General features: G+C 67.1%; 55 protein-coding genes (2 of these 55 only partly in view). 27 read left to right on the top strand and 28 right to left on the bottom strand.

Annotation, left to right across the window (positions count from 1 at the left end; translation table 11 throughout):
• The 3 genes from nifD to J2Y49_RS10045 form a co-directional block, all read right to left on the bottom strand.
• Positions 1-101, bottom strand: partial view of a nitrogenase molybdenum-iron protein alpha chain gene (gene nifD, locus J2Y49_RS10055; protein WP_111065782.1) — the 5' end (the start) only. It extends 1339 nt beyond the left edge of the window; 101 of the gene's 1440 nt are visible here — the first part of the coding sequence; its start codon is at positions 99-101; its stop codon lies beyond the left edge, outside the window.
• Between the two features lie 200 nt (positions 102-301).
• Positions 302-1198 (bottom strand): nitrogenase iron protein, encoded by an 897-nt coding sequence (gene nifH / locus J2Y49_RS10050; protein ID WP_098740339.1) that lies wholly within the window; start codon positions 1196-1198, stop codon positions 302-304.
• A 441-nt stretch (positions 1199-1639) separates the two neighbouring features.
• Positions 1640-2953 (bottom strand): hypothetical protein, encoded by a 1314-nt coding sequence (locus J2Y49_RS10045; RefSeq protein WP_310114574.1) that lies wholly within the window; start codon positions 2951-2953, stop codon positions 1640-1642.
• A gap of 240 nt (positions 2954-3193) precedes the next feature.
• On the opposite strand from J2Y49_RS10045, the gene J2Y49_RS10040 reads away from it, so the two are divergent.
• The 5 genes from J2Y49_RS10040 to J2Y49_RS10020 all read left to right on the top strand — a co-directional run bounded on the left by J2Y49_RS10040 (position 3194) and on the right by J2Y49_RS10020 (position 7136).
• Complete coding sequence (locus J2Y49_RS10040; protein ID WP_310114572.1) at positions 3194-4042, top strand: NAD(+)--dinitrogen-reductase ADP-D-ribosyltransferase; 849 nt, start codon at positions 3194-3196, stop codon at positions 4040-4042.
• Between the two features lie 122 nt (positions 4043-4164).
• Positions 4165-5058: an ADP-ribosyl-[dinitrogen reductase] hydrolase gene (gene draG / locus J2Y49_RS10035; protein ID WP_409017828.1), complete on the top strand. Its 894-nt coding sequence runs from the start codon at positions 4165-4167 to the stop codon at positions 5056-5058.
• A 2-nt stretch (positions 5059-5060) separates the two neighbouring features.
• Entirely contained in the window at positions 5061-5480 is a 420-nt protein-coding gene (locus tag J2Y49_RS10030; RefSeq protein WP_310114568.1) for an ArsC/Spx/MgsR family protein, read from the top strand.
• 115 nt (positions 5481-5595) lie between these two features.
• The gene (locus J2Y49_RS10025; RefSeq protein WP_310114566.1) at positions 5596-6366 is read left to right on the top strand and encodes a class II glutamine amidotransferase; all 771 of its coding nucleotides are present in this window, start codon (positions 5596-5598) and stop codon (positions 6364-6366) included.
• Between the two features lie 146 nt (positions 6367-6512).
• Positions 6513-7136 (top strand): FMN-dependent NADH-azoreductase, encoded by a 624-nt coding sequence (locus tag J2Y49_RS10020; RefSeq protein WP_310114564.1) that lies wholly within the window; start codon positions 6513-6515, stop codon positions 7134-7136.
• Between the two features lie 203 nt (positions 7137-7339).
• Here J2Y49_RS10020 and J2Y49_RS10015 read toward each other — a convergent pair whose 3' ends face one another.
• The 4 genes from J2Y49_RS10015 to dapF form a co-directional block, all read right to left on the bottom strand.
• Positions 7340-8848 (bottom strand): AMP nucleosidase, encoded by a 1509-nt coding sequence (locus J2Y49_RS10015; RefSeq protein WP_310114562.1) that lies wholly within the window; start codon positions 8846-8848, stop codon positions 7340-7342.
• 98 nt (positions 8849-8946) lie between these two features.
• On the bottom strand, positions 8947-10248 hold the full coding sequence (gene ftsY / locus J2Y49_RS10010; protein WP_310114560.1) for a signal recognition particle-docking protein FtsY: 1302 nt from the start codon (positions 10246-10248) through the stop codon (positions 8947-8949).
• A gap of 22 nt (positions 10249-10270) precedes the next feature.
• Positions 10271-11542: a tRNA (N(6)-L-threonylcarbamoyladenosine(37)-C(2))-methylthiotransferase MtaB gene (gene mtaB / locus J2Y49_RS10005; RefSeq protein ID WP_310114559.1), complete on the bottom strand. Its 1272-nt coding sequence runs from the start codon at positions 11540-11542 to the stop codon at positions 10271-10273.
• Positions 11539-12375 (bottom strand): diaminopimelate epimerase, encoded by an 837-nt coding sequence (dapF, locus tag J2Y49_RS10000; protein ID WP_310114558.1) that lies wholly within the window; start codon positions 12373-12375, stop codon positions 11539-11541. Before dapF ends, mtaB begins: the two co-directional genes overlap by 4 nt.
• Positions 12376-12492: 117 nt before the next feature.
• On the opposite strand from dapF, the gene J2Y49_RS09995 reads away from it, so the two are divergent.
• Together J2Y49_RS09995 and J2Y49_RS09990 are read left to right on the top strand one after the other, a co-directional pair.
• Positions 12493-13095 (top strand): hypothetical protein, encoded by a 603-nt coding sequence (locus J2Y49_RS09995; protein WP_310114556.1) that lies wholly within the window; start codon positions 12493-12495, stop codon positions 13093-13095.
• A 3-nt stretch (positions 13096-13098) separates the two neighbouring features.
• Entirely contained in the window at positions 13099-13314 is a 216-nt protein-coding gene (locus J2Y49_RS09990; RefSeq protein WP_310114554.1) for a hypothetical protein, read from the top strand.
• 13 nt (positions 13315-13327) lie between these two features.
• Here the strand turns inward: J2Y49_RS09990 and J2Y49_RS09985 are convergent, their stop codons facing one another.
• The 3 genes from J2Y49_RS09985 to J2Y49_RS09975 all read right to left on the bottom strand — a co-directional run bounded on the left by J2Y49_RS09985 (position 13328) and on the right by J2Y49_RS09975 (position 16510).
• A complete protein-coding gene (locus tag J2Y49_RS09985) occupies positions 13328-13759 on the bottom strand; it encodes a GtrA family protein (protein WP_310114552.1) in 432 nt (143 codons plus the stop codon).
• Positions 13756-14811 (bottom strand): glycosyltransferase family 2 protein, encoded by a 1056-nt coding sequence (locus tag J2Y49_RS09980; protein WP_310114551.1) that lies wholly within the window; start codon positions 14809-14811, stop codon positions 13756-13758. The genes J2Y49_RS09985 and J2Y49_RS09980 overlap by 4 nt, the downstream gene beginning before the upstream one ends.
• Positions 14812-14881: 70 nt before the next feature.
• On the bottom strand, positions 14882-16510 hold the full coding sequence (locus J2Y49_RS09975) for a hypothetical protein (protein WP_310114549.1): 1629 nt from the start codon (positions 16508-16510) through the stop codon (positions 14882-14884).
• Positions 16511-16802: 292 nt separating this feature from the next.
• Between J2Y49_RS09975 and leuD the strand changes: the two genes are divergently transcribed.
• Complete coding sequence (gene leuD / locus J2Y49_RS09970) at positions 16803-17414, top strand: 3-isopropylmalate dehydratase small subunit (RefSeq protein WP_310114547.1); 612 nt, start codon at positions 16803-16805, stop codon at positions 17412-17414.
• Positions 17415-17482: 68 nt separating this feature from the next.
• Entirely contained in the window at positions 17483-18598 is a 1116-nt protein-coding gene (gene leuB, locus J2Y49_RS09965; RefSeq protein WP_310114545.1) for a 3-isopropylmalate dehydrogenase, read from the top strand.
• A gap of 80 nt (positions 18599-18678) precedes the next feature.
• Here leuB and J2Y49_RS09960 read toward each other — a convergent pair whose 3' ends face one another.
• Positions 18679-18969 (bottom strand): general stress protein, encoded by a 291-nt coding sequence (locus J2Y49_RS09960; RefSeq protein WP_310114543.1) that lies wholly within the window; start codon positions 18967-18969, stop codon positions 18679-18681.
• A gap of 252 nt (positions 18970-19221) precedes the next feature.
• Complete coding sequence (locus J2Y49_RS09955; RefSeq protein ID WP_310114542.1) at positions 19222-20094, bottom strand: CoA ester lyase; 873 nt, start codon at positions 20092-20094, stop codon at positions 19222-19224.
• Positions 20095-20285: 191 nt separating this feature from the next.
• On the opposite strand from J2Y49_RS09955, the gene pdxY reads away from it, so the two are divergent.
• On the top strand, positions 20286-21146 hold the full coding sequence (gene pdxY, locus J2Y49_RS09950; RefSeq protein WP_310114539.1) for a pyridoxal kinase PdxY: 861 nt from the start codon (positions 20286-20288) through the stop codon (positions 21144-21146).
• Positions 21147-21168: 22 nt separating this feature from the next.
• Here pdxY and J2Y49_RS09945 read toward each other — a convergent pair whose 3' ends face one another.
• Positions 21169-23433 carry an ATP-binding protein gene (locus J2Y49_RS09945; RefSeq protein ID WP_310114537.1) on the bottom strand — a complete coding sequence of 755 codons (2265 nt, stop codon included), beginning with the start codon at positions 23431-23433 and terminating at the stop codon, positions 21169-21171.
• Between the two features lie 233 nt (positions 23434-23666).
• On the opposite strand from J2Y49_RS09945, the gene zapE reads away from it, so the two are divergent.
• The 3 genes from zapE to J2Y49_RS09930 all read left to right on the top strand — a co-directional run bounded on the left by zapE (position 23667) and on the right by J2Y49_RS09930 (position 26718).
• Complete coding sequence (gene zapE / locus J2Y49_RS09940) at positions 23667-24839, top strand: cell division protein ZapE (protein WP_310114536.1); 1173 nt, start codon at positions 23667-23669, stop codon at positions 24837-24839.
• 682 nt (positions 24840-25521) lie between these two features.
• Entirely contained in the window at positions 25522-25788 is a 267-nt protein-coding gene (locus J2Y49_RS09935) for a hypothetical protein (protein ID WP_310114534.1), read from the top strand.
• 27 nt (positions 25789-25815) lie between these two features.
• Entirely contained in the window at positions 25816-26718 is a 903-nt protein-coding gene (locus J2Y49_RS09930; RefSeq protein ID WP_310114532.1) for a transposase, read from the top strand.
• Positions 26719-26789: 71 nt separating this feature from the next.
• On the opposite strand, the gene lipA is transcribed toward J2Y49_RS09930, so the two are convergent.
• From lipA to J2Y49_RS09895, 7 genes are all read right to left on the bottom strand, one after another.
• Entirely contained in the window at positions 26790-27710 is a 921-nt protein-coding gene (gene lipA, locus J2Y49_RS09925) for a lipoyl synthase (RefSeq protein ID WP_310114530.1), read from the bottom strand.
• Entirely contained in the window at positions 27710-28825 is a 1116-nt protein-coding gene (locus J2Y49_RS09920; protein ID WP_310114529.1) for a 2,3-butanediol dehydrogenase, read from the bottom strand. The genes lipA and J2Y49_RS09920 overlap by 1 nt, the downstream gene beginning before the upstream one ends.
• Positions 28826-28872: 47 nt before the next feature.
• On the bottom strand, positions 28873-29658 hold the full coding sequence (locus J2Y49_RS09915; protein WP_310114528.1) for a glucose 1-dehydrogenase: 786 nt from the start codon (positions 29656-29658) through the stop codon (positions 28873-28875).
• 116 nt (positions 29659-29774) lie between these two features.
• On the bottom strand, positions 29775-30899 hold the full coding sequence (locus J2Y49_RS09910) for an acetoin dehydrogenase dihydrolipoyllysine-residue acetyltransferase subunit (RefSeq protein ID WP_310114526.1): 1125 nt from the start codon (positions 30897-30899) through the stop codon (positions 29775-29777).
• Between the two features lie 174 nt (positions 30900-31073).
• A complete protein-coding gene (locus J2Y49_RS09905; protein WP_310114525.1) occupies positions 31074-32105 on the bottom strand; it encodes an alpha-ketoacid dehydrogenase subunit beta in 1032 nt (343 codons plus the stop codon).
• Positions 32106-32142: 37 nt separating this feature from the next.
• Positions 32143-33126 carry a thiamine pyrophosphate-dependent dehydrogenase E1 component subunit alpha gene (locus tag J2Y49_RS09900; protein WP_109087156.1) on the bottom strand — a complete coding sequence of 328 codons (984 nt, stop codon included), beginning with the start codon at positions 33124-33126 and terminating at the stop codon, positions 32143-32145.
• Between the two features lie 45 nt (positions 33127-33171).
• On the bottom strand, positions 33172-34239 hold the full coding sequence (locus J2Y49_RS09895) for an NAD(+)/NADH kinase (RefSeq protein WP_310114521.1): 1068 nt from the start codon (positions 34237-34239) through the stop codon (positions 33172-33174).
• Positions 34240-34581: 342 nt separating this feature from the next.
• Here J2Y49_RS09895 and J2Y49_RS09890 point away from each other — a divergent pair, with 342 nt between their 5' ends.
• The gene (locus J2Y49_RS09890; RefSeq protein WP_310114520.1) at positions 34582-35985 is read left to right on the top strand and encodes an FAD-linked oxidase C-terminal domain-containing protein; all 1404 of its coding nucleotides are present in this window, start codon (positions 34582-34584) and stop codon (positions 35983-35985) included.
• 145 nt (positions 35986-36130) lie between these two features.
• Here the strand turns inward: J2Y49_RS09890 and J2Y49_RS09885 are convergent, their stop codons facing one another.
• Positions 36131-36610 carry a YaiI/YqxD family protein gene (locus J2Y49_RS09885; RefSeq protein ID WP_310114519.1) on the bottom strand — a complete coding sequence of 160 codons (480 nt, stop codon included), beginning with the start codon at positions 36608-36610 and terminating at the stop codon, positions 36131-36133.
• 162 nt (positions 36611-36772) lie between these two features.
• Here J2Y49_RS09885 and ettA point away from each other — a divergent pair, with 162 nt between their 5' ends.
• Entirely contained in the window at positions 36773-38449 is a 1677-nt protein-coding gene (gene ettA / locus J2Y49_RS09880) for an energy-dependent translational throttle protein EttA (protein WP_310114517.1), read from the top strand.
• 80 nt (positions 38450-38529) lie between these two features.
• Here the strand turns inward: ettA and J2Y49_RS09875 are convergent, their stop codons facing one another.
• From J2Y49_RS09875 to J2Y49_RS09850, 6 genes are all read right to left on the bottom strand, one after another.
• A complete protein-coding gene (locus J2Y49_RS09875; protein WP_310114515.1) occupies positions 38530-39675 on the bottom strand; it encodes a YsnF/AvaK domain-containing protein in 1146 nt (381 codons plus the stop codon).
• Positions 39676-39680: 5 nt separating this feature from the next.
• A complete protein-coding gene (locus J2Y49_RS09870) occupies positions 39681-40139 on the bottom strand; it encodes a YsnF/AvaK domain-containing protein (RefSeq protein ID WP_310114513.1) in 459 nt (152 codons plus the stop codon).
• 18 nt (positions 40140-40157) lie between these two features.
• Positions 40158-40295, bottom strand: coding sequence for a hypothetical protein (locus J2Y49_RS09865; RefSeq protein ID WP_310114510.1), 138 nt, complete (start codon positions 40293-40295; stop codon positions 40158-40160).
• A gap of 156 nt (positions 40296-40451) precedes the next feature.
• A complete protein-coding gene (locus J2Y49_RS09860) occupies positions 40452-41948 on the bottom strand; it encodes a pentapeptide repeat-containing protein (RefSeq protein ID WP_310114509.1) in 1497 nt (498 codons plus the stop codon).
• Between the two features lie 200 nt (positions 41949-42148).
• The gene (locus J2Y49_RS09855; protein ID WP_310114506.1) at positions 42149-42823 is read right to left on the bottom strand and encodes an ABC transporter substrate-binding protein; all 675 of its coding nucleotides are present in this window, start codon (positions 42821-42823) and stop codon (positions 42149-42151) included.
• A 120-nt stretch (positions 42824-42943) separates the two neighbouring features.
• Entirely contained in the window at positions 42944-43729 is a 786-nt protein-coding gene (locus J2Y49_RS09850) for a VacJ family lipoprotein (protein ID WP_310114504.1), read from the bottom strand.
• Between the two features lie 455 nt (positions 43730-44184).
• Between J2Y49_RS09850 and J2Y49_RS09845 the strand changes: the two genes are divergently transcribed.
• The 11 genes from J2Y49_RS09845 (at position 44185) to J2Y49_RS09795 (ending at position 53858) form a co-directional block, all read left to right on the top strand.
• Positions 44185-45171, top strand: a complete 987-nt coding sequence (locus J2Y49_RS09845) for a metalloregulator ArsR/SmtB family transcription factor (protein ID WP_310114502.1) — start codon at positions 44185-44187, stop codon at positions 45169-45171.
• A complete protein-coding gene (gene metF / locus J2Y49_RS09840) occupies positions 45168-46073 on the top strand; it encodes a methylenetetrahydrofolate reductase [NAD(P)H] (RefSeq protein ID WP_310114499.1) in 906 nt (301 codons plus the stop codon). The genes J2Y49_RS09845 and metF overlap by 4 nt, the downstream gene beginning before the upstream one ends.
• A gap of 61 nt (positions 46074-46134) precedes the next feature.
• Positions 46135-46608, top strand: coding sequence for a DUF29 domain-containing protein (locus J2Y49_RS09835; RefSeq protein WP_310114498.1), 474 nt, complete (start codon positions 46135-46137; stop codon positions 46606-46608).
• A gap of 50 nt (positions 46609-46658) precedes the next feature.
• Positions 46659-50150 carry a methionine synthase gene (gene metH / locus J2Y49_RS09830; protein WP_310114496.1) on the top strand — a complete coding sequence of 1164 codons (3492 nt, stop codon included), beginning with the start codon at positions 46659-46661 and terminating at the stop codon, positions 50148-50150.
• A gap of 72 nt (positions 50151-50222) precedes the next feature.
• Complete coding sequence (locus tag J2Y49_RS09825) at positions 50223-50549, top strand: nucleotidyltransferase domain-containing protein (RefSeq protein WP_310114494.1); 327 nt, start codon at positions 50223-50225, stop codon at positions 50547-50549.
• Positions 50539-50940, top strand: a complete 402-nt coding sequence (locus J2Y49_RS09820; RefSeq protein ID WP_310114492.1) for a HEPN domain-containing protein — start codon at positions 50539-50541, stop codon at positions 50938-50940. The genes J2Y49_RS09825 and J2Y49_RS09820 overlap by 11 nt, the downstream gene beginning before the upstream one ends.
• A gap of 3 nt (positions 50941-50943) precedes the next feature.
• Positions 50944-51264, top strand: a complete 321-nt coding sequence (locus J2Y49_RS09815; protein ID WP_310114490.1) for a nucleotidyltransferase domain-containing protein — start codon at positions 50944-50946, stop codon at positions 51262-51264.
• Positions 51254-51670, top strand: coding sequence for a HEPN domain-containing protein (locus tag J2Y49_RS09810; protein WP_310114488.1), 417 nt, complete (start codon positions 51254-51256; stop codon positions 51668-51670). Before J2Y49_RS09815 ends, J2Y49_RS09810 begins: the two co-directional genes overlap by 11 nt.
• A complete protein-coding gene (locus J2Y49_RS09805) occupies positions 51667-52173 on the top strand; it encodes a thioesterase family protein (RefSeq protein ID WP_310114485.1) in 507 nt (168 codons plus the stop codon). The genes J2Y49_RS09810 and J2Y49_RS09805 overlap by 4 nt, the downstream gene beginning before the upstream one ends.
• Positions 52174-52204: 31 nt before the next feature.
• On the top strand, positions 52205-52729 hold the full coding sequence (locus tag J2Y49_RS09800) for a pentapeptide repeat-containing protein (protein WP_310114483.1): 525 nt from the start codon (positions 52205-52207) through the stop codon (positions 52727-52729).
• A gap of 100 nt (positions 52730-52829) precedes the next feature.
• On the top strand, positions 52830-53858 hold the full coding sequence (locus J2Y49_RS09795; RefSeq protein ID WP_310114481.1) for a GGDEF domain-containing protein: 1029 nt from the start codon (positions 52830-52832) through the stop codon (positions 53856-53858).
• A gap of 32 nt (positions 53859-53890) precedes the next feature.
• Here J2Y49_RS09795 and J2Y49_RS09790 read toward each other — a convergent pair whose 3' ends face one another.
• On the bottom strand, positions 53891-54958 hold the full coding sequence (locus J2Y49_RS09790) for a nitronate monooxygenase (protein WP_310114480.1): 1068 nt from the start codon (positions 54956-54958) through the stop codon (positions 53891-53893).
• A gap of 269 nt (positions 54959-55227) precedes the next feature.
• Here J2Y49_RS09790 and J2Y49_RS09785 point away from each other — a divergent pair, with 269 nt between their 5' ends.
• A protein-coding gene (locus tag J2Y49_RS09785) for an MFS transporter (protein ID WP_310114478.1) crosses the window boundary here: on the top strand, positions 55228-55653 show its 5' end (the start). Its footprint extends 807 nt past the window's final position; the window shows 426 of its 1233 coding nt (coding positions 1-426); its start codon is at positions 55228-55230; the stop codon falls past the right edge of the window.

Genomic DNA, 55653 nt, shown 5'->3' with positions numbered 1-55653 from the left:
AGGTGCTTGGCGCGGCGCTTGCGGGACTTTTCGGGATAGGCTTCGAGGACTTCGTTGACGAGGTTCTTGACGTCGACCGTGGTGTTCTCGGACAGGCTCATAGCCGGCCTCCTGCTTGAATATTCGCGCCGCTTCAGCGCGTGACCGAGCCCCTCCCTCCCACGCCGACGTCGCCCGGCCGGAACCGGTGGGCAGTCGTTGGGTCGACGTCGTGCGGGGCTGGGGAAAAGGGCCAGTGTTCAGGCGGTCCCCCCTGCGCAAGGGCAGGGGGGCCGGTAGGCAACCGTCGCTACGCCCGGGATCAGGCGCCGGCCTTCGCCGCTTCCTTGGCAGCCAGCTCGGCGAGCTGCTGCTCCTCGGTCTTCATGATGCCGAAGTCCATCAGCATCTCTTCCAGCTCTTCCATCGTGATCGGGGTCGGGATGCAACCCTGGCCCGAATTCGCGTGGATCTTGTTGGCCAGCGCGCGGTATTCGCCGGCCTGCTTGCTGTCCGGGGCGTACTCGATGACCGTCATGCGGCGCAGCTCGGCGTGCTGCACGATGTTGTCGCGCGGCACGAAGTGGATCAGCTTGGAACCCAGGCGCTTGGCCAGCGCGTCGGCCAGATCCCATTCCTTGTCCGTCTGACGCTCGTTGCAGATCAGGCCGCCGAGACGGACGCCGCCGCTGTGCGCGTATTTCAGGATGCCCTTGGCGATGTTGTTGGCGGCGTACAGCGCCATCATCTCGCCGGACATGACGATGTAGATTTCCTGAGCCTTGTTCTCGCGGATCGGCATGGCGAAGCCGCCGCAGACCACGTCGCCCAGCACGTCGTAGGACACATAGTCCACGTCGTCGTAGGCGCCGTTCTCTTCCAGGAAGTTGATCGAGGTGATGACGCCGCGGCCGGCGCAGCCGACGCCCGGCTCCGGACCGCCGGACTCGACGCATTTGATGTTCTTGTAGCCGATCTTGAGGACGTCCTCGAGTTCCAGATCCTCGACCGAACCGGCCTCGGCGGCCAGATGCAGGACGGTGTCCTGGGCCTTTGCGTGCAGGATCAGGCGGGTCGAGTCGGCCTTCGGATCGCAGCCGACGATCAGGATCTTCTGATCCAGCTCGACCAGCGCGGCCAGCGTGTTCTGAGAGGTGGTGGACTTGCCGATACCGCCCTTGCCGTAAAAGGCGATCTGACGCAGAGGCGCTTTGGCCATGTGGGTCGCTCCTGTGCTTGGGTCGTGGGACTGTGCTTCGATCCGGTGCGGCCGGTTTGTGGCCGCTTCGGATTTCAAGGATTGCACGACCCGTGCCAGAGCGGTGTATTTCGATAAGATATTGAAAACATTGAGTTATTGATTGTGGCGACGCGTGCCGTCTCTTTGTCGGGGTCCCGACACACACGACAAAGCCCGACATTTTGTCTGGTCTTTATGGGGAAGGTTCTTTTGGTGAGGTGTCGGCTTTCGAATGCCCCCACCTAACCTCCCCCGCTCTCAGCGGACCTACGGTCCGCCTGCCGCGTCAGCACAAAGCGAAGCTTTGTGCGAGAGCTGGGCGGGGGAGGGACTGTTGCCGCACGGCGGCAAAGCTCCTGTCCCCCTCCCCCGCCCAGCGGGGGAGGGTCGGGGTGGGGGCAATACATCGCAGAGGCTATCCTACCGCCCCTCGCCGAGCGCCTCGCTCGCCACGACGATGCGCAGCGCCAACTCCTCCACCGCCTCGTCGCGGTCCATGTCGTAGAGAAGCTGCGCCAGCAGCCGGCCGCGCGCCACCAGACGGCGGGCCAGGGCCGGATCGGCGGGCTTCGCCAGCAGCGCCTCGACCAGCCTTTCGCCGGTCAGGCGGGCCAGCACGTCGCAGCGGTCGACCAGCCGCTGCTTCAGCGTGTCCACGGCGGCGGGGCGGCCGGCGTGGGTCAGGTCGGCGCAGAAATGGTGCAGGCTGCGCAGCTGGCGCAGCAGGGCAGCGAACAGAAGGTCGTCCAGATCGCCGCCGGCCGCGGCCTTGCCGACGAGATCGAACAATGTGTCGGAAAGCCGCCATGCTGCCGAAAGCCAGTCGTTCATCGCCTTGCGGTCGGCCGGCTCGACGAAGGGGCCGGACTCCTCCTTCGTCTCCTCCTGGTCGTCCAGGTTGCGAAGCGCGATGACGATCAGCCCATCGGCCTGGGCGAGCGTGGCGAGGCTGGCATGAAGCGCCTTCAGCCCGCGGTCGGCGACGAATCCCTCGATCGCCTCGGTGGCGCGGTGCAGGGAATAGCGGGCAAGCCGGCGCGACTGATAGACGACGTCCTGCAACGCACTGCCGCCGCCCAGCGCCTCCAGCACCATCCGCCGCACCTCGAAGCGCAGCAGGGCGCGGGCCAGCCGGTCGATGCCGCCGACGTCGATGGGGCGGCGGTCTTTGGTCAGCGCGTCGGCGGTGGCGCGGGCGTCGGTCTCGATAGCCGCGATCACCGCCTGGAGATGGCCCTTGCCGCCGCCGCGCATCCGCCCGACCAGCGCCCGCATCGCCTCGGCAAGGTCGATGGCGGTGGGCAGGCTTTCCTCATGGGCGGTGCGGCCGGTCACCAGCCGGTCGATCAGATGGTCGCGCACCCCCGGCAGCAGCACGTCGGTGACGATTTGCCCGATCGGCCGCAGCAGCGCCTCCAGCATCCGGCCCGGCGGCTGGCCGGCCAGTCCCGGCAGCGGGTTGACCGGCTTGGGCACCAGCCTTGGCCGGTGCGGCTCCAGCAGCTCCAGCACCGCGTCGCCGCGCAGTGGAGTGATGGTGCCGCGCAGAAGCTGTGCGAGGCGCAGGGCCGTCCGCGCCTCGTCGATGCCGCGCGGCGGGAGACCGTCGGGTGCTGCCGGAGCGGCCGGTGCGAGCTGGCGAGAGGGTGGGGGCGTCCGGACAAGCGTCTGTGTGGGCACCGGCGGGGTGCGCCGGCGCCGGCTGTCGTCGTACTTGGTCGGCCAGAAGGCCATGCGGGTGCCGCCGGATCGTAAGCGTCGCTGTACTGAGTATGGGGACGGACCGTTCGGCTTCAAACGGACAATGTTGCGACATTCGGCGATGAGGCCCTCTGCTGGCCTTCTGCCGGCTTCGCTGCTCAAGGCTTGGCACGCGCCCGCTTATACAATATCCATATAGGAAGTAATGATATTCGGATGGAGCGAACCGGCGTGGCGGATAGGGCGGCGACACAGGATGCGAGTGGTCGGACGATGGAGCCCGATTCGCCCCCTGACTCCCCACTGGCCCTTCGCGCCCACCGCACCAACCTCGTCAATATTCCGGCCGCCACTCTGTGCGGCGAAGCCTACAACGACGAGCCGCGGCGCCTGCGCATCGGCGCCACCCGCAGCGAGCACGCAGCATTGTTCGAGGCGCTGGACGAAAGCCCCGACGCGCTGACCGCATCGGACGTTTTCCAGCGTTACATGGCCGAGCTGTTCGGGGTGAACCCCGACTTTTCCGGGGCGGAGGGGCCGGACGGCAAGCGGCGCTTCCGGGCCAGCTATCTGCGCCTGCTGAAGGGTTGGATGTTCGACAGCAACCGGGCGGAAGGCGCGGTGCTGAAGGGCTGGGTGGAAAGCCGGTTCGGCCTGCTGCCGACCTTCCATGGCGAACCGATCCGCCGCTTCGCCTCCGACGCCTGGGCCGCCTATGGCGAGCAGAAACAGTCGACCCGCTTCCACAACAACAACATCCACCTGCAGCTCGACCTTTTGTACGAGTTCTGCCAATGGACCATCCGACGCGGCTGGCCCGATGCGCCGATGCCGAACTGGGCCTCGCACATCCGGCTGTACCGCGGCGTCAACGATTTCGAGGAACACCACATCGTCGCGCGGCCGGACCGGCGCACGGCGGTGCTGCGGCTGAACAACCTGTGTTCTTTTTCCATCGACCGCGACATCGCCGGCCAGTTCGGCGACTACATCCTCGACGCCTGGGTGCCGCTGCCCAAGGTCGTCTTCTTCCGCGACATTCTGCCACGCTACCCCTTCCAAGGCGAAGGGGAGTATCTGGTGATCGGCGGGGATTACCGGGTGGGTGTGTCGCTTCTCTGACAACCTCACGTCCGGCGGCGGCCTGATGGCTGGTTCGCCGGGCGCACCAGGAAAGGGCGGGCATTTCGCCCCATGGCATGACCGATCCCAAGATTCTGACGCCCGAAATCCGATCCCCCGAAATCCGATCCCCCGAAATCCGATCAAGGGCACTCGGTGCCTATCTCGGCCTCGCCTGCGGCGACGCGCTGGGGGCGACCGTGGAGTTCCTGACCAAGGGCGAAATCGCCCACCAGTATGGCGTCCACAAGCACATCAAGGGCGGCGGCTGGCTGAAGCTGCCGGCCGGGCAGGTGACCGACGACACGGAGATGTCGCTGCATCTCGGCCGCGCCATCCTGTCCGCACCCGAATGGGACGCCCGCCGCGCCGCGGAGGAGTTCGCGATCTGGCTGAAATCGGTGCCGGTCGATGTGGGCGACACGACGCGTCGCGGCATCCGACGCTTCATCATGCACGGCACGCTGGAGGAGCCGGAGTCGGAATATCACGCCGGCAACGGCGCGGCGATGCGCAACCTGCCGGTGGCTCTGGCGACGCTTGGCGACGATGCGGCCTTCGAACGCTGGTCGGTGGAACAGTCGCACATCACCCACTGCAACCAGCTGTCGGATTCCGCGGTGATCGCGCTGGGCCGGATGGTGCGCCGGCTGGTGCTCGGCGGCGGCATCGTCGCAGCACGGGAGGAGGCGAACGCCCTGATCGCTAAGCACCGCCAGTTCAAGTTCCAGCCCTACCGCGGGCTGTCCACCGCCTTCATCGTCGATACGGTGCAGACCGTCTTCCACTATTACTTCCAGACCGATTCGGTCGAATCCTGCGTGGTGGAGACGGTGAACCAGGGCGGCGACGCCGACACCACCGGCGCCATCGCCGGCATGCTGGCCGGCGCCACCTATGGCGTGGAGTCGATCCCGCCGCGCTGGCTGCGCAAGCTGGACCGCAAGGTCTACGACGAGATTTGTCAGCAAACCGACGCGCTGCTTGCCCGCGCACCGATGTTCCAGGGGAAATGACCATGGCCGATGTGATCTTCTTCGAAAAGCCCGGCTGCGGCGGCAATGCCCGTCAAAAGGCCCTGCTGGAGCAGGCCGGTCACCGCGTGCTCGCCCGCGACCTGCTGGGCGAGCCCTGGACGGCGGAGACGCTCCGTCCCTTCTTCGGCGACCGCCCGGTGGCGGATTGGTTGAACCGCGCCGCCCCCGCGGTGAAGTCCGGCGAGGTGGTGCCGGAGGCGATGGACGAGGAGTCGGCGCTGGCCGCGATGGTCGAATGCCCGCTGCTGATCCGCCGCCCGCTGATGCAGGTCGGCGACCGCCGCGACTGCGGGTTCGAGACCGACCGGGTGGATGCCTGGATCGGGCTGGGCGGCGTAGCGGCAGCGGAGAAGATTGAGGGGTGTCTGCGACCGGACATGCCGCCCTGTCCGAGACCGTGAGGCGCCAAACCCTGACGTGCATAGACGCACGCGCCATGTCAACGCGTGACCTTGCAACGCGCCTGTCGTAGCTTGTCGCCCCCAAGGGCGACGACCAGCGGCAGACGAGGACATCATGTGCGAACTCCTGGGCATGAGCGCCAACGTGCCCACGGACATCTGCTTCAGCTTCGCCGGCCTGATGCGCCGCGGCGGACAGACCGGGCCGCACCGCGACGGCTGGGGCATCGCCTTTTACGAGGGGAAGGGCTGCCGCACCTTCCATGATCCGGCACCCAGCAGCGAATCCGAGATCGCCCGGCTGGTCAGCCAGTATTCGATCAAGTCCTGCACGGTGATCTCGCACATCCGCCGCGCCAACCGCGGCCGGGTGTCGCTGGAGAACACCCATCCCTTCACCCGCGAACTGTGGGGCCGGGTGTGGACCTTCGCCCACAACGGCCAGTTGAAGGGCATCAAGGACCGTGTGTTGACCTTCTACGAGCCGGTCGGCAGCACCGACAGCGAGCACGCCTTCTGCTGGCTGCTCGACCAGATCCGCATGCAGTATCCGGAGCCGCCGAAGACCACCACCGGGCTGATGAAGCTGATCCGCCATCTGGCCGCCGATCTGGGGACGCTGGGCGTGTTCAACATGCTGCTCAGCGACGGGCGCTACCTGTGGTGCCATTGCGCCACCAATCTCGCCTGGCTGACCCGCAAGGCTCCTTTCGGTGCCGCCACCCTGGTGGATGCCGACATGAGCGTCGATTTCTCCAAGGAGACGACGCCCAACGACGTCGTCACCGTCATCGCCACCCGCCCGCTGACCAGGGACGAGGCCTGGACGGTGATGCAGCCGGGGCAGATGGCGGTCTTCCGCGGCGGGGCGCTGGTGACGCGCTGACCCGGTCCACCTGCGCCGATTGTTGCTTGTCCAGAGACGATCTTTCGCGCACAGACCGGCTTAACCACTGGAAAACAAAGGAGCATCTTGGGTCTCAGAACCCGGCCGGACATGACGGCCGCAACAAACAAGAGGCTCCTTCCGCCATGACCACGATCCTGCATGTCGACTCCAGCCCGCTCGGCACCGCGTCCGTCACCCGCCAGCTGACCGCCTCCATCGTCGAGGCCCTGGTGAAGGCCGAGCCGGCGGCCACCGTCCTCACCCGCGATGTTGCAGCCAATCCGCCGGCCCATCTGGACGGCGAACTGCTCCAGGTCGTCAAGCTCGGCGTCGTGGAGGGTCTGAGCCCGCGCCAGAGCGAAGAACTGGCCTTGACCAACGCCCTGCTCGACGAGTTCCTGGCTGCCGACGTCGTCGTGATCGGCGCGCCGATGTACAACTTCTCCATTCCGACCCAGCTGAAGGCCTGGATCGACCGCCTCGCCCAAGCCGGCCGCACCTTCCGCTACACCGAGAAGGGTCCCGAGGGTCTGGCCGGCGGCAAGCGCGTGATCGTGGCGTCGGGGCGCGGCGGCGTCTATTCGACCAACCCGGCGCTGGCTGGCCTCGACCACCAGGAAGCCTATTTGCGCACGGTGTTCGGCTTCTTCGGCATCACCGACGTGACCTTCATCCGCGCCGAGGGCATCGGCATGGGTCCGGACGCCAAGGACAAGGCGCTGGCCGGCGCCGCGAAGGAGATCGAGGGGTTGTTGGTCGCGGCTTGAGCGGTCGCCGATTACCCCCACCCTAACCCTCCCCCGCTGGGCGGGGGAGGGGACAAGTGCTTGACTGGCAGAGCAGCGGCAGTCCCTCCCCCGCCCAGCTCTCGCACAAAGCTATGCTTTGTGCTGACGCGACAGGCGGACCGTAGGTCCGCTGAAAGCGGGGGAGGATAGGAGGGGGTCTAACGCCGCACCCGCAGCACCCCCTACTGGAACGCCACCTCCGCCAGACTGCGCAGCTTGCGGGAGTGCAGTGTCTCCATCCCGTGCTCGCGCAGCAGCTCCATCGCCAGCACGCCGATCTTCAGATGCTGGTCGACCCGCTCGCGGTAGAAGCGGTCGGCCATGCCCGGCAGTTTCAACTGCCCGTGCATCGGTTTGTCCGACACGCACAGCAACGTCCCGTATGGCACGCGGAAGCGGAAGCCGTTGGCGGCGATCGTCGCGCTTTCCATGTCCAGCGCGATGGCGCGGCTCTGGCTGAATCGCATCAACGGTTCGCGGTGGTCGCGCAGTTCCCAGTTGCGGTTGTCGATGGTCGCCACCGTGCCGGTGCGCATGATGCTCTTCAGGTCGAAGCCGGACAGCCCTGTCACCCGCTCCACCGCCGTCTCCAGCGCGCGCTGAACCTCGGCCAAAGCCGGCACCGGCACCCACAGCGGCAAATCGGCGTCCAGCACATGGTCCTCGCGGACATAGCCGTGGGCCAGCACATAATCGCCCAGCCGCTGGGTGTGGCGCAGACCGGCGCAGTGGCCCAGCATCAGCCACGCATGCGGGCGCAGCACCGCGATGTGGTCGGTGATCGTCTTGGCATTGGACGGACCGACGCCGATGTTGACCAGGGTGATGCCGTTGCCGTCCGGCCGTTTCAGGTGATAGGCCGGCATCTGCGGCATGCGCGTCAGCCTGGCCGAAGCCGCATCCGCGGTGCCGCCCAGGTTCCGGTTGGTGGTGACGATGTCGCCCGGCTCGACGAAGCTGTCATATTGGCAGCGGTACGCCGCCAGTTCGGCATCGCCGGTCGGCTCCATGATCTCGCGCGACAGCCGGATGAACTCGTCCACATAGAACTGGTAATTGGTGAACAGGACGAAGTTCTGGAAATGCTCCGGCGCGGTCGCGGTGTAGTGGCGCAGGCGGTGCAGCGAGAAATCCACCCGCGGGGCCGTGAACAGCGCCAGCGGCTTCACCGCGTCCGCGCCGCCGTCGCAGGTGCCGTTGACGATGGTGTCGTCCATCCGCGCCAGATCGGGCAGGTCGAACAGGTCCGGCAGCTTGGTCAGCCGGTCGGGCGGCAGATCGCCTTCCACATACATGCCGTTCGGAAAGGCGAAATGGATCGGGATCGCCTCCTCGCTGACACCGACCTCCAGCGGGACGTCGTGGTTGCGCAGCAGAAGCGTGAACTGTTCCAGCAGATAACGCTCGAACAGATCGGGCCGCGTCACCGTGGTGGAATGGACCCCGACCCCCTCGACGAAGCCGTAGGACAGCCGGGTGTCGACCGCGGCCCCCGATACGGCGGTCATCCGCACATAGGGGTAATAGGCCCGGTTCCGCCCGCCTTCCTCTTCGCCCTGTGTATAGGCGGCGAAGCGGTCGCGCAGGAAGGCGGTGTTGCGATCGTAGATGTCGCGCACGCAGGCCAGCGCGGCTTTGGCATCGGTGAAGCGCCCGGCCGACCCGGGCTGGAGCGGGGCTTTATCAGTCATGTCATCAAAGATGGGGTACGAACGACCGGGTGGGAAGGCCGAATTTCGGCCAATCCCCAGCACTTATCCCTTCGGAGATGACGAACCGCCCCTACCGGTCAGTCGGCGTTCAGCCCCATCAGCGACTTGGCGAAGGCATCCGCATCGAACGGGCGCAGGTCGTAGACGCCCTCGCCGACGCCGATGGCGTGGACCGGGATCTTGAACTTCTCCGCCAGCGAGACCAGCACGCCGCCGCGGGCGGAGCCGTCCAGCTTGGTCAGGATCAGGCCGTTGACGTTGACCATGTCGCGGAAGATTTCCACTTGGCTGTGCGCGTTCTGGCCGGTGGTGGCGTCCAGAGTCAGCAGGGTGGTGTGCGGTGCCGTCTCGTCCAGCTTCTTGATGACACGGACGATCTTGCGCAGCTCCTCCATCAGGCCGGTCTTGTTCTGCAGCCGGCCGGCGGTGTCGATCAGCAGCACGTCGACCTTCTCGGCCTTCGCCCGCTCCAGCGCATCATAGGCAAGCCCGGCGGCGTCCGCCCCGGTGTCACGCGCGACGACCGGACAGCCGGTGCGCTCGCCCCAGATCTTCAACTGGCTGACCGCGGCAGCGCGGAAGGTGTCGCCGGCGGCCAGCATCACGCTCTTGCCCTCCGCCTTGAACTGGCGGGCGAGCTTGCCGATGGTCGTGGTCTTGCCGGTGCCGTTGACGCCGACGACCAGGATGACATGCGGCTTCAGCGCCGGGTCCAGCACCAACGGCTTGGCGACGGGGGTGACGATTTTCGACACCTCGGCGGCCAGGGTCGACTTGACCTCCTCCGGCGAGACCTCCTTGCCGAAGCGGGTGCGTGCCAGCTCCGCCGTCACCTTCGCCGCGGTGGCCGGGCCTAGGTCGGCGGTGATCAGCAGCTCTTCCAGTTCCTCCAGCGCCTCGTCGTCCAGCTTGCGCTTGGTGAAGATGCTGGTGATGCCGTCGGTCAGCTTGGACGAGGACTTCGACAGCCCCTCTTTCAGCTTGGCGAACCAGCCCTTCTTGGTCGGCGGCGCTTCTTCGGCAGCCGGGGCGACGGGTGAGGGGGCCGGAGCCGGCGGCAGTTCCGGAACGGGCTCCGGCTCCGGCATCGGAGCAGGAGCCGCCGGGGCAGGAGCGGGCGGAGGCTCTACGGGTGCGGCAGCGGGGGGAGGGGTGACCGGAGTCGGCGCGATGGGAGCCGGCGGCGCGGGCGCCAGTTCCGGCACCGGCTCGACCTCCGGCTTCGGCGCAGGCGGGGCGGCCGGCGGTTCGGGCGCTTTTTCCGGTTCGGGTTCCGGCGCGGGGGTGGCGGACTCCAGCGTGACCGACTCGTCCTTCGCCGCCTCGTCCTTGGGCGCGGTCTCTTCGGGCTTCTTGCGGCCGAACCAGCGGAAAATCATGGAGTGTCCACTATGAGAGGGGTCAGAGCGGGGTGCCGGTCAGCACGCCGTCCTTGATGCCGGTGATGGCGGCGGGCACCAGCGAACCGGGCGGGAAGGGCCGGCCCAGGCGGACTGCGGCGAAATGTTCCGTGCGGCCCAAATCGTCCTTCTCCACCAGCACCGTAGCGGTGCGGCCGACGAGGCTCGCCAGGGTGCGGGCCTCCGCCGCTTGGCCGACGGCGCGCAGCCGGGCGGCGCGCTCCTTCCGGACGGCGCCGTCGACCTGGGGCATGCGGGCGGCCGGCGTGCCGGGGCGCGGGCTGTAGGGGAAGACATGCAGCCAGGTCAGGCCGCACTCCTCCACCAGCCGCATGGTGTTCTGGAACATCTCCTCGGTCTCCGTCGGGAAACCGGCGATGAAATCGGCGCCGAACACCACGTCGGGACGGATCGAGCGCACCCGCTGGCAGAAGGCGATGGAGTCGGCGCGGCCATGGCGGCGCTTCATCCGCTTCAGCACCATGTCGTCACCGGCCTGCAGCGACAGGTGGAGATGCGGCATCAGGCGCGGCTCGTTTTCGATCAGGCGCCAGAGGTCGTCGTCCATTTCGATGCAGTCGATGGAGGACAGGCGCAGCCGTGGCAGCTCCGGCACCAGGGCCAGCAGCCGGCGCACCATCTGCCCCAGCGACGGCGATCCCGGCAGGTCGGGGCCGTAGCTGGTGATGTCGACGCCGGACAGCACCACCTCGTTGTAGCCGGCCTTCACCAGCGCCTGGACCTGTTCGACGATGCCGCCGATGGGGACGGAACGCGAGGGACCGCGGCCATAGGGGATGATGCAGAAGGTACAGCGGTGGTCGCAGCCCTGCTGGACCTGCACGAAGGCGCGGGCACGGTCCTCGAAGCCGCCGATCAGGTGGCCGGCGGTCTCCTTCACCGACATGATGTCGTTGACCAGAACCTTCTCGGCCGGCGGCAGGCCCCAGCTTTCCGGCTGCAGCTTTTCCTGGTTGCCCAGGACCTGATCGACTTCGGGCATCGCGGCGAAGCGCTGCGGGTCGATCTGGGCGGCGCAGCCGGTGACGACGATGCGGGCGTCCGGCCGCTCGCGCCGCAGCTTGCGGATGGTCTGCCGCGCCTGCCGTTCGGCTTCCGACGTCACGGCGCAGGTGTTGACGATCACCACGTCGTCCAGCCCGGCGCTGCGCACATGGTTGCGCATCACCTCGGACTCGTAGGTGTTCAGGCGGCAGCCGAAGGTGACGATCTCGGGGCCGGCCTGCGTCGTGTTATCGGTCGTATCGCTCATACGGAAACCAGTTCAGCCGACAGCCGGCCGCTGAACGCCAGCGCCACCGGGCCGGTCATCAGGACGCGGTCGCCCTCGGTCCACTCGATGGTCAGGGTGCCGCCGTCCAGCAGGATGTCGGCCTTGCGTCCGGTCAGGCCGCGGCGGGCCGCCGCAACCAGCGTGGCGCAGGCGCCGGTACCGCAGGCCTGGGTGATGCCGGCGCCGCGCTCCCACACCCGCATGCGGATGGCGGTGGGCGACAGGACCTGCGCGAACTCGATGTTGGACCGCTCCGGGAAGGTCGGATGGTTCTCGAACACCGGGCCGACCTTGTCCAGCGGCACCGCTTCGGCATCGTCGACGAAGAAGACCGCGTGCGGGTTGCCCATGTTGACCGCGACCGGGCCCGAGAAGCCGCCATGCTCCACCGATTCGACCCGCAGCGTGTCGGTGGGGGCGGCCAGCGGGATGGCGCTCCAGTCCAGCCGGGGCGGACCCATGTCCACGGTGATACGCCCGTTGTCGGCGCGGGAGGCGTGGAGCAGACCGGCGGCGGTCTGGAAGCTGGCGCGGTCGTGCCCGCTCTCCTCCATCAGCAGCCAGCCGACGCAGCGCGACGCGTTGCCGCAGGCCGCGGCCTCGCTGCCGTCGGCGTTGTGGATGCGCATGAAGGCGTCGGCGCCGGGCGCCTCGGTGCGTTCCAGAATGATGAACTGGTCGCAGCCCACGCCGGTCTTGCGGTCGGCGATGGCGCGCACCTCCGCGCCTGAGGGGCGGTAGGGTTCGGAACGGGCGTCGATCACGACGAAGTCGTTGCCGAGGCCGTGCATCTTCAGGAATTCGCGGGTCATGGCCGCCGTTATATGGCGAGCCGCTGGGATAAGTCCATAAGGCGCCGCGTTGACCGGTCAGGCATGCGCGGGTAGAAGGTCCCGGCGGATCCATCGAAAGGGGTAGGCGCTGCCGTCATGCTTCACATTGCGCTTCTCAACAAAATGGATCGCGTGTCGCGCGGACAGGTCGTTTCCAACGGCATAGTGGATGGGTGCGAGTATCTGAAAGCATATGATTTGCGAAGCGGCTGGATTCACAATGGCGGCAGCCGATCCCCCCGCATCGTGGCGATACCGGGCGACTTGGAAGGACTGCTTCGCGACCCGTTCGCGGAGCTTTACATCCACCATAACCATCCGGACGGCGTCAGCTTCAGTCGGGGAGATCTGGCTTTGGCTCTCGATGTCGGCAACCGTGCGCGCGGCAAGCTGTTCGCGCATGGGCATGACGGTTCGACCTACGGTGTTGCGCTCGCCAACAGGGAATCGATAGAAGCCCTGCATCGCCGGGCATCCGACAGCGTGGAGCGGACACTGCGCTCCCTGGTGTTCGATTCCCAGGTGCCGATGCAGGTGGCGAAAAATCACTTCGCACATGTCATTTGCCAGGCCTTGGATGTGGCCGGCGTCATACATTACGAGTTCGCCGTGTCGAAAACGCGGATTGACGAATGGCAGCGATACGCCAACTATCTTGAAGAGGCCGTAACGGCCGCCGCCGACGCAGTTGGAAGGTGAACCATGCCTCGGTATCTGATCGAAGAACCCACCCCCTTCGCCGATGCGGAGGAATGGTTGAGTTTCCGTGACGCGCTTGCGCGTCTGCCTTCGGAAGATCCCGATGTGGCAGCGGCACTCAGGCATGCCGACGAGGTGCTTGCCACGATGGGCTTCAGCCGGAGCGCCAATTCGACTTGGCAGTCAGGGTATTCGGGTTTGACCCAACTGGTCGGGTGAAGCCCGCCCACGGTCACGCCCCCTTGAACACCAGATGCTTCGACGCCGCGAAGTTGAAGAACATGCCGGCGATCGAACCGGCGGCCACCGCCAGGAACGGGTGGTCGGCGACCATCTGCACGCTCGATTCCAACCCGACCGACACGCCGTAATTCACCACGCCGCCGATGGCGTTGGCGGCGATGAACTTGGCCCACTGGCGGTGAAGCGGCTCGGCCACCGCACCGCGGAAGGTGAAGGCGCGGTTCAGCGCCCAGGTCGCCGTCGCCGCGGCGAAGAAGGACGGAATGCGGGCGGCGAAGAACTCCAGCCCCAGCGCCAGCCCGCCATAGAGCACGGCGGTGTCCACCAGCAGCCCGATGACGCCGACCACGCCGAATTTGGCGAACTGCACCCCCAGCCGGCCGAGCCGGCTGTTCAGTAGTGTGTCGACCGGTCCGCTCACCGGCGGCCGTCCCCGCGGTCACCGGCCAGCTGCGGGTGGTTGCCCGGTGCGCGCAGCGACAGGTAATGCATGCGCTTGGCCTCGCGGCGGCCATGGGTGACGGTGTCCAGGATCAGGCCGCAGGTCAGGCTGAGGAAGGCCATCAGCATCAGCCCGGTCGCCAGCACCGCGGTGGGGAAGCGCGGAACCAGTCCGGTCTCGAAATAGGTCACGATCACCGGAATGCCGAGGATCACCGACAACAGCGCCAGCACGCCGAACAGCCCGGAGAAGAAGGGCAGCGGCCGCTCCTCCTTCACCAGCATGATGATGGCGCGCAGGATGCGGATGCCGTCGCGGATGGTGTTCAGCTTGCTGTGCGACCCGGGCGGCCGGTCCTTGTAGGGAGTCTTCACTTCGGCGATCGGCATGCGCAGCTCCAGCGCATGGACGGTCAGCTCCGTTTCGGTCTCGAAACCGCTGGCCAGCGCCGGGAAGGACTTCACGAAGCGGCGGGAGAACACCCGGTAGCCCGACAGCATGTCGCCGATGCGGCTGCCGAAGATCTTGGCGACCATGCCGGTCAGCACGAGGTTGCCGAACCGGTGGCCGGGGCGGTAGGCGGCGACGATCTCGGTCACCCGCGCGCCGTTGACCATGTCCAGCTGCTCGTCCCACAGGCGCTTGACCAGCTGCGGCGCGCTGGCCGCGTGATAGGTGTCGTCGCCGTCGACCAGCACATACACGTCCGCCTCGACATCGGCGAACATGCGGCGCATGACGTTGCCCTTGCCCTGCAGCGGCTCGTGCCGGACCACCGCCCCCGCCGCACGCGCGACCTCGACCGTCCGGTCCTTGGAGTTGTTGTCGTAGACGTAGACCGTCGCCTCCGGCAAGGCGGCGCGGAAGTCCTGCACCACCTTGCCGATCGCCGCCTCTTCGTTATAGCAGGGGATCAGCACCGCGATGGTCGGCGCCGGGGCGGCGCCCGCGTTGGCCTGCGGCGTTCCCGAAGCGTCGGTGCCGGTGCAGCCGGCGGAGGAAGCGGCGCGGTCGATGGTCGATACGGTCATGGCGCTGGCTTTATGGCTCGAAAAGGACGGACGGGGCGGTTACCCGCGATAAACAGCACAAACCCGGCGATTATTCCACTGTCTCCCGATTTCCGGTCGTCCTGTCCACGGCGCAGAGGTTCAGGGTCTCGCCCAGATTGTTGGGAACCGTCCTGCAGCGCTGCGGGTCCAGCCGCAGGCCGAGCAGTCCGGCGGCCTTCGCCGCCCCGGCCGTGTCGGGGATCGTGCTCAGCATCAGGAAGGGGCCGCGATGCGCCGCCACCTTGTCTTTCAGGATGGCGAGATAGCCGTTGCCGACCGAATCCGGCTGCAGGAAGTTGGACTGGATGCGCACGAAGGTGACGCGGGGCGGGAAGGAGGGGATGACGTGCGAGATGGCCCAATATCCCGCCATCAGCACCATGGTGTCGTCCGGATTCTCGATGGGCGGCACTTCCGCCGTCACCCAGTTGTCGGCCCAAGCAACGCGGCCCCAGTCGGCGGGCTGCACCGTCAGCTGAACCAGCGCCAGCAGGGCCGCCGCCAACCCGATGCGCAGGCGGCGCGGCAGAGGCAGCAGGCCGACCGCCATCACCAGCCCCAGCGGCGCCAGCATCTCCAGCGGCACCAGATAGCGGTAGATGCAGAACATCACCACCCACAGCACGTAGGTGACGCTCAGCGCGGTCAGCAGGAAGCGTGTTGCCGGCCTTTCGGTCAGCCACTCGTTGCGCCGATGCAACGACCATCCGATCAACGCGCTGACGGCTCCCGCCGGCACCAGGACGAACAGCGCCAGAACCCGCAGGTCGAAGAACGGCACCTCGCCCACCGTCAGGGGGGAGACTGTGAAGACGAAGGGGAAGAACAGTCGCGGCCACAGGCCGGGCGGGAAGAAGCTGACGTTGACGTAATCGGATATCGCGGCGAAGGGCGACTTGAAGATGTGGTTCATGTGCGGGAAGACCGGGTTCCCGTAATCGTGCCACAGATGGGCCATCCACACTCCGCCGCCCAGCGCCAGTCCGACAAGCACCCCGATGCCGAAGAAGAAGGCCAGCCACAGCCGACGCCATGGCCGGGCGGGCAGGGCCAGGAAGCCCAGGCACAGCCCGACCGCATAGATCACCGTCGGGTTCTTCAGCCCCATCGCCACCCCGGCCAGCAGCCCGGCCGCCGCCACCCGTGCGAAGCTCGGCAGCGGCCGTCCATCCAGGATGCCGGGCAGGCTGCCGGTGATGACGGCCAGCGCACCCAGCACGCCCAAGCTGACCACGTTGTCCTGGAAGGTGGTCCCGATCAGCCCCAGCGCGCCGCCGCCCAGCCCGCCCATCACCGCAAGCGCCATGGCGATCAGGCTTCGTTGCATAGCCGGACCGTTCCGGAAGCAGAACGATGCCACCAGATAAAGCAGCGACAGGTTGATCCCCTGCAGCGCTCCCCATACGAACCCCGCCGCCCGCGCCGGCAGGTGGGTTGCCAGCCAATAGAAGGGCACGTCCAGGAAAGGGCTGTAGAAGGTCGGCATCTGCGCCGGCAGCAGGTCGCGTCCGATCCGCCCGGTCAGCAGAGCATAGGCGTTGTACCAATGGTAGTTCCGCAGGTCCCAGTTGGCGTCCATGCCGAAGGTCAGCGTCAGCAGCCCGTAGGCGACCGGGGCCAGCAGCAGGAAGGCACGGCCGATCAGGCGGGCGCGGCGGTCGTCGTCAATGGTCGGCATTGGATCGGGCGGCCTGGCAGTTGAGCGCTACTGTGGTAGGGGGCAGCCGCGCCGTCCGCAAGGGAAAGCCCGTTGCGGCGCTGCGTTTCGGCCTCCGGAATCAGCCCTGACCGGGACGATCCGAGCGCGTTCGAGCAACAAAGATGCGCGCCGGTGCATTCGCGCATGCCTGTTCGCTCGTTGCGTGCCGGGAAAAGGGCAAGCTTCCTCTGGCAATGGCTTGTTCGGTCTGCTATTCACCACGCTCTGCATGCGCACGCTTGCGCCTTCTTGCGCGACAGGATTTCTGGCGATGGAAAAGTTCACGGTTCTCACCGGCGTTGCGGCGCCGCTGCCGATGATCAACGTCGATACCGACATGATCATCCCGAAGCAGTTCCTGAAGACCATCAAGCGGACGGGGCTGGGCAAGCATCTGTTCGACGAGATGCGTTACACTCCGGACGGGCAGGAGATCCCGGACTTCGTCCTGAACAAGGCGGCCTACCGCAAGGCCAGCATCCTGGTTTCCGGCGACAATTTCGGCTGCGGCTCCTCTCGCGAGCATGCGCCGTGGGCGCTGGCCGATTTCGGCATCCGCTGCATCATCGCCCCCAGCTTCGCCGACATCTTCTACAACAACTGTTTCAAGAACGGCATCCTGCCGATCAAGTTGCCGAAGGAGCAGGTCGACCTGCTGCTCGACGACGCGTCGCGCGGGTCGAACGCCGTCATCACGGTCGACCTTGAGAAGCAGACCATCACCGGCCCGGACGGCGGCACCATCTCCTTCGAGCTGGATCCGTTCCGCAAGCACTGCCTGCTGAACGGCCTGGACGACATCGGCCTGACGCTGCAGCAGTCGGCCCATATCGACGGGTACGAGGGCAAGCAGCGCGCCGGCCAGCCGTGGATGTGGGGCTGACGCCCCCGTCCTCCCCCGATCTCCACCATCTGTCTTCTTGACGTCTGATATTTGGGAGTGCGCCCGCCATGGCCGCCAATAAGAAGCTTCTGTTCCTCCCCGGTGACGGCATCGGCCCCGAGGTGATGCGCCAGGTTCGCCGGGTCATCGATTGGATGGACCGCAAGCGCAAGATCACCTTCGACGTGTCCGAAGGGCTGGTCGGCGGCGCGGCCATCGAAGCCCACGGCGTTCCGCTGTCCGACGCCACGCTGGCCGAGGCGCTGGCGGTGGACGCGGTGATGCTGGGCGCCGTCGGCGGCCCGAAGTGGGACAACCCCAGCGACTACACCAAGCGCCCGGAAGCCGGCCTGCTGACCCTGCGCAAGGAACTGGGCCTATTCGCCAACCTGCGCCCGGCCGTGGTGTTCGACGCGCTGGTGGACGCCTCGACCCTGAAGCCGGATGTCATCCGCGGCCTGGACATCCTGATCGTCCGCGAGCTGACCGGCGGCGTCTATTTCGGTGAGCCGCGCGGCATCACCGACATCGGCAACGGCGAGCGCCGCGGCGTCAACACCCAGGTCTACACCACGTCGGAGATCCGCCGCGTCGCCCGCGTCGCGTTCGAGCTGGCCCGCAAGCGCGGCAACAAGCTCTGCTCGATGGAAAAGGCGAACGTCATGGAATCCGGCCTGCTGTGGCGCCAGGAAGTGACCAAGCTGCACCAGGAAGAGTTCCAGGACGTCGAGCTGAGCCACATGTACGCCGACAACGGCGCCATGCAGCTGCTGAAGAACCCGAAGCAGTTCGACGTGATCGTCACCGACAACCTGTTCGGCGACATCCTGTCGGACGAGGCGGCGATGATGACCGGTTCGCTCGGCATGCTGCCGTCGGCCTCGCTGGGCGCCCCGGATGCCAACGGCAACCGCAAGGCACTGTACGAGCCGGTGCACGGCTCCGCCCCGGACATCGCCGGCCGCGATCTGGCCAACCCCTGCGCGACGCTGCTGTCCTTCGCGATGTGCCTGCGCTACTCGTTCAACCTGGACGAGGACGCCAAGCTGATCGAGCGGGCCATCCAGAACGTGCTGGGTGGCGGCATGCGCACGGCCGACATCATGGCCCCGGGCATGGCGCGCTGCTCCACCACCGTCATGGGCGACTCGATTCTGCGCGAACTGGACAAGGTGGCGTCCTGATCGGTCCGCCGACCTGCGGTCAAGAAAAAGCCCCCGTCCGCAAGGACGGGGGCTTTTTCGTCTGCACGGATCGCGGCGTTTCAATCGCCCCCGGCAGGACGGTCGGCCGACCGTCCGCCATGGCTCGCCTGTCCGCCCTTGCGGCCGGCTTCCGCCGCCAGCGAGGGGTTCTTGGAAAAGCTGCGCGAGGAAGCGGGCACGCTACGCCCACCCTTGCGCCCGGCTTCCGCGGCGAGTTCCGGGTTCTTGGAAAAGCTGCGTTTGTCGGCCGGCACGCTTTCGCCACCCTTGCTGGCAATTTTGCGTTGCCGATCAGGGTCCATCGACGCGAAACCGCGGCCCGACGTACGATTGCTCTCTTTCGAGGCCATAACCAACCTCCGACTGTGCCTTGCTGATTCGACAACCGGACAGCCGTGGGTTGGTTCCAAATAACGAACAATTTCTGCAACCGGAATTGTCGGTAGTGTCAGCAATGCGGCGGGCGCGGGATGCCCCCACCCCGACCCTCCCCCGCTGGGCGGAGGAGGGGGGTAGGAGCTTTGTCGGCGTTCAGCGGCAGTCCCTCCCCCGCCCAGCGGGGGAGGTTAGGTGGGGGGCAAAAGTCAGTGGGGGGCGAGTACTCACCCCATCATCCCGATCGCCTCGGCCAGCGCCACCAGCCGGCGGGCGTTCTCGACATGCAGGTTCTCCACCAGCTTGCCGTCGACCAGCACCACGCCCTTGCCGGCGGCTGCGGCCTCCGCATGGGCGGCGATGATGCGGTGTGCCTGGGCGATCTCGTCGGCATCGGGGGCGAAGGCGGCATTGCAGGCCGCGATCGTCTTGGGGTGGATCAGAGTCTTGCCGTCGAATCCCAGCTCGCGCCCCTGTCGGCAGGAGGCGGCAAAGCCCTCGTCGTCGTTCAGGTCCAGATGCACGCCGTCCAGCACCGCCAGCCCATAGGCGCGCGCCGCCAGCAGGCAGAGCCCCAGACTGGTGATCATCGGCAGCCGCTGTGCCGTATGGGCGGCGTGCAGATCCTTGGCGAGGTCCGATGTGCCGAGCACCAGCGCACCGACGGTGGGGGAGGCTCCGGCGATCTCCTTGACGTTCAGGATTCCGAGCGGCGTCTCCATCATGCACCAGATCGTCTGGCCGGCCGGCGCCCCGGCGGTGCGCAGCACCGCTTCGGCCTGCCGCACCGCGTCGGCGCTCTCCACTTTCGGCAGCAGCACCGCGTCGGCGCCGCTGGCGGCCGCCATGCGCAGGTCGTCATAGCCCCAGGGGGTGTTCAGCCCATTGACGCGGACGACCAGCTCCCGCGCGCCATAGCCCCCGGCGGCAAGCGCCTGGGCGATTGTGTCGCGCGCCGCGGCCTTGGCATCGGGTGCGACTGCATCCTCCAGGTCGAGGATCAGCCCATCGGCGGGCAGGCTGCGCCCCTTCTCCAAGGCGCGGGCGTTCGAGCCCGGCATGTAGAGCACGCTGCGGCGGGGGCGGACGGTCGTGGCCATGGCGATTTCCCGGTACTGCGGATGGTTCGAGAAGGCAGCTTTAGCCGCGCGTCCCCGCCCTGTCCATGGGCCAAGCCGCCACAGAAGACGGCCGGCAGGGGCATATGCATGGCAGCCATGCCGCAGTCTCCCGGCATCGCCATGGAGTCGGCGGCTTTACGCCCGGCGGACCGTCGCTTACGCTTCATCCCATGAAGACCGTCCTCACCATCCAATCGCACGTCGCCTATGGCTATGTCGGCAACCGGGCCGCGGTGTTCCCGCTGCAGCGGCTGGGGATCGACGCCACGGCGGTGAACACCGTCCAGTTCTCCAACCATACCGGCTACGGCGCCTGGACCGGGCAGGTCTTCACGGCGGAGCACATCGCCGACATCGTCGACGGCATCGCCGCCCGCGGCGTGCTGCCGGCGCAGGATGCGGTGCTGTCCGGCTATATGGGCGCCGTCGAACTGGGGCAGGTGATCGTGGAGACCGCGGCGCGGGTGAAGGCGGCCAATCCCAAGGCGGTCTATTGCTGCGACCCGGTGATGGGCGATGTCGGCCGCGGCTTCTTCGTGCGGCCGGGTCTGCCGGAATTCATCCGCGACCATGCGGTTCCCGCCGCCGATCTGATGACGCCCAACCAGTTCGAGCTGGAGTATCTGACCGACCGCAAGGTCGCGACGCTGGACGACGCGCTGGCAGCGACCGCGGCGTTGCGCGCCCGCGGGCCGCGGCTGGTGCTGGTCACCAGCCTGACCCGCAGCGACGCCGATCCCGACAGCATCGAAATGCTGGTCGACGGCGCCGACGGCGCCTGGCTGGTGGCGACGCCGCGCCTGACTTTCGATCCGTCGCCCAACGGGTCGGGCGACGCGGTGGCGGCGCTGTTCCTCGCCCATTACCTGACGGCCTTCGATCCCGCCGATGCGCTGGAGAAGGCGGCGGCGGCGATCTTCGCCATCTTCGAGACGACCAAGCGTCTGGGCACGCGCGAGCTTCAACTGATCGCCGCCCAGGATGATTTCGTCGATCCGCCCCGCCGCTTCGCCGCCACCCGCCTGCGCTGAAGCCCGGCGCTTTGTCGGGCCATCAGGCCGCCCCGACGGCTTGGCCGGCCACCTTGGCCGGATGATCCGCGACGCGCGAAGGCGGCAGCCTGATCGTCATGGTGGTGCCGCTGCCGGGCACGCTGTCGCAGGTCAGCGTGCCGCCATGCAGGTCGATGAAGTTCTTCGAGATCGACAGGCCCAGCCCCGTCCCCTCGTAACGGCGGTTGGCCGCGTTGTCGGCCTGACGGAAGGGCTGGAACAGGTCGGCCATGAATTCGGGCGGGATGCCGATGCCGGTATCGGCCACTGACAGCCGGAACCCGCCGTCCTCATTCCCTTCCTGGTCCAAGCCGGCGGTGATGGTGACGCTGCCGCCGCCGGGCGTGAACTTCACCGCGTTGGACAGCAGGTTCAGGATCACCTGCTTGAAGGCGCGCTGATCGACCCAGAGCGTGGCGACGGCACCCGTCACGAGGTTGTTCAGCACCACGCCACCGGAGGCCGCGCGGTCGCGCACCATCATCAGGCAATGGGCCACCGCCTCGTGGACCTCGACCGGTTCCTCGCACAGTTCGAATTGGCCCGATTCCAGTTTCGACATGTCCAGCACGGCATTGACGATGTCCAGCAGGTGCCGGCCGCTGTCGTGGATGTCGGTGATGCAGGATTTCTGCCGCTCGTTGACGGTGCCGAAGAACTCGCTGTCCAGCACTTCGGCGAAGCCGATGATGGCGTTCAGGGGCGTGCGAAGTTCGTGGCTCATGTTGGCCAGGAACTCGCTCTTGGCGCGGTTCGCCAGTTCCGCCTGGGTCTTGGAGGCGATCACCTCCGCCTCCTGCTGTTTGCGGCGGGTCATGTCGCGGATGACGCCGACATAGATGCGCGGCTCCTCCGGGCTTAGCGCCGGACTTGAGCCCGGGCGCCGGGCGCCGACGGCGGCGGGGTAGGGCGCCGCGGAACAGGGACCGGCGCCCAGCCGCAGGTCGCTGACGGTGAAGCCCACCGGAAAGGCGCGGCCATCGCGGCGCAGGGCGGTCAGGTCGCGGTCGTTGGCGCCGCCGCGGGCATCGGGGATCAGCGCCTCGATCGGCTGTCCGATCATCTCCCGCTCCGGCACGCCGAACATGACCTCGGCGGACCGGTTGAAGGTGACGATGCGCCCCGCCGTGTCGAAGGTCACCACCGCGTCCAGCATGGAATCGAGGATGCCGCGGATGCGGCGGGAAGCGCGGGCGAGCCGTGCCTGATCCTCTTCCCGGCGGGCATGCTGGCGGACGACGAAGGCGGTCAGCAGGGCGATGGCGATGGTCATCACCGTGCCGATGGCGGTCCACGCCGCGGTGTCGCGCTGCCAGTCGGCCAGAGCCGCCCGAACCGGCAGGGTCGCCACGATGACGAACGGATAGCCCTGCACCCGCCGTACGCTGATCAGGCTGTCGACTGCACCGCCGCCGGATATGGCCGCCGCCGAGGATGCAGCCGCTGGCCCCGTCATGGGGGTGCTGCCGCGGATGGTGGCCTCGTCCTGGGCCGCCAGGGCGCGCTGCACCGCCGGCCAGTCCGCCAGCCGGGTCAGGCCGATGCGGTCCTGCGGCCGTTCCAGCAGAACCGTCCCGTCCTCCAGCGCCAGGATCACGCTGCCCTTGCGGTCGATGCGCTGCGATTCCAGAGTCGCCGCCAGCCGTGTCGGATCGACCAGCGCCACCAGCACTCCACGAAAGCGGCCGTTCTCGTCGGCCCAGCGCCGGCTCAATGGGATGACGCGGGTGCCGGGCCTCACCCGGCTGACGATGGGCCCGCCCACCAGAAGGCCTGGGCTGGCGCGGTCGCGCGCATGGGTGAAATAGGTGCGGTCGGACAGCGGGAAGGGCGGCAGCGGCGCGTCGGCGGAATGGTGCAGGGCAAAGCCGTCGGCGCCGACCACCACGAGATCGGCCAGTTCGCCGAAGGAATCGCGGCGCTGGCGCAGATGGTCGTGAATGGCGGCGCTGCCGCGCCGTCCGCCGTCCGGATGAGTATCGAGCGCAAAGGCCTGATCGCGCAGAAGCTGGTCCACCGAAAAGGCGGTGCGCAGTGTTTGGGCCTCCAGCATGCGGGCGAGGTCGCGGGTCGCGCGCTCGCCCGCATCCAGCGCTTCCCTCCGGCTCTGGAGGATGCCGTAGCCGATCAGCGCATTCACCACCAGGATGAAGGCGAGTCCGGAGGCGGTCATCAGGAAGCGCACCGACCCCAGACGGCCACGCAATGCCCGCACCAGACCGGCGTTGGAACGAATGGTCGGGATGGCGGACCCGGAGGCGGGCATTGCTGCGGCGGTTTCCTGTCTGGCGGGCGGCTAGATTGCGCCGGAACATTGATTGGACGAACATCCTAAAGAAAGTGTAATCGCCCGGAAACAAAGGCCGCCGCACTGCGCCCAGATGCCGCGCCACCCTGCCATTCCCGCCGCTGCTCCCGCCCGTGCCGGACGGCGGTTGCCGGGAGCGGTTCCATCCGTTAGGTAAGGGGCATCTTGGCAGCCGGATCGCGCATATCCCCATGACCGACGGACCGCTTTCGCTCTACCGCGCCCGCCGCGGCAGCGGCACTCTTCGCCCCGATCCCGACCAGGAGCTGGCGGCGGAGAAGTTCCAAAGCCTGTATCAGGCGCTGAAGGGCTACCAGCCGCAGCCCGCCGGCGACGACAAGCCTGCCGGGGGAGGGTGGTTGGAACGCTTCGGACTTGGCCGCCGCCGCGCCGCTCCGCCGCCGCCCGACATCGCCTCCACCGCGCCGCAGGGGCTCTACATCTACGGCAGCGTCGGGCGCGGCAAGTCGATGCTGATGGACTTGTTCTTCGAGACGGCTCCGGTCGACAAGAAGCGGCGCGTCCACTTCCACGAATTCATGCTGGAGATCCACCAGCGCATCCATGACCACCGCCAGTCCGGCAAGGGAAAAGGCGACGGCCCGGACGAGGCGCTGCCCGAACTGGCCCGCGCGCTGGCCGACGAGGCGTGGCTGCTCTGTTTCGACGAGTTCCACGTCACCAACATCGTCGATGCGATGATCCTGGGCCGGCTGTTCACCAACTTGTTCGACCTGGGCGTGGTGGTGGTGGCGACCTCCAACTGGCCGCCCGACATGCTGTACAAGGACGGGCTCCAGCGCGAGCTGTTCCTGCCCTTCATCGCGCTTCTGAAGGAAAAGCTGGACATCCTGTCGCTGGACGGCCCGACCGATTACCGGCTGGACCGTCTGAAGGGCGTGCCGATCTACCACCACCCGCTGGGGCCGGCATCGGACGCCGCCCTTGCCAAGGCCTTTTCCGACCTGACCGGCGGTGCGGCGGGCGAGCCCTGCAGCCTGACGGTGCAGGGCCGCCGGGTCGAAATCGACCGCGCCGCCAAAAGCGTGGCCTGGGTCGATTTCTGGAACCTGTGCGGCAAGCCGCTGGGGGCGGCCGACTATCTGGCCATCGCCACCCATTTCCACACGGTCCTGATCGACCATGTTCCGACCATGAAGGACGAGCTGCGTAACGAGGCCAAGCGGTTCATGACGCTGATCGATGCGCTTTACGAGCACAAGGTCAACCTCGTCATCGCCGCCGAAGGCCCGCCCGAGCGGCTTTATCCAGAAGGCACCCACGCCTTCGAGTTCGAACGCACGGTCAGCCGGCTGATGGAGATGCAGAGCGAGGACTACCTGCAAAGGCAGCATTTGACTTGATTAATTTCTGAGCGCCCTCCGTTCGGTTTCGTAGGTGTCTTTCCTGCCGGTTTTGGCGTGCAGAATAGCTTCGCATCCGCCAGCAGATGCTCCACGCTCCGGCGCCACCCGCTTGCTCTCTCCTTGCGCGGTCCTTGTCTGGGCCCACTCCGGCGGTCGCCTGCAGCCAGCCTATGCGCCATCACCGGCAGAATTGCCCGATGGAACAGGGGGGAAGAATATGTTCGTGATCCCGCCGAACAGGAGAATGCCGATGACCCTGAGGTCTGTCTGGTTCGACAAGACACATCTCGTGGCCGCAGGCTTGGACGACTCCAGCGGAAACGGCAGTTTTATGACCATGTAGCAAGACGTCAGGAAAGAAGGAGGCTGTCGAGCGTCGTGCATTAGCGCTGTATCGGCTCTGTCCTCCGCTCGAAGCTGATTGCCCTTGCGGCCGAATGGTTCGCCTGCCGACACTGTTTTGGCGAGACAATCTGTTTTGAGATACACCCTGGAAGTCGTACGATTTCCATCGTGCCAGCCTAAAGGCTGTATGTGGCGTTTGCATCTGGCTTTTTTTGGGAACGATGGGAAATGAATTATTAATGAATGGGTAGGTAAAGCTAAATCTTCCAAGGAAAATGATAACATATTCTAAAGTTTCAAGTTTGAGACGCAAAAAATTGCAAACGAATCAGCGATGAAAGCGTTTGAAAAGCACATTTCCGGCTGTTCTGATAAAAAAAATTATGCGTTCCTTTTTGATTATTTCTGCAGAAAGTATGGGTTAGCAAAAATTTCCGGCAAAGCTGTGGATCATGGAAAATTCGGTTCGCGCTTGTCTACTGTTATAAAATGGTTTATTGTAAAATATACTTTGCTTTCGACGTGTGTGCATGATCCTGATTTCGAAAGCCGATTGCAGTATCTTAGAGCGACTTGCTCTGTCGAAAGCCTCGCAGACTGACGGTGTGATGCCTATCTGTCAGGTATCATGGGAAATCATCTGCTGTGCTTTGCGCGGCTGGCCCATGCTGTGGCGCGCCGCGCGCTCCCCGTACTTCTGAGCAAATACGCCCGCCCTGCCTATCGGCCTTCCAGCCTGTTTGCCGCTCTGCTCGTGAAGGAGCATCTCCGCCTGAACTATCGCGGCTTGGAGGACCTCTTGCGGATCTCAGGTCAACTTCGCCGCCTGTTCGGCTTCCTGAGCGTTCCCGACCACTCCACATTCTGGTGGTTCGCCCGCCGTTGGCTCAGTGCCGAACTGGTGGCGTCGGCTTTGGCGGAGACCGTGCGCCGGGTCAAGCGCGATGGCCAGCGGTGCCAGGTTGCCCTGGACAGCACGGGGCTCTGGCTCAGCCATACCTCACGGTATTTCGAGTGGCGGGCCAAACGCGAGCGTGGCCAGCGTGGATGGCTGAAGTGGGCGTTGGCGATGTGGGTGGGCCCGCAGATGCTCTTGGCGCAACGGGTTCGTCCAGGACCAGCGGGCGATTTCCCCGATCTGGTCCCGCTGGCGACTGACGCCTCTGCGGTGATGGCCTTCGACGAGGTGATCGCGGATGCCGGATACGACAGCGAGGCCAATCATCGCTTCTGCCGCGAGACATTGGGCGTCCACTCCCTCATCCCAGCGAAGAAGCGGCGCTCGACCAAGGTCATCGCAACCACCCCATACCGGCAGGAGATGCACCGACTGCTCAATGACCCAGGGGATGCAGCCAGCAAGCGTGCTTACCGGCAGCGTTGGAAGGTCGAAACCGTCATGTCCGTCGCGAAGCGGAGGTGGGGCGAGGCTCTATCCGCCCGCACAGACCTCACGCAACGGTATCAGGCGCTGCTCAGAGGCGTCGTCTACAACGTCAACCGCCTTGTTCTCCTTGGTACTTCCGCCTGAGGCTTTCGACAGAGCAAGGTGCTCTTAGTCCGTGGTGAAAGCAGGCATCTGGCATTACAACTCCTGTCCGTTCAAACCTTCGTCGCCGCCCGCCGCCGCAACTCCTCGAAGTCGCGGCCGGCGTGGTGGGAGGAGCGGGTCAGCGGGGTTGCCGACACCATCAGGAAGCCCTTCGCCCGCGCCACAATGCCGTAGCGCTCGAACTCCTCCGGTGTGACGTGGCGGGCAACCGGGTGGTGGTTGGGGGTGGGGCGGAGATACTGGCCGATGGTCAGGAAATCCACCCCCGCCGCCCGCAGGTCGTCCATCACCTGCAACACCTCCGCCGGTTCCTCGCCAAGCCCGACCATGATGCCGGACTTGGTGAAAATGGACGGGTCGCGCTCCTTCACCCGCTCCAGCAGGCGCAGCGAGCCGTAATAGCGCGCCCCCGGCCGCACGTCGGCATAGAGCCGCGGCACGGTTTCCAGATTGTGGTTGTAGACGTCGGGCCGGGCGTCCGCCACGGTCTCCACCGCTCCCGCCTTGTTGCGGAAATCGGGGGTCAGCACCTCCACCGTCGTGGTGGGGGAAATGTCGCGCAGGCGGCGGATGCAGCGGGCGAAATGCGCGGCGCCGCCGTCCGGCAGGTCGTCGCGGTCGACCGAGGTGATGACGACATGGGCGAGGCCAAGCTCGCCCACCGCTTCGGCCAGCCGATCAGGCTCGTGGGGATCGAGCGCGTCCGGCCGGCCGGTGGCGACGTTGCAGAAGGCGCAGGCCCGCGTGCACACGCTGCCCAGGATCATCACCGTGGCGTGCCGCTTGCTCCAGCATTCGCCGATGTTGGGGCAGGCGGCCTCCTCGCAGACCGTGTTCAGGCCATGGCGGCGGACCAGTGACTGCGTGTCCTCGAACGCCGTACCGCCGGGCGCGCGGGCGCGGAGCCAAGTCGGCTTCTCGGCCCGGTGCTCCGGGCGGGCGGGTTTCATGTGCATCGCGGGCAGGGCCATCAGTGGACAAGCTCCGGCTGTTCGGCAGCGGCAGGGACAGTCTGCGGCTGCACGATGATCTTCACGTTGCGGTCCTTGTGGGCGACCAGCTCCTCGAAGCCGCCGCTGACGATGTCGTTCAAGGTGATGCGGCCGGTGATCAGCGGCTGCACGTCGATGCGGCCATCGGCGATGAAGCGGATGACGTCGGCGAACTCGCCATTGTAGGCCAGCGAGCCGATGACCTGCTTCTCGGTGGCGACGATCTCGAAGAAGTTGAAGGAGCTGGGTTCCTCGAAGATGCCGACCAGCACGGTCTTGCCGGCCTTGCGGATCATGTCGATGGCGAGCTTGGCCGTGTCGCGGTGGCCGATGCATTCGAACGACACGTCGGCGCCGTAACCGCCGGTCAGCGCCTTGACCTCCGCCACCGCATCGCAGTCCTTGGGATCGAGCACGACGGTCGCGCCGACCTCCAGCGCCTTGACCTTGCGGGCGGCGGACATCTCCAGGACGATGATCCGTCCCGCGCCCGCCGCTTTCGCGCACATGATGGTGCAGAGACCGATGGTGCCGGCGCCGACCACCACCACGGTTTCGCCGACGATGCTGCCGGCCTTCTTCACCGCATGCATGCCGACCGCCAGCGGTTCGATCAGGGCGCCGGCCTCGGTCGGGAAGCCGTCGGGCAGCTTGTAGAGCAATTCGGCCGGGACGTTGACCAGACTGGCGAAGGCGCCGTTGTTCATCAGGCCGGTGAAGGCCAGCTTCTCGCAGATGTTGTACATGCCGTGCTTGCAGTACCAGCACTCGCCGCAATGCTGGCAGGCGTCGGCCGCCACCCGGTCGCCGACAGCGAAGCCGGTGACGCCCTCGCCCAGCGTCGCGATCTCGCCGCTGAACTCGTGGCCAAGGATGCACTGGCCCTTCAGGCCGGTCAGCGGGTGGGGCGTGTCGACGGGGATGAAGACAGGGCCGGCGACATATTCATGCAGGTCCGACCCGCAGATGCCGCACCAATGCACCTTGATCTGCACCCAGCCGGCGGGCGGGGCGCCCGGCAGCGGCACGTCTTCGACCCGGATGTCCTTGCGGCCATGCCAGACGGCGGCCTTCATCGTGGTCATCGCATTCATGGGATGTGTCCTCCGATTTTATCGTTATGGGCGCGCGTCGATGGAGGTCAGGCGAAGACCATCCCGCCATCGACCAGCAGCGACTGGCCGGTCATGAAGTCGCTGTCCGACGAGGCGAGGAAGCGCGCCACGCCGACCAGGTCTTCCGCGCGCGACGGCCGGCCCAGCACGGCGCCGGCGGCGAACATGTCGAAGGCCTCGTTTTCCGACTTGGTGATGCCGGTATCGCGGAAGCCCTGGTCGATGATCTTCCACATCTCGGTCGCCACCACGCCGGGGCAGATGGCGTTGGCGGTGATGCCGTCCTTGCCGAAGCCGCGGGCGGCGGCCTGGGTCAGGGCCACGACGGCGAATTTGCTGGCGGAGTAGTGGGCCAGCGGTTCATAGCCCTGCTTGCCGGCGATGGAGGCGGTGTTGACGATCTTGCCGCCGCCACCCTGAGCGCGGAACGTCTTGATCGCTTCCTGCATGCCGATCAGCACGCCCAGCGCGTTGACGTCGTTGACCGTGTGCCAGTCGTCCTCGGTGATGTCGAGGAAAGGCTTGGTCTGGGCGATGCCGGCATTGTTGAAGATGACGTCCAGCCGGCCATGGGCCTTCACCGTTTCGTCGATCATGCGGCGGACGGCGGCGCGGTCGCGGACATCGACGGTGACGGCGATTGCCGCGCCGCCGGCCGCACGGATAGCCTCGGCCACCTGTTGCGCGTCGGCCTCGGTGCGGTCGGCGATGGTCAACTTGGCGCCGTCGGCGGCGAGCGCCTTGGCGATGGTGGCGCCGATGCCGCGGCCGGCGCCGGTGACGATGATGCTCTTGTCCTTGAGATCAGGCATGAGCTGTCTCCTGCCGGCGCGCTGGCGGACAGCCTGCGCGCCGGTGGCGAGGGGTTCGGGAGCTAGAAAACGGAGTGGACGGGAGCGGCCGGCGTCGTTCTTTGAGTTTGGCCGCCTCAGCCCGCTTTCGCGATGTGGTCCTTCAGCAGCGCGTTCACTTTGCCGGCCGCCTCCATCTGCACCATGTGGCCGGCGCCGGGGATCACGGCGACCTGTGCCGTGTTCGCCAGAGCTCGGGCGTGGTCGGCGGGGATGACGCGGTCCTCCTCGCCCCACACGATAAGCGTGGGCGTCCTGGCGTCCGCGATCCCGGCGGCGAGCACGCTGGCCTGCCGGCCGTCGGCGAACAGCGACGCCGACAGCGCCCGCAGCGCCTCGTCCACCCCGTCCAGCCGCTTGTACTTCAAGAGGTCGTCAACCATCTGGCGGCTGACAAGGCCGCGGTCGGCGAACAGCGTCGCCAGAACCGGTTTCAGGTCGCGGCGGGATGTCGCACCGACGAAGCCCTGGATGTAGCCGTGGTCGATCTGCTCGCCCAGCCCGGCCGACGCGATCAGCGACAGCGACGCCACCCGGCCCGGAGCGTCGAGCGCGGTGCGCATCGACACCGCACCGCCCATCGAATGGCCGATGAAATGGGCGCGCTCGACCCCTACGCTATCGAGGAAGCCCAGCACTGCCTTCGACAGGCCGGACAGGCTGGGGTCGGCGATCTGCTTGGTTGACTGGCCGTGGCCGGGCAGGTCGAGCGCATAGACGGTGGCCTTTTCCGCCAGCGCGTCGATGGTGAACAGCCAGTTGTCGAGATCGCCGCCGAAGCCGTGGACCAGCAGGACCGTTGGCCCGCTTTCGCCGCGCTTGGCGTAGCGGATGGTGCCGGCCGGGGTCTCGGCGCTGTGGTACTGCGGGCCGGCATCCGCCTCGCCGTCGTCCTCACTGGCGGGGACGGCATAGGCGCTTATGTAGGCGTCGATGTCGTCGTCCGGCACGTCGGGTTCGGCCAGCACGGCGATCAGCGCCTTGACCGGATAGACGGTGCCGGGTTCGCCCAGCACCCGGCGCAGCACGCCGGTCTCTCCCGCCTCGACCACGTTGGTGATCTTGTCGGTCTCGACCTCCAGCAGCTCATCGCCGATGGAGATGGTGGACCCCGGCCGCTTCAGCCAGCCGGTGACCTTGCCCTCCGACATGGACAGGCCCCATTTCGGCATGACGATGGGCTTGATGCGCTCGTTCAACATGGACCTCAGTCTCCTGGGAGTGCTTTTTTGATTGAGGGCGTCACTTGCCCCCACCCCGACCCTCCCCCGCTGGGCGGGGGAGGGGGATTGGCGCTTGTTCGGGAGGGGGGCGGAGTTCCCTCCCCCGCCCAGCGGGGGAGGGTTAGGGTGGGGGTCTAACTCAGCGCCGCAGCCTCACGCCGCGATGCTGCGCGCGCCCTTGGGCGACAGCGTACGCCGCGCGGCGGCGGCGATGCTGTCGGCGCTGGGGACGTACAAATCCTCCAGCGACGGCGCGAAGGGCACCGGCGTATGCGGCGCGCTCACCATCTGCACCCCGGCCTTCAACGCCCCGAAGGCGTTCTGGCCGACGAAGGCGGCGATGTCGGTGGCGAGGTTGCAGCGCGGATGCGCCTCGTCCACCACCACCAGCCGGCCGGTGCGCTCGACGCTCTCGACGATGGTGTCCCAATCGATGGGCGACAGGGTGCGCAGGTCGATCACCTCCGCCTCGGTGCCGTCCTTGGCGAGCGTCGCCGCCGCTTCCATCGCGCGGTGGACGGTCAGGCCATAGCTGACGATGGTCACGTCGTCGCCGTCGCGCAGCACATTCGCCTCGCCGAAGGGGATGGCGTAGCTTTCGGCCGGAACCTCGCATTCCAGGCCGTAGAGGTTCTTGTGCTCGCAGAAGATGACGGGGTCGTTGTCGCGGATCGACTGGATCAGCAGGCCCTTGGCATCATAGGCGTTGCTGGGGCAGACCACCTTCAGGCCGGGGATGTGGGTGAACAGCGGGGTGAGCATCTGCGAATGCTGGGCGGCGGCGCGGAAGCCGGCGCCGACCATGCCGCGGATCACCACCGGCGTCTCGGCCTTGCCGCCGAACATGTAGCGGAACTTGGCGGCCTGGTTGAAGATCTGGTCGAAGCAGACGCCCATGAAATCCAGGAACATCAGCTCCGCCACCGGCCGCAGGCCGCAGGCGGCGGCCCCCACGGCGGCCCCGATATAGGCGGATTCCGACAGCGGCGTGTCCATCAGCCGGTCGCCATGCTTGGCGTACAGCCCCTTGGTGACGCCCAGCACGCCGCCCCAGGCGTCGTCCTCGCCCTGGGCGCCCGTGCCGCCGACGATGTCCTCGCCCATGACGATGACGGTGGGGTCGCGGCGCATCTCCAGGTCCAGGGCCTCGTTGATCGCCTGCTTCATGCTGATCTTGCGGGACATGTGTTTCCTCCGCGCGTTTGGCGTTTCTTGAATGGGCTCAGTAGGCGACGTAAACGTCGCGCAGCAGGTCTTCCGGCGCGGGCAGCGGGGCGGCCTTGGCGGCGCGCGTGGCGTCCTCGATCAGCGCGTTCACCTCGCGGTCGATGGCCTGCAACTCGTCGCGGCCGATCACACCGGCCTCGATCACCCGCTCCGACAGGATGGTCAGGCAGTCGCGGGAGGCGCGGATCGCCTCCAATTCGCCCTTGGCGCGGTAGGTCTGGGCGTCGCCTTCGAAATGGCCGTAGAAGCGGACCATGTTGCATTCCAGCAGCGCCGGGCCGCCGCCGTCGCGGGCGCGGCGGATGATCTCGCCGGCCGCCTCGTACACCGCGAAGAAGTCGGTGCCGTCCACCGTGACGCCCGGCATGCCGAAGCCGGTGGCGCGGTCGACATAGCTGTCGCAGGACACCGCCCATTCCATCGCGGTGGATTCGGCATAGCCGTTGTTCTCCACCACGAAGACCACCGGCAGGTTCCACACCGCGGCGAGGTTCAGGCTTTCCAGGAAGGTGCCCTGGTTGGACGCGCCGTCGCCGACGAAGGTGATGCCGACGCCGCGGTCGCCGCGCACCTTGGCCGCCAAGGCCGCCCCGCAGATCAGCGGCGCGCCGGCGCCGAGGATGCCGTTGGCGCCCATCATGCCCTTGGACAGGTCGGCGATGTGCATCGACCCGCCCTTGCCCCGGCAGGCGCCGGTGCTGCGGCCATAGATCTCCGCCATCATGGCGTGGACGTCGACGCCCTTGGCGATGCAGTGGCCGTGGCCGCGGTGGGTCGAGGCGATGCGGTCGTTGTCGTTCAGGTGCATCATGATGCCGGTGGCGCAGGCCTCCTCGCCGGCATAGAGATGGACGAAGCCGGGGATGTCGCCCTTGGCGAAATCGACGTGCAGCCGCTCCTCGAACTCGCGGATCGTCCGCATGGTGCGGTAGGCCTTCAGCAGCTCGTCCTTGCCGAGGGGGAAGGGATTCTGGGCCATGAGGTGTTTTCTCCCTGATTGGTGTTTGTCGGGTCGATTTGAGGTTTAGAAAGCGACCGTGACGGGCACCGGAGTGCCGGTCAGCAGCCGGTTCTGGCCAGCGTGCCGCATGACCGCGGCGACGTTGACCGTGCGGAAGGCGTCGTCCCGGAGTGTCAGGGACAGACGGTCGCGTTCGGAGAAGGACAGTTCGCGTTCGCCATCCAGCGCGATGGAGCCGGCGGCGACCTCCGGCACGAAGGCCACGTCGGCCGGCATGCGGCGCCAGTCGGTGATGCCGACCCGCGCCATCATTCCCGGCGCGATGGGGGCGTGGAGCGTGGTCGCCCCCTTGCGGCAGTCGCCGTCCGGCGACAGGCGAACCATCAGGCCGCCGCTTTCGTCGCGGCCGACGGGTTCCAGCAGGCCGGCGATGGCCGACATGCCGATCACCTCGGGGTCGGCGAAGGTGACGTAGAGTTCGCGGAAATTCTCGGTCCGCCACAGGGCGCGGGCGCCGATGTAGCGCTCCGTCACCAGCGCCACGTCGACCAGCGCCATGTCGGTGACGGCACCGCCGTTCGCCCCGCGGTCGAGGGAGACATCGATGCGCTTGTTGGCGGCGAAGGCGATGTGCGGCGGCACCCGGCCGGTCACCGCCAGCCCGGTGGCGAGACCGGTGATCGTCGGTTCGCGATGTTCGGGGAAGGCGTTGTTGGTGCCGGTGGAGATGCCGGCGATCGGCACCGTCCCGCATTCCGCCGCCACCGCCCGATGGGTGCCGTCGCCGCCCAGCACCACCAGCGCCGACACGCCGGCCCGCCGCATCTCCGCGGTGGCGCGGTGGGTGTCGGCGACGGTGCCGGTGACCGGCATGGCGACGGGGTGGAGGGCAGGGTAGATGTCCTCGCCGCGCGCTCTCGCCCGCATCATGCCGCGTTCGACATGGGCGCGGATGCCGCCGTTTTCCGGCATCATCAGAACGTCGCGGACGCCGCAGGCATGCAGAGCCGCCAGCACCCGCAGCAGAATGTTCGCCCGGTCGGCGATCTGCAGGCTGGTGGCGTTGGCGACGACCCGGCGGATATCGCGGGCGGAAACCGGATTGGCGACGATGCCGACGACCGGAGCCAAGATTGCGCCTCCCCCTCGTTGCGGCGCGCCGTTGATCGACGCGCGGTTCGAGGGGGTAAGAGCAACCGCCGTGCCAGATGGTCAGCTCAGCGGATTTTCTTGATTATCAACGGTCGGAGCGATGCGGCGGGGTGGGGCGTTGCAACAGGTGTTGCATGGACTGTTGCGCCGCCGGTGCAACAGGTGTGGCGACTTGCGATAGAATTGGAGCCAACCTGTGGCGCGCCGGCATTCCACCCCTGCGCATCGCCCGTCTTGCCAAGCGTTCGCCCGTCGCACTAGCCTCGTTTGGTCATACCAATGAACCATCCCAATGATCATCGACCGGGGAGGACAACACCCATGACCGTCATCGCCACCACCCAGCCGCGCGCGGCCCTGACCGAGGAGGCTCGGGCCGAGCTGACGGCTCTGCTGGGCGACCGGTTCACCACCTCCCTGCCGGTGCGCGAGCATCACGGCAAGGACGAGTCCTATCATACGCCCTTCCCGCCGGACGGCGTCGCCTTCGCCAACTCGACCGAAGAGGTCAGCGCGATCGTCAGGATCTGCGCGAAGCACAAGCTGCCGGTCATCCCCTTCGGCACCGGCACCTCGCTGGAGGGCGGCATCGCGGCGCTGGCCGGCGGCATCACCATCGACCTGTCGGGTATGCAGCAGATCCTGCGCGTCAGCCCGGAGGATCTGGACGTCACCGTCCAGGCCGGCGTGACCCGCAAGCAGCTGAACGAGCATCTGCGCGACACCGGCCTGTTCTTTCCCATCGATCCCGGCGCCAACGCCTCTCTCGGCGGCATGTCGGCGACCAGGGCCAGCGGCACCAACGCCGTCCGCTACGGCACCATGCGCGAGAATGTGCTGGGCCTGACCGTGGTGCTGGCCGACGGCCGCGTCATCAAGACCGGCGGGCGGGCGCGCAAGTCGGCGGCCGGCTATGACCTGACCCGGCTGTTCGTGGGGTCCGAAGGCACGCTCGGCATCATCACCGAGGTGACGCTGAAGCTCTATGGCATCCCGGAAGCCATCTCGTCCGCCGTCTGCGCCTTCCCGACCATCAAGGGCGCGGTCGACACCGTGATCCAGACCATCCAGGTCGGCGTGCCCGTCGCCCGCATCGAACTGCTGGACGAGGTGCAGATCGACGCGGTCAACAAATACTCCAAGCTCGATTACGCTGTGGCGCCCACCCTGTTCTTCGAATTCCACGGCACCGAGGCCGGGGTGAAGGAGCAGGCGGAGATGGTGGCCGCCATCGCCGCCGAGCATGGCGGCCTGGAGTTCGCCTGGGCCACCCGGCCGGAGGACCGCAGCAAGCTGTGGCAGGCCCGGCACGATGCCTATTACGCGGCGCTGGCCCTGCGTCCGGGGTCGAAGGGTTGGCCGACCGACGTCTGCGTGCCGATCTCGCGGCTTGCCGACTGCATCCTGGAGACCAAGCAGGATCTGGCGGAGTCCAACATGCTGGCCCCGATGGTCGGCCATGTCGGCGACGGCAACTTCCACCTCGTCTATGTCCTCGATCCTGAGAATCCGGCCGAGTTGGCCGAGGCCCAGCGCCTTGCCGACAAGATGGTGACCCGCGCGCTGGAGATGGGCGGCACCTGCACCGGCGAGCACGGCATCGGCTATGGCAAGATGGCGTTCCTGGAACAGGAGACCGGCGAAGCGTTCAACGTCATGGGCGACCTGAAGCGCGCCTTCGATCCGGACAACCTGCTGAATCCGGGAAAGGTGGTAAGGGTGTAAGGGGCGATTACCCCCACCCCAGCCCTCCCCCGCTGGGCGGGGGAGGGGACTGCCACTGATTTGGCAAATCAGTCACGCCTACAAGCATCCTGCCCCCTCTCCCGCGAAGCGGGGGAGGGATGGGGAGGGTGCACCCGCCCACCGCTCACCGGAACTTCGGCCGGCGCCCCGCCTTCAGCGCCTGCACCGCCTGATCCAGCGTCTGCAGGAACTGCGACTTGTCGCGCTGGCTCATCGGGGCGTTGCCGCCGCCGACCACGCCCATGTCGCGCAAATCCTGCATCAGGGCGCGGGTCGCCAGCGCCGAACCAACGCTGTCCGGCGTGAAGGGGCGTCCGGTCGGGCCGATCACCACCGCGTTCCGCTTCACACAGCGGTCGGCGAGCTGGATATCCGCCGTCACCACGATGTCGGTCGTCCCTGCATGTTCGGCGATCCAGTTGTCGGCGGCGTCGAAGCCGTCGCTGACCACCACCAGTTCCGCCATGCACTCCGTCGGCAGGCGCAAGGGCGCGTTGGCGACGATCCACACCTTGCAGCCGGTGCGGCCGGCGACCTTGTAAATCTCGGCCTTGACCGGGCAGGCGTCGGCATCGACGTAGATTTCGACTTTGGAACTGACCAATCCTCTTCCTCCTGTTGCCCCCCGATCCCTGCGGGTCGGCTCAACAAGGTTTCATGCAAGGCCCTTATGCGCTAAAACCGGTCCCTAGCGACAGGGTGCCGTAGAACCGCAAGGCAGGGGCGGCGCCAATTCTCACATCTTTTTGGAAGGTCGGAGCGGCGCATGGCGTCCTACCAGTATGTCTATGTCATGAAGGGCCTGAGCAAGGTCTATCCTGGCGGCAAGAAGGTTCTCGACAACATCTGGCTGTCGTTCCTGCCGGGTGTGAAGATCGGCGTGCTCGGCGTCAACGGCGCCGGTAAGTCGACCCTGATGAAGATCATGGCCGGTCTGGACAAGGACTACTCCGGCGAAGCCTGGGCGGCCGAGGGCGCCAAGGTCGGCTACCTCTCGCAGGAGCCGCAGCTGGACCCGACCAAGAACGTCCAGGAAAACGTCATGGAGGCGCTGAAGGAGACGAAGGCGCTGCTCGACCGCTTCAACGAAGTGTCGAACCTGATGGCCGATCCCGACGCCGATTTCGACGCGCTGCTGGCCGAACAGGGCGAGCTGCAGGAGAAGATCGACGCCGCCGACGCCTGGGACATCGACCGCACGGTCGAGATCGCCATGGACGCGCTGCGCTGCCCGCCGGGCGACGCCGACGTGACCAAGCTGTCGGGCGGTGAGCGCCGCCGCGTCGCGCTGTGCAAGCTGCTGCTGGAAAAGCCCGACCTGCTGCTGCTCGACGAACCGACCAACCACCTCGATGCCGAATCGGTCGCCTGGCTGCAGAAGCACCTGGAAGACTACAAGGGCACCGTCGTCCTGGTCACCCACGACCGCTACTTCCTGGACAGCGTGACCGGCTGGATCCTCGAACTCGACCGCGGGTCGGGCATTCCGTGGGAAGGCAACTACTCGTCCTGGCTGGAGCAGAAGCAGAAGCGGCTGGAACAGGAAGGCCGCCAGGAGGAAGCCCGCCAGAAGCAGCTGGCAACCGAACTGGAATGGATTCGCCAGAGCCCGCGCGCCCGTCAGGCCAAGAGCAAGGCCCGTATCACCGCCTACGAGACGCTGCTGGCCGAAAGCGCCAAGGAGCAGGGCGGCGAGACGCGGATCGTCATCCCGGTGCCGCCGCGCCTGGGCAACGTCGTCATCGAGGCGGAGAACATCGCCAAGGGCTTCGGCGACCGCCTGCTGATCGACGGCCTGTCCTTCCGCCTGCCGCCGGGCGGCATCGTCGGCGTCATCGGTCCGAACGGCGCCGGCAAGACCACCCTGTTCCGCATGATCACCGGGCAGGATGGGCCGGACGCCGGCACCTTCCGCGTCGGCGACACGGTGAAGCTCGGCTATGTCGACCAGAGCCGCGACAGCCTGGACGCCAAGAAGACGGTGTGGGAGGAAATCTCCGACGGGCTGGATCTGGTCGAGCTCGGCAAGAAGACCATGCCCAGCCGCGCCTATGTCTCCAGCTTCAACTTCCGCGGTCCGGACCAGCAGAAGAAGGTCGGCCAGCTGTCGGGCGGTGAGCGCAACCGCGTCCACCTCGCCAAGATGCTGAAGTCCGGCGCCAACGTCCTGCTGCTCGACGAACCGACCAACGACCTGGACGTCGACACGCTGCGGGCGCTGGAAGACGCGCTGCAGAGCTTCGCCGGCTGCGCCGTGGTCATCAGCCACGATCGCTGGTTCCTCGACCGCATCGCCACCCACATCCTGGCCTTCGAGGGCGAAAGCCACGTCGAATGGTTCGAAGGCAACTTCCAGGATTACGAGGCCGACAAGAAGCGCCGCCTGGGCGCCGACGCCGACCAGCCGCACCGCATCAAGTACAAGCCGCTGGTGCGCAGCTGATCCTGTAGGCTGAACGAGAAAGGCCGCCCCGTCCGGTTGGAGGGGGCGGCCTTTTTCATGACCGTGAACGGTCAAACCCGTCAGCGCGTCACATCGTCCGATCGGTCGGTGCGGCGATCACGCAGGTTTTCGTCCCGCGTGTCCTCGATCTCCACCTCGGTGCGGCGGACGGTGTCGCGGACGCTCTGGGCGCGTTCCTCGACATCCTTGCGGACCACCACCGTCTCGCGGACATGGGCGGTCTTGCTGACCACCGCTTCCTCGTCGGTCTCCGTCACCTCGATGGTGCGCTCGCGGAAGGCGTCGGCTGGGACGTCCGTGCTGCCCTCGACCATGCCACCGGGGCGGCGTTCGACGGTGACGGTCTCGTCGCGCAGGCGCACCTGCTCTTCGACGGGCGTCTCGACGACATAGCTGCGGACGCGGACGCCGCCGCGCTCGACGGTGCGCTTGCCAATGTTGACCTGCTCCTCGACGATCGGGATCTGCTCTTCCCGTTCAGAGGTGCCGGTGCGGGTGGTGCGGGTGCTGTCCGCGTTGACGTCGCGCATGGCGGCGGCGGCGCCGGTCAGGCCAGCGGTGCCCGTACCTGTTCCCGTGGTGTCGATGGCGGTGCGGCCGGGCGAATAGCGCAGGCGCTCCTCGTCAGCCGAACTGTCGTCGTAATAGTCGGCGCTCTCGTCGAAGCCGGTCCAGCCGGAGTTGCGATAGGCGGTGCTGCGTTCCTCGACATCCACCACGTTGCCGCGCTCGAGCACCTCCATGGCGCGGTCGACGTCTTCCTCGTCCAGGCGGAGCTTCAGCAGCGAGCCGCCGCGGCGAACGCCCTCGGCATAGACCTGCGCATCCTGGTTGGGGATGCCCCAGCCCGACAGGCGGGTCAGGATGCCGCTGCCGGTCGTGCCGGTGGTTGAACCCATTCCGGTGCCCATTCCGGTGCCGGTTCCCATACCGGTGTCCATGCTGGTGCCGGGGATGGTGTTGGGCGACGCGACATAGCCGGTGGACAGGTCGGTGCGGGCCATGCCGCCGGCGGCGCCTACCGACGAATCGCCGGTGGTGGTGCCTAGTCCGGTGGTGTCGCTGCCGCTCCATCCGCCGCTGGTCAGATCGGAATGGGACAGAATCTCGACGGCGCTGGTTTCGAATCCGGCGGCCTGCAGGTCGCGGGATGCGGTCTCGGCATCGGATCGGTGGTCGTAGAGGGCGACGATGGTTTTGGTCATCGGCTTTACTCCTCGGGCGAATTCGGATTGGGGGACGGGGGCTGATTGGGCGAATGGACAGGGGAGGGCGGGGTTGTCACACGCTCCACCACCGCTTCCTCCGAACGCAGGGTGACTGGCTGCTCGACCTCGACGGTCCGTCGGCTTTTGCGGATGTGCAGCTCTTCGCGGAGCATCAGGCGGCGTTCCACCACCAGCACTTCTTCGACCAGCGGGATCACCGTCACGTCCCCTTCCTGGCGGATGCCGGGATGGGCGTCGATCTCGCGGTCGATCGGGACGCGGGTGACCGTTGCCTCTTCATGCTCCAGCGATTCGCGGACCAATGCCTCGTGTTCGGACACGCGCGTGGTGACGCGGACGCGGCTTCGTTCCACCCGCTGCTTGTCGACGGTCACCGACTCGTCGTGCAGGGGAATGAACGCGTCGCCCTCTTCGCGCACGGATTCGTTGTCGGCCATCATGGCGGCGGGTGCCGCAGGTCAGCGGAACAGGAGATAGAGGACGATCGCGACCACGATCAGGCCGAGGATGATCCACATCCAGTTCATCCCGGAGCTTCCGGCTCCGGTCACGGAGTCATACACACCAACTTTCCTGGGCTTCTGTTCGTCTGCCATGGGAGCCTCCGTTCGGGGATGGACCGGCGGGTTATGCCCCCATCCGGCGTGCTCCATTCAAACAGGGCCTCTTGTGGATCGTTCCCCCTGATCGTTCCGAGGAATCAACGATCCTTTCAAATCAAACGATCAAGGCAGATGCATCGAACCGCCAGCTCAGCCGGCCATCCGCTGATGTTCCAGGAAGGCGGTCTTCAGCAGCGCCTTCAGGTCGTCGCCATACTGGTGGAAGCGGACGGACAGCTGGCCGCGCTCCTCGTCGCGATGCAGCACCACGAGGTTGGCCATGGCCGTCACCTCCTGCCGGTCGGCCAGCACCACGCGGGCCTGGAAGGTCTGGCCGCGCTGATAGGGCTGGTTCACCGCCAGCAGGCACAGGCCGCCCACCGACCAGTTGCGGGCGGGGAAGCTGCCATGGTCGGTGTGGACGACCATGCCCGGACGGACGAAGCGCTTCTGGCGTCGCCGCTCTTCCGGCGGCGGCAGGGGGAAGGGGCTCGAAGCGCTGGGCACGTCGATGCCAGAGCGGTCCGTCAGCGCATTCTGGAAATTCGCCCCGCGGACCACCGCCGGCCCCATGGTGGACTGGCGCAGGTCGGCGTCGGAGAAATCGGCGCCCTCGAAATTGGCCGGCCAGTCGCGGCCGCCGGCCAGCGGCACCGGACGGGCGTCCACCCCGTTCATCAGCGTGTGCGCCAGATAGGCGCGGCGCAGAGTGGCCCCGCGCAGCACGGCGTCGCGCAGATCGGCCTCGTCCAGGTCGATGTAGGACAGCTCGGCCATTTCCAGGCTGGCCTTGGTCAGGCGGGCGCCGGGCAGGCGGCAGCGGCGCAGCCGGGCGGCCGCCAGCGTGCGCCCATGCAGGTCCGCCCCCGCCACCGACACGAGGTCGAGATCGAGCCGGGCCCCCTCGGCCCCGCCGCTGTCGACCCAGCGTTCGTGCCGCTCCACCAGTTCCAGGAACTCGGCCACCGGCATCGCGGTGTAGTTGGGCTGGACGATGGCGTCGGGCGGCAGGGCGAAGGGGATGAAGGTGCGGGTCAGCGTGGCGTGGTCCATCACCGTGTTGCCGAACACGGCCCCGTCCAGGTTGGCCCCGCAGAAATCGGTGCCCATCAGCACGGCCGACGTCAGTTCCGCCCCCGTCAGGTCGGCGTCATTCAGGTCGGCGCCGGTCAGGTCGCAGCCGCTGAAGTTGGCGCCGGCCAGGATCGAGCGTTCCATCTTGGCTTCGGTCAGGCGGGTGGTGCCGGTGCCACGGGTGGTCTGGCTGCCGGTCGGGCCGCCGCTGTCGACCAACTCACCGGCGCGGAAATCGGCGCCGCGCAGGTTGGCGTCGGTCAACAGGGCGCGGTGCAGGTTGGCCCCGCGCAGGTCGGCACCGGTCAGGATGGCGCCCGACAGGTTCACCGCCTCCATGTCGGCGCCGAACAGGTCGGCCTGCGACAGGTCGGCCTTCACCATGCGGGTGCTGCTGAGATTGGCCCCTGCCAGCTTGGCCCCGGCCAGCGACACGCGCTCCAGGTTCAGCTGCGACAGGTCGCGGAAGCTGAGGTCGGCGCGGCGGCCGCTGGATGGCCGCTTCAGCCACGCCTGATGCGCCTGGATGATCGTCCGGAGTTCGTCGATCTCTTTGGGATCGCGTTCGGCCATGGCGTGGGTTCCCGGATCCACCGTATGACGAAAGACAGGAGCGTCGGCGCAACGATAGCCCGTTCGGACAGGCGCGTCACGGTTTCTCGACGGTGCTCCTCCGTTGCCGGGTCGGACTCGGCGACCCGGGCATGGAAAAGGCCGCCTCCCGCGGGGAACGGCGGCCTTGGCCGGTTGAGTTGTTTCGCCGCTCAGGCCGTTCAGCCGGCGCGACCGACCTTCTGGCGCAGGGCCTGGATCAGGCCGTCGATGCGGCCGCCGTTCTGCTCGACGACGGAGGCGAATTCCTGCCGCTGGGTCACGCCCATGCTGACATTCTCCACCACCACGTCGATGATCTTGAAGTCGGCGCCCGCCTTGCGGACGCGCCAGCTGACATTCACCGGCGGACCGTTGGGGCGGACGATCTGGGTCGTCACCAAGGTATCCGCCTCGCCGGCCGGGGAGGTGCCGACGATCCTGAATGTCTCGCCGGAATATTCGACGAAACGTTCGGCATAGGTGTTGACGATCAGCTGTTCGAACAGCTTCTGGTACTCGGCCCGCTGAGCCTCGTTGGCGCTGTTCCAGTAGCGGCCCAGCACCCAGCGGCCGATGTACGGCACGTCGAAGCCGGCGTACAGGAGCGTGCGGAAGCGCTGGATCGCCTGATCGCGCGACAGGCTCTTGTCCGAGAAGGTTGCGATGGCGTCGTTCCCCAGCTTCTGGATGAACGCGCTGGCTCCCTGGTCCGCGACTTGCGCGGCGGCGGGGGAGATGAGGGTGTGCCCGGCCCAACCGCTCACCGCGAGCAGGGCAGCGCACGCGACAAACTTGCGGCGTGTCAGCATGGTAGGGCGAAAGGTGGCGGTTGCCGCGGCATTGTCAACGGTCATGTGGCCTTTGGGGGTCCTGTGACCTCGGGGATCCGAAATCCATAGGCGTCCGGCCGGCCTGCCAGCGCGATTTCCGGTCGGGGAAATGCGCCGGCAGGCGGAAAAGCCATGCGGACGGGATCAGGGCTTCGGCGGGGTGGAGTAGTCCGGGAATTCCGGCGAGGCTGCCGCCTTGTTGTTGGCGATCGCCGCCCGGCGCTGCTGCTGGTACAGGCTGCGCGCGGTGGCGTAGAAGTCCAGCGAGTTGCGGCGCAGGTCGTCGACCTCCTTCAGGATCTCGGACCGGCGGTCGACGGCGCTGGTGACGGAGCGGGCGATCAGCATGCCCTTGTGGTCGGTGCCGTAGGCCCAGATGCGGACCGGGTCGCCGACGGTGTCGACGGCATAGCCGGCGGTATCGCGCAGGTTCGACGGGCCCAGCAGCGGCAGCACGATGTACGGGCCGTCACCCACGCCCCAAACCGCCAGCGTCTGGCCGAAATCCTCCGGCGCGTTCGGGATGCCGGCCTGGGTGGCGACGTCGGCGAGGCCGCCCACGCCCAGGATGGTGTTGGTCAGGAAGCGGCCGGTGGCGTGCGACGCCCCGTCCACATTGCCCTGCAGCAGGTTGTTGGCGATGTAGAGCGGCGACATCAGGTTGTCGATGAAGTTGTGGATCGCGTCGCGCACCGGATCGGGCACGACGCCCACGTAAACCTCCGCCGCCGGACGGATCACCAGGATGTCCGCCGCCTCGTTGGCGGCAAAGACGAATCGGTTGGGGATTTCCAGCGGATCGTTGACCTGATAGGCGGCGTCCGTCGCGCCCGAGTCGCCTGGGTTGGTCGCGCAGGCCGTTGCCGTCAGGGCGAATGCCACGACGGTGGCCGTACGGAGGAGGGAGCGGGAAAGGCTGGCCAGCTTCATGTGCGACGGCTCTTTATCAGTGGGCTCGACTCGGTGCGGGTCGCCGCATGTCCTGTCCACAACCGAAGACTCCGATGGCGGATGTCCTCAACCCTGGCAAGGTGGCTACGCGGTCGGCGGGAAGATTGGGCGAGATATCGCAGAATTTCCACCGTTTCATGACCTAACACAGGCTTTGCGGTTTGACCAGCATAGGCGGTCGCGCCCTGCGAGACGGCGCGGCGCTTGTGACGGCTTTGCCGCAGCGGCGCCGGAGAGCTTGCGCGCCATCGCTTTCGACCTTGGACCGGGCGGACGGGCAGGGGCCGGGCCACCGCCGTGACGGGCGCGATGGCGGCTGTCCGCGAAAAGCGGTTTACGACGCATAAAGATATCTTTATATCTGTATCCGGGCTGTCGGGGCGTGGTGCACCGGCTGGCCGCTCCCCTCCCTGGCCCGAATCGGACGTGAGGCGATGGACGATCTGCTGGCGACGTTGAAGGCGGCGGCCGAGACCACGCGGTTGCGGCTGCTGGCGCTTTGCGCGCATGGCGAGCTGACGGTGACCGAACTGACCCAGATCCTGGGCCAGAGCCAGCCGCGCGTCTCGCGCCATCTGAAGCTTCTGTGCGATGCCGGGCTGCTCGACCGTTTCCGCGAGGGCACCTTCGCTTTCTACCGCCTTGCCGAGAAGGGGCAATCGGCCGAGCTGGCGCGCGTGCTGGTCGACGCCATCCCCGACGAGGATCCGACGCTCACGCTCGATCTGGAGCGCCTGGAGGCGATCAAGCGCTCCCGGTCGGAGATCGCCGCCGCCTATTTCCGTGAGAATGCCGCGCGCTGGCACGAAATCCGCTCCCTTCACGTTGCGGAAGGCGAGGTCGAGGCCGCTCTGCTGCGCCTGTTCCCGAAAGAGGGGGTGGAGGAGCTGCTGGATATCGGCACCGGCACCGGACGGATGCTGGAGGTGCTCGCCCGACGCGTCCACCGTGCGATCGGGGTAGACCAGTCGCGCGAAATGCTGACCGTCGCCCGCAACCGGCTGGAGGAGGCGGGGCTTCGCCACTGTCATGTCCGGCAGGCGGACATGTACCAGCTGCCCTTCCCCTCCGGCTCCTTCGACGCCGCGGTGATCCACCAGGTGCTGCACTACACCGAATCGCCGGCCGGCGTCCTGGCCGAGGCGGCGCGGGTCCTGCGCCCCGGCGGGCTGCTGCTGGTCGTCGATTTCGCCCCCCATCACCTGGAAGCCCTGCGCGAGGAGCATGCGCACCGCCGCCTGGGCTTCGCGGACGCCGAGGTCGCCGCTTGGTGCCGCCAATCCGGCCTGGATTGCGGCCCGGTGGTGCATCTGCCGGGCGATCCGCTCACCGTCTCCATTTGGCCGGCCACCCGCCTTGCGGCCGGCACTCAACTTTCTTCCCCGAAGCCCGCCCACTCGCTCAGCGGAGTCCCGTCATGACCGCGCCCACTTCTGCCCAGCCGTCCGTCAGCTTCGAGTTCTTCCCGCCCAAGTCGGAGAAGATGGAGCAGAGCCTGTGGCAGTCGATCCGGCGGCTGGCTCCGCTGTCGCCCGGCTTCGTGTCGGTGACCTACGGCGCCGGCGGCTCGACCCGCGAGCGCACCCACGCCACCGTCTGCCGCATCCAGGCGGAAACCGGCATCCCGGCCGCCGCCCACTTCACCTGCGTCGGTGCCACCCGCGACGAGATCGACGCCATCGCCCGCACCTATTGGGATGCCGGCATCCGCCATCTGGTGGCCCTGCGTGGCGACCCGCCGGAGACCGCGGGCGGCGTCGGTGGCCGCTACGAGCCGTTTCCCGGCGGCTATGCCTATGCCGCCGATCTGGTGGCGGGGATGAAGCGCATCGCCGACTTCGAGATTTCGGTCGCAGCATATCCCGAATCCCATCCGGAGGCGCCGAGCGCCCAATTCGACCTGGACAACCTGAAGCGCAAGGTCGATGCCGGGGCCACCCGCGCCATCACCCAGTTCTTCTTCGACAACGACGTCTATTTCCGCTTCCTCGACCGCTGCGCCGCGGCCGGCATCCATGTGCCGATCGTCCCCGGCATCCTGCCGATCACCAACTTCGCCCGCGCGGTGGAGTTCGCCGGCAAGTGCGGCGCGTCGATGCCGGCGAAGCTGGCCGAGACCTTCGAGGGCTTGGACGACGATCCGGAAACCCGCCATCTCGTCGCCGCCACCGTGGCCGCCGAGCAGTGCCAGGAACTGCAGGCGCAGGGGGTGCACGACTTCCATTTCTACACCCTGAACCGTTCCGACCTGACCATCGCCATCTGCCGCATGCTGGGCGTGAAGGCGAAGGCGGCGCCGGCCGCGGCAGCGGTGGTGGGGTAGGGCGCAGCCGTCACGGTTTCGTGCTAGAATCGCTGCACATCCGCGGAAGGGGGATTGCGCCATGGACAGCCGGATCGGATACGACACCGACTTCCTCGCCTGGACCGAGGAGCAGGCCCGCCTGCTCCGCGAGGCGTCGCGCGAACGCATCAACACGCCCATCGACTGGGAAAACGTCGCGGAGGAGATCGAGAGCATGGGCCGGTCGGAATTGCGCGCGGTCGAAAGCGCGTTGGTCCGTGTGATCGAGCATCTGCTGAAGCTGGAATACTCCCCCGCGGCTGATCCACGCGGCGATTGGAAAGTTACCATCGTCGAACATCGCGACCGCATTGCTCGCGATTTGTCGGCCAGCCCCAGCCTGCGCGGACGGATCGAGACGGCTGACATCTACAAGACCGGCCGGAAGATCGCCGCTCTTGGATTGGAGCGCGACGGCCTCCGCCTGGACGATCTTCCAGCCGACTGCCCCTATTCACTTGAGCAGCTTCTCGGCGAGGATTGGTGGCCCACCAACCGCCACGGCCTCACCTGACCCCGCCATTCCGCCCCGAACCCGCCAAATAACGGACAAGACGCATTCCCATGCCCCACATCCTCGACACCCTGCGTGACCGCGTTCTGCTTTGCGACGGCGGGTTCGGCAGCCGCATCCAGGCGCTCGATCTCGACGTCGAGAAGGATTACTGGGGGCACGAGAACTGCACCGACATCCTGCCCCTGTCGCGCCCGGACATCGTCCGCGACATCCATCGCGGCTATTTCGAAGCCGGCGCCGACATGGTGGAGACCGACACATTCGGCGCCTCGCCGGTGACGCTGGGCGAGTTCGGCATTTCCGAAAAGGCTTTCGAGATCAACCAGCGCGCCGTCGAACTGGCGCGCGAGGCGGCGGAAAGCTTCAAGGACGGGTTGCCGCGCTTCGTCATCGGCTCCATCGGGCCGGGCACCAAGCTGCCCAGCCTGGGCCACATCGCCTATCAGCCGGCGGAGGACAGCTTCTATGTCCAGGCCGCCGGCCTGATCGCCGGCGGGGCCGACGCCATCCTGGTGGAGACCTGCCAGGACCCGCTGCAGATCAAGGCCGCCGTCAACGGCATCAAGCGCGCCCGGCTGGAGGCCGACAGCGACACCCCCGTCTTCGTCCAGGTCACCGTCGAGACCACCGGCACGCTGCTGGTCGGCACCGACATCGCCGCCGCCGCCACCGTCATCCAGGCGCTCGACGTGCCGCTGATGGGCCTGAACTGCGCCACCGGCCCGCTGGAGATGAGCGAGCATGTGCGCTGGCTGTCGCAGAACTGGCCGGGGCTGATCTCGGTCCAGCCCAATGCCGGCCTGCCGGAACTGGTGGACGGCAAGACGCACTACCCGCTGCTGGCCGGCGACTTCGCCCATTGGCTGGAGCGCTTCGTGTCGGAGGACGGGGTGAACCTCGTCGGCGGCTGCTGCGGCACCAACGTGCCCCACATCGCCGCGGCGAACCAGATGCTGCGCAAGCTGGCCCCGGCCGGCTCGCACCGCCCGGCGCCGAAGGGCCGCACCGTCCATTGGGTGCCGGCGGTTGCCTCGCTCTACTCCCAGGTCACGCTGCGCCAGGAGAACGCCTTCTTCGCCATCGGCGAGCGCTGCAACGCCAACGGCTCCAAGAAGTGGCGCGAGCTGCAGGAGAAGAGCGACTGGGACGGCTGCGTCGAGATGGCGCGCGAGCAGGTGAAGGAAGGCAGCCACGCGCTGGACGTCTGCACCGCCTTCGTCGGCCGCGACGAGGTGGCGGAGATGAACGCGGTGATGTCGCGCTTCGTCGGCTCGGTCACCGCGCCGCTGGTGGTCGATTCCACCGAGTACGGCGTGCTGGAGCAGGCGCTGGCGCTCTATGGCGGCAAGGCGATCCTCAACTCGATCAACTTCGAAGATGGGGAGGAGCCGGCGCGCAAGCGTCTGGCGCTGGCCAAGAAGTTCGGCGCCGCCGTCATCGCGCTGACCATCGATGAAGAGGGCATGGCGAAGACGCCCGACCGCAAGCTCGCCATCGCCAAGCGGCTCTATGATCTGGCGGTGAACGAGTACGGCCTCGCCCCGTCCGACCTGCTGTTCGACCCGCTGACCTTCACCATCGCCACCGGCAACGAGGACGACCGCAAGCTCGCCATCTGGACGCTGGAAGGCATCGAGGCGATCGCCCGCGAGATGCCCGGCTGCCAGATCATCCTGGGCCTGTCCAACGTCTCCTTCGGCCTGAACGCCGCGGCGCGCCATGTGCTGAACTCGGTCTTCCTCGACCATGCGGTGAAGAAGGGCATGACCGGGGCCATCGTCCATGTCTCCAAGATCCTGCCGCTGCACCAGATCCCCGAGAAGGAGGTCAAGACCGCCGAGGACCTGATCTTCGACCGCCGCGCCGAGGGATACGACCCGCTGCACGCCTTCATCGCCCTGTTCGAAGGCCGCAAGGCCGCCGACGCCAAGAAGAAGGCGCGGGCGGAGAATGTCGAGGACCGGCTGAAGGAGCGCATCGTCGACGGCGACCGCACCGGGCTGGAGGATGACCTCGCCGAGGCGATGAAGACCCACCCGCCGCTGGAAATCATCAACACCTACCTGCTCGACGGCATGAAGGTGGTCGGCGAACTGTTCGGCGCCGGCAAGATGCAGCTTCCCTTCGTCCTGCAGTCGGCCGAGACGATGAAGGCCGCCGTCGCCTGGCTGGAACCGCACATGGAGAAGGTGGAGGGCCAGCAGAAGGGCACGCTGGTTCTCGCCACCGTGAAGGGCGACGTCCACGACATCGGCAAGAACCTCGTCGACATCATCCTGACCAACAACGGCTACAAGGTCGTCAACCTCGGCATCAAGCAGCCGGTGACCGCCATCATCCAGGCCGCCAAGGAGCACAAGGCGACCGCCATCGGCATGTCGGGCCTGCTGGTGAAGTCCACCGTGGTGATGCGCGAGAACCTGGAGGAGATGACCCGCGAGGGGCTGGAGGTGCCGGTCCTGCTCGGCGGTGCCGCCCTGACGCGCGCCTATGTCGAGGGAGACTGCGTGGCGTCCTACGGCTCCGGCCGCGTGGCTTACGCCGGCGATGCCTTCGACGGGCTGACCCTGATGGACAAGGTGGTGGAGGGCAGCTTCGACCAGCAGCTCGCCATCCAGCAGGCCAAGCGCGCCGGCAAGGCGACCAACCGCCGCCGCGTGCTGGGGCAGGCCACCAGCGCCGCCACCGGTCCGGTGGACAAGGACGCCGTCCGTGCCCGCCGCCACCGGCTGGCCGAAGGCGTTCCGGTGCCGACCCCGCCCTTCTGGGGGCCGAAGCTGATCGACCATGTGCCGCTGAAGACGCTGGTCACCTACCTGAACGAGCGGATGCTCTATCAGCTGCAATGGGGCTACCGGAAGGACGGCAAGTCCTTCGAGGAGTTCAAGGAGTGGTCGAAGAAGGAGCTGCGGCCGGTGCTCGACCGCATCCTCCAGATCGCGGCGAAGGAGGAAATCCTGCGCCCGACCGCCGTCTACGGCTATTGGAAGGCGGCGGCCGACGGCAACGACGTCATCCTGTTCGAGGAGGACGGCACTACCGAGGCCGCCCGCTTCACCATGCCCCGCCAGGGCAAGGAGGATGGCGAGTGCATCGCCGACTTCCTGCGCGACGTGACCGATCCCGAGCGTGACGTTCTGGGTCTTCAGGTCGTCACCATGGGCCAGCATTGCGCCGAGGTGGCGCGCGAGTGGTTCGCCGAGAACCGTTACCAGGACTATCTCTACCTGCACGGCCTGTCGGTGGAGATGACCGAGGCGCTGGCGGAGTACGTCCATGCCCGCATCCGTGCGGAGCTGGGTTACGGTGCCGAGGACAGCCGCGACAAGGAGAAGCTGCTGCAGCAGTCCTATCGTGGCAGCCGCTACAGCTTCGGCTATCCGGCCTGCCCGAACCTGAAGGACCAGGAACAGCTTCTGAAGCTGCTGGACGCCGGCCGGATCGGCATCGAGATGTCGGACGAGGACCAGCTGCATCCGGAGCAGAGCACGTCCGCCATCGTCCTGCACCACCCGCGGGCCAAGTACTTCTCGGTCTGATGCTCTGGCTTTGAGGTTGATCCTCCGCCGCCCGTTCCGTGTTAGGATGGGCAGCGGAGGATTTCCATGGGCATGGTCGACGCACGGGGCGACGAGAAGCTGCAACTCCTGCTGGACCGGATCATCCCGGCCCTGGAGCCGGAGGCCATCTATCTGTTCGGCAGCCGGGCGCGCGGCGACTTCCATGAGGACAGCGATTACGACCTGCTGGTGATCGTCCCGGACGACGCACCGAAGGAACGGCGGTCCATGGCCACCGCCTTCGAGGCCAGTCGCCAGACCCGGGTTCCGGCCGACATCGTTCCCTGCTCCCGCACCGGGTTCGAACGTTACAAGGACCATGTCGGCACCCTGAGCTACGAGGCCAACCACTTCGGGGTGCAGGTCTATGGTCGATAGGGTGGTCGCAGCCTGGCTGGCGGTGGTGGACGAGGACATCCGCGCGATCCGTGCCTGCCTTGTCGGCTCGGCGGTCAAATCTGCGGCCTATCATTGCCAGCAGGCGGCGGAGAAGCTGGTGAAGGCAGTCCTCGTCTCGCTCGGCCGCCATCCGCCCAAACAGCACAACATCGTGGCGCTGCTCGACGATGTGCCGTCGGATCATCCCTTGCGTCCAACCTTGCTGCCGCTGGAACGGTTCACCATCTTCGTCGCGGCTTTCCGCTATCCGAGCATCGATGTTTTCGACAGCCCGCCGGACGAGCCCGATCCCGACGACGTGTCCCGCTGGCTGGCTGAAATCGAGCAGGTCCGCGCGACTGTCGCGGCGTTTCTGAGCGCAGAGGCATAGGCGATGGGCGTGGTCGACGAGAAGCTGCAACTCCTGCTGGACCGGATCATCCCGGCCCTGGAGCCGGAGGCCATCTATCTGCTCGGCAGCCGGGCGCGCGGCGACTTCCATGAGGACAGCGATTACGACCTGCTGGTGATCGTCCCGGACGATGCGCCGAAGGAACGGCGGTCGGCGGTGTTCGCCCATGCGGCCAAGGCTGGCACCGGCATCCCGGCGGATATCGTGCCGTGCCGACGTTCCTTTTTCGAAGCGAACAAGGATCAGGTCGGCACGCTGAGCTACAAGGCCACGCATGAAGGGGTGCGGGTCTATGGGGCTTAGGGTCGAACCCGAAGCATGGTTGGCAACGAAATCCATCGATCTGCGTGCCGGCCGGGCATGCCTTTCGGTTCCGGATCCCATCGTCACAGCCGCCACGTACCATTGTCAGCAGGCCGCGGAAAAGCTGGTGAAGGCGGCGCTGGTCTGGTTGGAGATCGACGTACCCCGTTCCCATCACATTGACTTGCTCGTCATGCGCATTCCGCGCGCCCTGCCGATTCGGGAACGCTTATCGCCCCTCGGGCGCTTCACCGCTTTTGCCACCTTGTACCGATATCCAGGCGAGGCGGGCGACGTCTCCGATGAACCGGCCATGGAGGAAGTGCTTGGTTGGTTGGACGAGATAGACACGACCTTGCATAGCGTTTCTCTTATCATTTCAGCCGGTACCGGATCCCCTTCATGACCTCCGCCACACCTCTCGACCTCCACCGCGAAACCGTCCGCCCGGAGTGGATCGACTACAACGGGCACATGAATGTCGCCTATTACCTGCTGGCCTTCGACCATGCCACGGACGCCGTGCTGGACCGGTTCGGGATCGGCAAGGCCTATGTGGCGGCGGAGAACCGGTCGGTCTTCGTCGTCGATGCCCACCTGACCTATGCCCGCGAGGTGACGGAAGGGGCACCGCTCCGCTTCGACTCGCTGGTTCTGGGCGCGGATGCCAAGCGGCTGCATCTGTTCCACGAGATGCGGCATGCGGAGGAGGGGTGGCTGGCGGCGACGGCGGAGTTCATGCTGCTGCATGTCGATCTCGCCACCCGCAAGACCTCCCCCTTTCCGCCGGCGGTTGCAGCGGATCTCGCTGAACAGGCGGCGGCCCATGCGGCCGGTCCCTGGCCGCCTCAGGCGGGACGGGCGGTGAGGCAGTTGAATCCCGACCAATCCGACACGGGCCGAGCTTGAGTTCACGGGCGATGCCCCCATCTATCGAGGAATGAAGAACGCATTCGTCGCTCGGCTCCGCTCCGCCCCTCTTCTGGCCGCAGCCGCGGTCGTCACCTTCCTTTCCGCCGGGCCGGCGCTGGCCGCCTGTACCGAGGCGGCGCAGCCGAAGGTCAACTGGCGGCGCTGTTCCATGGAGGGGCAGACGCTGACCGGGGTCGACCTCAGCGGCGCGATGCTGCGCGATGCGACCTTCCAGCGGGCCAATCTGGGGCAGGCCAAGTTGACCGATGCCGACGGCTATCGCGCGAGGTTCGTCAGCAGCACGGCGCCGGGGGCGATCTTCGACGGGGCGCGGCTGATCGAGGCCGATTTCACCCGGGCCAACCTGACCGGTGCCAGTTTCCGCGACGCCGACCTGCGCAATGCCAAGATGGTAGGGGCATCGCTGGTGCGGGCCGACTTGACCGGGGCCAGGCTGTCCGGCACCGATCTGAACAACGCCGACCTGTCGGGCGCCCGCTGGACCGACGGCACGCACATCTGTGCGGAAAGCTCGATCGGGCAGTGCAACTAGAGCGGTTGCAACAACTCGCCGCATCGCCAAAAACCTTCTTGCCGTAAGGGCTTGGGCCGCGTACCGTTCGAAACCGAATGATTTTTGACGGACGACGGTCGTGGCGATCACGGAGGATTTCGAGCGTTCCAGCGGCCTTGCCGCGAAGGCCATGGAGCGGATGCTGTCCGACCGGCTGCCGCCCACCCCGGAAAACTTCACGCTCTGGTACGTCTACTTCAGCGGCCGCAACCCTGACCTGACCCGCGCCATCGATCTGGCGCGCCGCGACGGGCTGACCACGTCGCAGACGCTGTGCGACGAACTGTACAAGCGCTTCTTCACGCTCGATGCCGAAGCGCAGGCGATCCGCGAAACCTCCGACAAGGCGCGCTACGCGCTGGGCCGCATTCTGGAGCAGCTGGGCAATGTCGGGTCGGAGACGGAGCGCTACGGCAACGCCCTGACCGGATTCCGGGACGAGCTGGACCAGCCGCTCAGCCTGCCGGAACTGCGGGCCATGGTCGCCGCCATCGCGGCGGAGACCAAGGAGATCGTCGACCGTCAGACCGCGCTGCAGTTCCAGCTTCAGGAATCGAGCCAGCAATTGGCGGAGATGCGGGTCAGCCTGGACAGCGCGCGGCGCGAGGCGCTGACCGACGGGTTGACCGGCATCGGCAACCGCAAGGCCTTCGACCTGATGCTGCAAGAGGCGATGGACGCATCGGTGCGCGACGAGCAGCCGCTGTCGCTGCTGATGGTCGACATCGACCATTTCAAGGCCTTCAACGACACCCACGGGCATCTGGTCGGCGACCATGTGCTGAAGCTGGTCGCCCGCATGCTGACCGAATGCATCAAGGGCCGCGACACCGCCGTCCGCTATGGCGGGGAGGAGTTCGCGATCATCCTGCCGCGCACCAGCCTGGAGAACGCCACCAAGCTGGCGGAGCAAGTGCGGACCTTCGTCGGCGCCCGGCAGATCGTGAACAAGGCGCGCAACGCCAATTACGGCACCGTCGCCCTGTCGGTCGGCGTCGCCGAGTTCCGCGCCGGCGAGCCGGCGATGGCGCTGGTCCGGCGCGCCGATCAGGCCCTCTATGCCGCCAAGCGCGGCGGCCGCAATCGGGTGATGGCCGAGACCGCCTGAACCGACCGCCTGGGTCCCGCATCCCCCCGGACTCAGCCGCCCAGCCGACGCCGCACCGCCTCGGTCCCGTGCAGCAGTTCCGCCACCAGCTCCCCCGCCGTCCGGCGTTGCGCAAGCCGCAGCCCCTGGCCGGCCCACAGCGACAGGAACTCCGCCCGGCCGGCCTTGCCGGCGGCAGTGCGCAGCGGCCGGGTCAGCGCGTTCTGCAGGGGGAAGGGCAGCACCGCGTCGGGCTCTGCCGGGTTCTCCACCGCATCCATGAAGCGGTTGACGATGCCCCGCGCCGGCCGCCCGGAAAAGGCGCGGGTCAGCCGGGTCTGATCCTCGCGTGCCGTGAGGATGGCGGCCTTGTGCGCCTCCGGGATGCCGGCCTCGTCGCTGGTCAGGAAGACGGTGCCCATCTGCACCGCGGCGGCACCCAGTGCCAATGCCGCGGCGATGCCGCGCCCGTCCATGATCCCGCCGGACGCGATTACCGGAACACCGACCGCATCGGCCACCTGCGGAACCAGCGCCATCGTCCCGATCAGATTCGCCGCGGGATCGCCGATGAAGCTGCCACGATGCCCGCCGGCCTCGCTGCCCTGTGCGATCACCGCATCGACACCGGCCTGCTCCAGCGCCACCGCCTCCGCCACCGTGGTCGCGGTGCCCAGCACCCGCATGCCTTGCGCCTTGGCCGCAGCCACGCTGTCGGCCGGCGGCAGCCCGAAGGTGACGCTGTAGTATGCCGCCCCGCTGTCCAGCAGCGCCGCGAACTGCCGGTCGAACCCATCGCCGGCATAAGATGGGGTCTCCGGTGCCGGCAGCCCTAGCTCGGCGTAAGAAGGAGCAACGCGGGCCAATGCATCTGCCATCATCGGCGCGGGATCGGGGGCCGGCGTCGGCGCGAACAGGTTGATGCCGAAGGGCAGGGCGGTGCGGTTGCGGATATCGAGCGTTCGCTCGGCAATCTGCGCGTCGGTCAGATAGGCCGCCCCGACGAAGCCCAGACCGCCGGCCTCGTTGACCGCCGCGACCAGCGCCGCGGTATCGCCACCGCCCGCCATCGGCGCCTGGATCACCGGCGAGCGCAGCCCGAGCCTGTCAAGGGAGTCCATGAAAGAGGGCATGTCCGTCTCCGTCGCTTCGACAACGCAAGCGATGCTACGCCCGGCCGGCCTTCACGACCAATGACTTGTTCTGAAGGCGGCGTTCACTTCGGGTGAAGGCTTGATGCCGTCGCCAGCAAGCCCCTGCCGGTCGAGCATCCATCACTCCCGCTTATCCATGCATGCGAAAATACCATTTCCGTTCATGATGGGCGGCCGTTACTCCTGGATCATTCATCCCAGTCGGCAAGAGGCCGGCGCACCGCCCGAGGGCCTCCATGCCGCAAGCCGAAGCCACCCCCGCCGATGGCGGACTCGTCTCCACCTCAGTCGGCCGGCACGAGTTCGGAAACGTCACGCGGCTGGTCGTCGCGCAGGCGCTTGCCGGGGCCAATGCGGTGGTCGTCTATGCGACCGGCGCCATCGTCGGCAACACGCTGGCGCCCAGCGCGGCTCTGGCAACGCTGCCGATCTCCATCTTCGTGGTCGGGATGGCGGTGTGCACCTTGCCGGCCGGGACCATCGCCCGCCTGTATGGCCGGCGCGCCGCATTTCTTGCCGGAACAGGATGCGGCGTCCTCGTCGGCCTGCTGTCCTGGCTCGCGATCCTGCTCGGCAGCTTCTGGCTGTTCTGCGCGGCGATGATCCCCGGCGGCGCCTATGCTGCGGTGGTGCTCTCCTTCCGCTTCGCCGCCGCCGACTGC

This window comes from Azospirillum sp. BE72 (assembly GCF_031455875.1).
In the GTDB taxonomy this organism is placed as follows: domain Bacteria; phylum Pseudomonadota; class Alphaproteobacteria; order Azospirillales; family Azospirillaceae; genus Azospirillum.
This window is presented reverse-complemented; position numbering and strand designations above follow the sequence as displayed.

Bases quoted from the DNA above. Each gene is read 5' to 3' on its own strand.
- nifH (WP_098740339.1), bottom strand. From the start codon at position 1,198: ATGGCCAAAGCGCCTCTGCGTCAGATCGCCTTTTACGGCAAGGGCGGT.
- J2Y49_RS10045 (WP_310114574.1), bottom strand. From the start codon at position 2,953: ATGGCCTTCTGGCCGACCAAGTACGACGACAGCCGGCGCCGGCGCACC.
- J2Y49_RS10040 (WP_310114572.1), top strand. From the start codon at position 3,194: ATGGAGCCCGATTCGCCCCCTGACTCCCCACTGGCCCTTCGCGCCCAC.
- J2Y49_RS10030 (WP_310114568.1), top strand. From the start codon at position 5,061: ATGGCCGATGTGATCTTCTTCGAAAAGCCCGGCTGCGGCGGCAATGCC.
- J2Y49_RS10025 (WP_310114566.1), top strand. From the start codon at position 5,596: ATGTGCGAACTCCTGGGCATGAGCGCCAACGTGCCCACGGACATCTGC.
- J2Y49_RS10020 (WP_310114564.1), top strand. From the start codon at position 6,513: ATGACCACGATCCTGCATGTCGACTCCAGCCCGCTCGGCACCGCGTCC.
- J2Y49_RS10015 (WP_310114562.1), bottom strand. From the start codon at position 8,848: ATGACTGATAAAGCCCCGCTCCAGCCCGGGTCGGCCGGGCGCTTCACC.
- ftsY (WP_310114560.1), bottom strand. From the start codon at position 10,248: ATGATTTTCCGCTGGTTCGGCCGCAAGAAGCCCGAAGAGACCGCGCCC.
- mtaB (WP_310114559.1), bottom strand. From the start codon at position 11,542: ATGAGCGATACGACCGATAACACGACGCAGGCCGGCCCCGAGATCGTC.
- dapF (WP_310114558.1), bottom strand. From the start codon at position 12,375: ATGACCCGCGAATTCCTGAAGATGCACGGCCTCGGCAACGACTTCGTC.
- J2Y49_RS09995 (WP_310114556.1), top strand. From the start codon at position 12,493: ATGCTTCACATTGCGCTTCTCAACAAAATGGATCGCGTGTCGCGCGGA.
- J2Y49_RS09990 (WP_310114554.1), top strand. From the start codon at position 13,099: ATGCCTCGGTATCTGATCGAAGAACCCACCCCCTTCGCCGATGCGGAG.
- J2Y49_RS09980 (WP_310114551.1), bottom strand. From the start codon at position 14,811: ATGACCGTATCGACCATCGACCGCGCCGCTTCCTCCGCCGGCTGCACC.
- J2Y49_RS09975 (WP_310114549.1), bottom strand. From the start codon at position 16,510: ATGCCGACCATTGACGACGACCGCCGCGCCCGCCTGATCGGCCGTGCC.
- leuD (WP_310114547.1), top strand. From the start codon at position 16,803: ATGGAAAAGTTCACGGTTCTCACCGGCGTTGCGGCGCCGCTGCCGATG.
- leuB (WP_310114545.1), top strand. From the start codon at position 17,483: ATGGCCGCCAATAAGAAGCTTCTGTTCCTCCCCGGTGACGGCATCGGC.
- J2Y49_RS09960 (WP_310114543.1), bottom strand. From the start codon at position 18,969: ATGGCCTCGAAAGAGAGCAATCGTACGTCGGGCCGCGGTTTCGCGTCG.
- J2Y49_RS09955 (WP_310114542.1), bottom strand. From the start codon at position 20,094: ATGGCCACGACCGTCCGCCCCCGCCGCAGCGTGCTCTACATGCCGGGC.
- pdxY (WP_310114539.1), top strand. From the start codon at position 20,286: ATGAAGACCGTCCTCACCATCCAATCGCACGTCGCCTATGGCTATGTC.
- J2Y49_RS09945 (WP_310114537.1), bottom strand. From the start codon at position 23,433: ATGCCCGCCTCCGGGTCCGCCATCCCGACCATTCGTTCCAACGCCGGT.
- zapE (WP_310114536.1), top strand. From the start codon at position 23,667: ATGACCGACGGACCGCTTTCGCTCTACCGCGCCCGCCGCGGCAGCGGC.
- J2Y49_RS09935 (WP_310114534.1), top strand. From the start codon at position 25,522: ATGAAAGCGTTTGAAAAGCACATTTCCGGCTGTTCTGATAAAAAAAAT.
- J2Y49_RS09930 (WP_310114532.1), top strand. From the start codon at position 25,816: ATGGGAAATCATCTGCTGTGCTTTGCGCGGCTGGCCCATGCTGTGGCG.
- lipA (WP_310114530.1), bottom strand. From the start codon at position 27,710: ATGGCCCTGCCCGCGATGCACATGAAACCCGCCCGCCCGGAGCACCGG.
- J2Y49_RS09920 (WP_310114529.1), bottom strand. From the start codon at position 28,825: ATGAATGCGATGACCACGATGAAGGCCGCCGTCTGGCATGGCCGCAAG.
- J2Y49_RS09915 (WP_310114528.1), bottom strand. From the start codon at position 29,658: ATGCCTGATCTCAAGGACAAGAGCATCATCGTCACCGGCGCCGGCCGC.
- J2Y49_RS09910 (WP_310114526.1), bottom strand. From the start codon at position 30,899: ATGTTGAACGAGCGCATCAAGCCCATCGTCATGCCGAAATGGGGCCTG.
- J2Y49_RS09905 (WP_310114525.1), bottom strand. From the start codon at position 32,105: ATGTCCCGCAAGATCAGCATGAAGCAGGCGATCAACGAGGCCCTGGAC.
- J2Y49_RS09900 (WP_109087156.1), bottom strand. From the start codon at position 33,126: ATGGCCCAGAATCCCTTCCCCCTCGGCAAGGACGAGCTGCTGAAGGCC.
- J2Y49_RS09890 (WP_310114520.1), top strand. From the start codon at position 34,582: ATGACCGTCATCGCCACCACCCAGCCGCGCGCGGCCCTGACCGAGGAG.
- ettA (WP_310114517.1), top strand. From the start codon at position 36,773: ATGGCGTCCTACCAGTATGTCTATGTCATGAAGGGCCTGAGCAAGGTC.
- J2Y49_RS09875 (WP_310114515.1), bottom strand. From the start codon at position 39,675: ATGACCAAAACCATCGTCGCCCTCTACGACCACCGATCCGATGCCGAG.
- J2Y49_RS09870 (WP_310114513.1), bottom strand. From the start codon at position 40,139: ATGATGGCCGACAACGAATCCGTGCGCGAAGAGGGCGACGCGTTCATT.
- J2Y49_RS09865 (WP_310114510.1), bottom strand. From the start codon at position 40,295: ATGGCAGACGAACAGAAGCCCAGGAAAGTTGGTGTGTATGACTCCGTG.
- J2Y49_RS09860 (WP_310114509.1), bottom strand. From the start codon at position 41,948: ATGGCCGAACGCGATCCCAAAGAGATCGACGAACTCCGGACGATCATC.
- J2Y49_RS09855 (WP_310114506.1), bottom strand. From the start codon at position 42,823: ATGACCGTTGACAATGCCGCGGCAACCGCCACCTTTCGCCCTACCATG.
- J2Y49_RS09850 (WP_310114504.1), bottom strand. From the start codon at position 43,729: ATGAAGCTGGCCAGCCTTTCCCGCTCCCTCCTCCGTACGGCCACCGTC.
- J2Y49_RS09845 (WP_310114502.1), top strand. From the start codon at position 44,185: ATGGACGATCTGCTGGCGACGTTGAAGGCGGCGGCCGAGACCACGCGG.
- metF (WP_310114499.1), top strand. From the start codon at position 45,168: ATGACCGCGCCCACTTCTGCCCAGCCGTCCGTCAGCTTCGAGTTCTTC.
- J2Y49_RS09835 (WP_310114498.1), top strand. From the start codon at position 46,135: ATGGACAGCCGGATCGGATACGACACCGACTTCCTCGCCTGGACCGAG.
- metH (WP_310114496.1), top strand. From the start codon at position 46,659: ATGCCCCACATCCTCGACACCCTGCGTGACCGCGTTCTGCTTTGCGAC.
- J2Y49_RS09825 (WP_310114494.1), top strand. From the start codon at position 50,223: ATGGTCGACGCACGGGGCGACGAGAAGCTGCAACTCCTGCTGGACCGG.
- J2Y49_RS09820 (WP_310114492.1), top strand. From the start codon at position 50,539: ATGGTCGATAGGGTGGTCGCAGCCTGGCTGGCGGTGGTGGACGAGGAC.
- J2Y49_RS09815 (WP_310114490.1), top strand. From the start codon at position 50,944: ATGGGCGTGGTCGACGAGAAGCTGCAACTCCTGCTGGACCGGATCATC.
- J2Y49_RS09810 (WP_310114488.1), top strand. From the start codon at position 51,254: ATGGGGCTTAGGGTCGAACCCGAAGCATGGTTGGCAACGAAATCCATC.
- J2Y49_RS09805 (WP_310114485.1), top strand. From the start codon at position 51,667: ATGACCTCCGCCACACCTCTCGACCTCCACCGCGAAACCGTCCGCCCG.
- J2Y49_RS09800 (WP_310114483.1), top strand. From the start codon at position 52,205: ATGAAGAACGCATTCGTCGCTCGGCTCCGCTCCGCCCCTCTTCTGGCC.
- J2Y49_RS09790 (WP_310114480.1), bottom strand. From the start codon at position 54,958: ATGGACTCCCTTGACAGGCTCGGGCTGCGCTCGCCGGTGATCCAGGCG.